Annotated in this window: 51 protein-coding genes, 5 tRNA genes and 1 riboswitch (2 of these 57 only partly in view); of the genes, 42 read left to right on the top strand and 14 right to left on the bottom strand. The window is 65.8% G+C overall.

All coding sequences use genetic code 11. From position 1 onward, the window contains the following. From ABD866_RS15430 to ABD866_RS15375, 12 genes are all read left to right on the top strand, one after another. Positions 1-590: the 3' portion of an efflux RND transporter permease subunit gene (locus ABD866_RS15430; RefSeq protein ID WP_345067159.1), read on the top strand. The gene continues 2,596 nt to the left of window position 1, outside the view; 590 of the gene's 3,186 nt are visible here — the last part of the coding sequence; its start codon lies beyond the left edge, outside the window; its stop codon occupies positions 588-590. Positions 591-681: 91 nt separating this feature from the next. Continuing rightward, positions 682-768: transfer RNA gene (locus ABD866_RS15425), tRNA-Leu, on the top strand. A gap of 74 nt (positions 769-842) precedes the next feature. Beyond that, positions 843-2,156 (top strand): trigger factor, encoded by a 1,314-nt coding sequence (gene tig, locus ABD866_RS15420; protein WP_345067156.1) that lies wholly within the window; start codon positions 843-845, stop codon positions 2,154-2,156. A 132-nt stretch (positions 2,157-2,288) separates the two neighbouring features. After that, entirely contained in the window at positions 2,289-2,897 is a 609-nt protein-coding gene (gene clpP / locus ABD866_RS15415) for an ATP-dependent Clp endopeptidase proteolytic subunit ClpP (protein WP_345067154.1), read from the top strand. A 98-nt stretch (positions 2,898-2,995) separates the two neighbouring features. Next, complete coding sequence (gene clpX, locus ABD866_RS15410) at positions 2,996-4,261, top strand: ATP-dependent Clp protease ATP-binding subunit ClpX (protein ID WP_345067151.1); 1,266 nt, start codon at positions 2,996-2,998, stop codon at positions 4,259-4,261. Positions 4,262-4,394: 133 nt separating this feature from the next. Then, a complete protein-coding gene (lon, locus tag ABD866_RS15405; RefSeq protein WP_345067148.1) occupies positions 4,395-6,821 on the top strand; it encodes an endopeptidase La in 2,427 nt (808 codons plus the stop codon). A 68-nt stretch (positions 6,822-6,889) separates the two neighbouring features. Further along, a tRNA-Gly gene (locus ABD866_RS15400) sits at positions 6,890-6,965 on the top strand. Between the two features lie 47 nt (positions 6,966-7,012). Further along, positions 7,013-7,086, top strand: a tRNA-Cys gene (locus ABD866_RS15395). Positions 7,087-7,164: 78 nt separating this feature from the next. Next, positions 7,165-7,240: transfer RNA gene (locus ABD866_RS15390), tRNA-Gly, on the top strand. Positions 7,241-7,373: 133 nt separating this feature from the next. After that, positions 7,374-7,466, top strand: a tRNA-Leu gene (locus ABD866_RS15385). A gap of 13 nt (positions 7,467-7,479) precedes the next feature. Beyond that, positions 7,480-8,103: a DUF6806 family protein gene (locus tag ABD866_RS15380; RefSeq protein ID WP_345067145.1), complete on the top strand. Its 624-nt coding sequence runs from the start codon at positions 7,480-7,482 to the stop codon at positions 8,101-8,103. Positions 8,104-8,229: 126 nt separating this feature from the next. Next, on the top strand, positions 8,230-8,763 hold the full coding sequence (locus tag ABD866_RS15375) for a YgjP-like metallopeptidase domain-containing protein (RefSeq protein WP_345067142.1): 534 nt from the start codon (positions 8,230-8,232) through the stop codon (positions 8,761-8,763). 22 nt (positions 8,764-8,785) lie between these two features. Here the strand turns inward: ABD866_RS15375 and murI are convergent, their stop codons facing one another. From murI to ABD866_RS15355, 4 genes are all read right to left on the bottom strand, one after another. Next, positions 8,786-9,640, bottom strand: coding sequence for a glutamate racemase (murI, locus tag ABD866_RS15370; RefSeq protein ID WP_345067139.1), 855 nt, complete (start codon positions 9,638-9,640; stop codon positions 8,786-8,788). Positions 9,641-9,717: 77 nt separating this feature from the next. Continuing rightward, entirely contained in the window at positions 9,718-11,271 is a 1,554-nt protein-coding gene (locus tag ABD866_RS15365) for a fumarate hydratase (RefSeq protein WP_345067136.1), read from the bottom strand. Between the two features lie 308 nt (positions 11,272-11,579). After that, positions 11,580-12,266: a response regulator gene (locus ABD866_RS15360; RefSeq protein ID WP_345067133.1), complete on the bottom strand. Its 687-nt coding sequence runs from the start codon at positions 12,264-12,266 to the stop codon at positions 11,580-11,582. 1 nt (position 12,267) lies between these two features. Next, complete coding sequence (locus tag ABD866_RS15355; protein WP_345067130.1) at positions 12,268-13,818, bottom strand: ATP-binding protein; 1,551 nt, start codon at positions 13,816-13,818, stop codon at positions 12,268-12,270. A gap of 132 nt (positions 13,819-13,950) precedes the next feature. Here ABD866_RS15355 and ABD866_RS15350 point away from each other — a divergent pair, with 132 nt between their 5' ends. Then, the gene (locus ABD866_RS15350; protein WP_345067127.1) at positions 13,951-14,139 is read left to right on the top strand and encodes a hypothetical protein; all 189 of its coding nucleotides are present in this window, start codon (positions 13,951-13,953) and stop codon (positions 14,137-14,139) included. 385 nt (positions 14,140-14,524) lie between these two features. On the opposite strand, the gene ABD866_RS15345 is transcribed toward ABD866_RS15350, so the two are convergent. Next, positions 14,525-15,364 carry a dioxygenase family protein gene (locus ABD866_RS15345; RefSeq protein WP_345067124.1) on the bottom strand — a complete coding sequence of 280 codons (840 nt, stop codon included), beginning with the start codon at positions 15,362-15,364 and terminating at the stop codon, positions 14,525-14,527. Positions 15,365-15,555: 191 nt separating this feature from the next. Then, the gene (locus tag ABD866_RS15340) at positions 15,556-16,131 is read right to left on the bottom strand and encodes a TIGR00645 family protein (RefSeq protein WP_345067122.1); all 576 of its coding nucleotides are present in this window, start codon (positions 16,129-16,131) and stop codon (positions 15,556-15,558) included. 190 nt (positions 16,132-16,321) lie between these two features. On the opposite strand from ABD866_RS15340, the gene acs reads away from it, so the two are divergent. Further along, the gene (gene acs, locus ABD866_RS15335) at positions 16,322-18,316 is read left to right on the top strand and encodes an acetate--CoA ligase (RefSeq protein ID WP_345067119.1); all 1,995 of its coding nucleotides are present in this window, start codon (positions 16,322-16,324) and stop codon (positions 18,314-18,316) included. Between the two features lie 274 nt (positions 18,317-18,590). Here acs and ABD866_RS15330 read toward each other — a convergent pair whose 3' ends face one another. Continuing rightward, positions 18,591-18,896, bottom strand: coding sequence for a c-type cytochrome (locus ABD866_RS15330; RefSeq protein ID WP_345067116.1), 306 nt, complete (start codon positions 18,894-18,896; stop codon positions 18,591-18,593). Positions 18,897-19,018: 122 nt separating this feature from the next. Here ABD866_RS15330 and ABD866_RS15325 point away from each other — a divergent pair, with 122 nt between their 5' ends. Then, positions 19,019-19,261 (top strand): TIGR04438 family Trp-rich protein, encoded by a 243-nt coding sequence (locus ABD866_RS15325; protein WP_345067113.1) that lies wholly within the window; start codon positions 19,019-19,021, stop codon positions 19,259-19,261. A 162-nt stretch (positions 19,262-19,423) separates the two neighbouring features. On the opposite strand, the gene ilvD is transcribed toward ABD866_RS15325, so the two are convergent. Beyond that, complete coding sequence (gene ilvD, locus ABD866_RS15320; RefSeq protein WP_345067110.1) at positions 19,424-21,127, bottom strand: dihydroxy-acid dehydratase; 1,704 nt, start codon at positions 21,125-21,127, stop codon at positions 19,424-19,426. A 115-nt stretch (positions 21,128-21,242) separates the two neighbouring features. Between ilvD and ABD866_RS15315 the strand changes: the two genes are divergently transcribed. Next, entirely contained in the window at positions 21,243-22,169 is a 927-nt protein-coding gene (locus ABD866_RS15315; protein ID WP_345067107.1) for a LysR substrate-binding domain-containing protein, read from the top strand. A 111-nt stretch (positions 22,170-22,280) separates the two neighbouring features. Then, positions 22,281-23,105 (top strand): prolipoprotein diacylglyceryl transferase, encoded by an 825-nt coding sequence (gene lgt, locus ABD866_RS15310; protein ID WP_345067104.1) that lies wholly within the window; start codon positions 22,281-22,283, stop codon positions 23,103-23,105. Positions 23,106-23,179: 74 nt separating this feature from the next. Here the strand turns inward: lgt and ABD866_RS15305 are convergent, their stop codons facing one another. Beyond that, positions 23,180-24,085, bottom strand: a complete 906-nt coding sequence (locus tag ABD866_RS15305; protein WP_345067101.1) for a DMT family transporter — start codon at positions 24,083-24,085, stop codon at positions 23,180-23,182. Between the two features lie 295 nt (positions 24,086-24,380). On the opposite strand from ABD866_RS15305, the gene ABD866_RS15300 reads away from it, so the two are divergent. The 6 genes from ABD866_RS15300 (at position 24,381) to ABD866_RS15275 (ending at position 31,701) form a co-directional block, all read left to right on the top strand. Further along, a complete protein-coding gene (locus ABD866_RS15300) occupies positions 24,381-25,298 on the top strand; it encodes a LysR family transcriptional regulator (RefSeq protein WP_425549602.1) in 918 nt (305 codons plus the stop codon). A gap of 680 nt (positions 25,299-25,978) precedes the next feature. Next, complete coding sequence (locus ABD866_RS15295) at positions 25,979-26,644, top strand: GntR family transcriptional regulator (RefSeq protein WP_345067096.1); 666 nt, start codon at positions 25,979-25,981, stop codon at positions 26,642-26,644. Next, on the top strand, positions 26,641-28,092 hold the full coding sequence (locus ABD866_RS15290; RefSeq protein ID WP_345067093.1) for a malonyl-CoA decarboxylase: 1,452 nt from the start codon (positions 26,641-26,643) through the stop codon (positions 28,090-28,092). The genes ABD866_RS15295 and ABD866_RS15290 overlap by 4 nt, the downstream gene beginning before the upstream one ends. Positions 28,093-28,248: 156 nt before the next feature. Then, positions 28,249-29,247: a Bug family tripartite tricarboxylate transporter substrate binding protein gene (locus tag ABD866_RS15285; protein WP_345067090.1), complete on the top strand. Its 999-nt coding sequence runs from the start codon at positions 28,249-28,251 to the stop codon at positions 29,245-29,247. Positions 29,248-29,283: 36 nt separating this feature from the next. Continuing rightward, the gene (locus ABD866_RS15280) at positions 29,284-30,066 is read left to right on the top strand and encodes an enoyl-CoA hydratase/isomerase family protein (RefSeq protein ID WP_345067087.1); all 783 of its coding nucleotides are present in this window, start codon (positions 29,284-29,286) and stop codon (positions 30,064-30,066) included. A gap of 48 nt (positions 30,067-30,114) precedes the next feature. After that, on the top strand, positions 30,115-31,701 hold the full coding sequence (locus ABD866_RS15275) for a malonate--CoA ligase (protein ID WP_345067085.1): 1,587 nt from the start codon (positions 30,115-30,117) through the stop codon (positions 31,699-31,701). Positions 31,702-31,828: 127 nt separating this feature from the next. Here the strand turns inward: ABD866_RS15275 and ABD866_RS15270 are convergent, their stop codons facing one another. Beyond that, positions 31,829-32,272, bottom strand: coding sequence for a universal stress protein (locus tag ABD866_RS15270; protein ID WP_345067081.1), 444 nt, complete (start codon positions 32,270-32,272; stop codon positions 31,829-31,831). Positions 32,273-32,376: 104 nt separating this feature from the next. Between ABD866_RS15270 and ABD866_RS15265 the strand changes: the two genes are divergently transcribed. The 9 genes from ABD866_RS15265 (at position 32,377) to ABD866_RS15225 (ending at position 40,486) form a co-directional block, all read left to right on the top strand. Beyond that, on the top strand, positions 32,377-34,857 hold the full coding sequence (locus ABD866_RS15265) for a heavy metal translocating P-type ATPase (RefSeq protein WP_425549599.1): 2,481 nt from the start codon (positions 32,377-32,379) through the stop codon (positions 34,855-34,857). Then, positions 34,857-34,994, top strand: coding sequence for a cbb3-type cytochrome oxidase assembly protein CcoS (gene ccoS / locus ABD866_RS15260; RefSeq protein ID WP_345067078.1), 138 nt, complete (start codon positions 34,857-34,859; stop codon positions 34,992-34,994). Before ABD866_RS15265 ends, ccoS begins: the two co-directional genes overlap by 1 nt. A 64-nt stretch (positions 34,995-35,058) precedes the next feature. Beyond that, the gene (ccoN, locus tag ABD866_RS15255; protein ID WP_345067075.1) at positions 35,059-36,498 is read left to right on the top strand and encodes a cytochrome-c oxidase, cbb3-type subunit I; all 1,440 of its coding nucleotides are present in this window, start codon (positions 35,059-35,061) and stop codon (positions 36,496-36,498) included. Between the two features lie 16 nt (positions 36,499-36,514). Next, positions 36,515-37,144: a cytochrome-c oxidase, cbb3-type subunit II gene (gene ccoO / locus ABD866_RS15250; RefSeq protein WP_345067072.1), complete on the top strand. Its 630-nt coding sequence runs from the start codon at positions 36,515-36,517 to the stop codon at positions 37,142-37,144. A gap of 11 nt (positions 37,145-37,155) precedes the next feature. Next, positions 37,156-37,293, top strand: coding sequence for a cbb3-type cytochrome oxidase subunit 3 (locus ABD866_RS15245; RefSeq protein WP_345067069.1), 138 nt, complete (start codon positions 37,156-37,158; stop codon positions 37,291-37,293). A 27-nt stretch (positions 37,294-37,320) separates the two neighbouring features. Continuing rightward, complete coding sequence (gene ccoP, locus ABD866_RS15240; protein WP_345067066.1) at positions 37,321-38,235, top strand: cytochrome-c oxidase, cbb3-type subunit III; 915 nt, start codon at positions 37,321-37,323, stop codon at positions 38,233-38,235. A gap of 82 nt (positions 38,236-38,317) precedes the next feature. After that, positions 38,318-39,763, top strand: a complete 1,446-nt coding sequence (gene ccoG, locus ABD866_RS15235) for a cytochrome c oxidase accessory protein CcoG (RefSeq protein WP_345067063.1) — start codon at positions 38,318-38,320, stop codon at positions 39,761-39,763. A gap of 67 nt (positions 39,764-39,830) precedes the next feature. Beyond that, positions 39,831-40,103: a FixH family protein gene (locus ABD866_RS15230; RefSeq protein ID WP_345067060.1), complete on the top strand. Its 273-nt coding sequence runs from the start codon at positions 39,831-39,833 to the stop codon at positions 40,101-40,103. An 89-nt stretch (positions 40,104-40,192) separates the two neighbouring features. Then, entirely contained in the window at positions 40,193-40,486 is a 294-nt protein-coding gene (locus ABD866_RS15225; protein WP_345067057.1) for a hypothetical protein, read from the top strand. Positions 40,487-40,866: 380 nt separating this feature from the next. On the opposite strand, the gene fnr is transcribed toward ABD866_RS15225, so the two are convergent. Beyond that, the gene (gene fnr / locus ABD866_RS15220) at positions 40,867-41,589 is read right to left on the bottom strand and encodes a fumarate/nitrate reduction transcriptional regulator Fnr (protein WP_345067054.1); all 723 of its coding nucleotides are present in this window, start codon (positions 41,587-41,589) and stop codon (positions 40,867-40,869) included. Positions 41,590-41,780: 191 nt separating this feature from the next. Between fnr and hemN the strand changes: the two genes are divergently transcribed. The 4 genes from hemN to ABD866_RS15200 all read left to right on the top strand — a co-directional run bounded on the left by hemN (position 41,781) and on the right by ABD866_RS15200 (position 47,860). Next, a complete protein-coding gene (gene hemN, locus ABD866_RS15215; RefSeq protein ID WP_345067051.1) occupies positions 41,781-43,163 on the top strand; it encodes an oxygen-independent coproporphyrinogen III oxidase in 1,383 nt (460 codons plus the stop codon). An 83-nt stretch (positions 43,164-43,246) separates the two neighbouring features. Then, positions 43,247-43,975, top strand: a complete 729-nt coding sequence (locus tag ABD866_RS15210; protein ID WP_345067049.1) for a sulfite exporter TauE/SafE family protein — start codon at positions 43,247-43,249, stop codon at positions 43,973-43,975. A 124-nt stretch (positions 43,976-44,099) separates the two neighbouring features. Next, positions 44,100-45,389, top strand: a complete 1,290-nt coding sequence (locus tag ABD866_RS15205; protein ID WP_345067046.1) for a cyclic di-GMP phosphodiesterase — start codon at positions 44,100-44,102, stop codon at positions 45,387-45,389. Continuing rightward, positions 45,386-47,860 carry a sensor domain-containing protein gene (locus tag ABD866_RS15200; RefSeq protein WP_345067044.1) on the top strand — a complete coding sequence of 825 codons (2,475 nt, stop codon included), beginning with the start codon at positions 45,386-45,388 and terminating at the stop codon, positions 47,858-47,860. The genes ABD866_RS15205 and ABD866_RS15200 overlap by 4 nt, the downstream gene beginning before the upstream one ends. A 23-nt stretch (positions 47,861-47,883) precedes the next feature. Here ABD866_RS15200 and ABD866_RS15195 read toward each other — a convergent pair whose 3' ends face one another. The 3 genes from ABD866_RS15195 to ABD866_RS15185 all read right to left on the bottom strand — a co-directional run bounded on the left by ABD866_RS15195 (position 47,884) and on the right by ABD866_RS15185 (position 49,624). After that, the gene (locus ABD866_RS15195) at positions 47,884-48,705 is read right to left on the bottom strand and encodes a sulfite exporter TauE/SafE family protein (RefSeq protein ID WP_345067041.1); all 822 of its coding nucleotides are present in this window, start codon (positions 48,703-48,705) and stop codon (positions 47,884-47,886) included. A 333-nt stretch (positions 48,706-49,038) separates the two neighbouring features. After that, positions 49,039-49,398 (bottom strand): cell division protein ZapA, encoded by a 360-nt coding sequence (locus ABD866_RS15190; protein WP_345067038.1) that lies wholly within the window; start codon positions 49,396-49,398, stop codon positions 49,039-49,041. After that, a complete protein-coding gene (locus ABD866_RS15185; RefSeq protein ID WP_345067036.1) occupies positions 49,385-49,624 on the bottom strand; it encodes a DUF904 domain-containing protein in 240 nt (79 codons plus the stop codon). The genes ABD866_RS15190 and ABD866_RS15185 overlap by 14 nt, the downstream gene beginning before the upstream one ends. Before the next feature lie 37 nt (positions 49,625-49,661). Then, a riboswitch (cobalamin riboswitch) is annotated at positions 49,662-49,899 on the top strand. Between the two features lie 78 nt (positions 49,900-49,977). Here ABD866_RS15185 and ABD866_RS15180 point away from each other — a divergent pair. The 6 genes from ABD866_RS15180 to ABD866_RS15155 all read left to right on the top strand — a co-directional run. Continuing rightward, the gene (locus ABD866_RS15180) at positions 49,978-51,849 is read left to right on the top strand and encodes a TonB-dependent receptor domain-containing protein (RefSeq protein WP_345067033.1); all 1,872 of its coding nucleotides are present in this window, start codon (positions 49,978-49,980) and stop codon (positions 51,847-51,849) included. Positions 51,850-51,908: 59 nt separating this feature from the next. Beyond that, complete coding sequence (locus ABD866_RS15175; RefSeq protein ID WP_345067385.1) at positions 51,909-53,291, top strand: cobyrinic acid a,c-diamide synthase CobB; 1,383 nt, start codon at positions 51,909-51,911, stop codon at positions 53,289-53,291. After that, positions 53,288-53,902: a bifunctional adenosylcobinamide kinase/adenosylcobinamide-phosphate guanylyltransferase gene (locus ABD866_RS15170; RefSeq protein WP_345067030.1), complete on the top strand. Its 615-nt coding sequence runs from the start codon at positions 53,288-53,290 to the stop codon at positions 53,900-53,902. Before ABD866_RS15175 ends, ABD866_RS15170 begins: the two co-directional genes overlap by 4 nt. Positions 53,903-53,997: 95 nt before the next feature. Further along, positions 53,998-54,825, top strand: a complete 828-nt coding sequence (locus ABD866_RS15165; protein ID WP_345067380.1) for an ABC transporter substrate-binding protein — start codon at positions 53,998-54,000, stop codon at positions 54,823-54,825. Beyond that, complete coding sequence (locus ABD866_RS15160) at positions 54,822-55,862, top strand: FecCD family ABC transporter permease (RefSeq protein WP_345067025.1); 1,041 nt, start codon at positions 54,822-54,824, stop codon at positions 55,860-55,862. Before ABD866_RS15165 ends, ABD866_RS15160 begins: the two co-directional genes overlap by 4 nt. Next, positions 55,859-56,407 carry the 5' portion of an ABC transporter ATP-binding protein gene (locus ABD866_RS15155; protein WP_345067022.1) on the top strand. 255 nt of this gene lie beyond the right edge of the window, so only the first 549 of its 804 coding nucleotides appear in the window; its start codon is at positions 55,859-55,861; its stop codon lies beyond the right edge, outside the window. The genes ABD866_RS15160 and ABD866_RS15155 overlap by 4 nt, the downstream gene beginning before the upstream one ends.

Genomic DNA, 56,407 nt, shown 5'->3' with positions numbered 1-56,407 from the left:
TGGAGCAGCGCTGGCGGGATGCCGGCCAGACAGGCTACCGCATTGAAGTGGCTGGGGCCGTGGAAGAAAGCTCCAAGGGCTCGGCATCGATTGCGGCCGGCGTGCCCATCATGCTGTTCATCACCTTCACCTTGCTGATGCTGCAACTGCAGAGCTTCAGCCGGGCGATGCTGGTGTTCCTCACCGGGCCATTGGGTCTGGCGGGGGTGGCCGCCGCTTTGCTGTTGCTGAATCGGCCCTTCGGTTTCGTGGCACTGCTGGGCGTGATCGCGCTGATGGGCATGATCCAGCGCAACTCGGTCATCCTGATCGACCAGATTGAGCAGGACCGCCGCCGCGGCGTGCCAGCCTGGGATGCGATTGTCGAGTCCGCCGTGCGCCGTCTGCGGCCCATCGTGCTGACGGCGGCCGCAGCCGTGCTGGCCATGATCCCGCTGTCGCGCAGCGTGTTCTGGGGGCCGATGGCTGTGGCCATCATGGGCGGCCTGATCGTCGCCACCGTGCTGACGCTTTTGGCCTTGCCCGCCATGTACGCGGCCTGGTTCCGCGTGCGCAGGCCTGAACCCGAAGTGCCCGAAGCGACGGCTTGAGCGAGATGCCCTTTGGCATCAGGCTAAAATAGAAGGTTACCGATTTCACGCGGGCGGTGGACGAAAGCCGCCGCCCGCTTGTTCGTAGACCGCGCGGGTGGCGAAATTGGTAGACGCACCAGGTTTAGGTCCTGACGCCAGCAATGGTGTGGGGGTTCGAGTCCCCCCCCGCGCACCAACCCGTGAGACTTTGCGGAACGTGGCGCCGCTGCGCTGCAGCCAGCACGATCCACACCCATCTGAGGAATAGCCATGGCCGTTACTGTTGAAACTCTTGAGAAGCTCGAGCGCAAGATCACGCTGAGCCTGCCCCTGTCTGCCATCCAGACCGAAGTCGATGCCCGCCTCAAGCGCCTGGCCCGCTCGGTGAAGATGGACGGATTCCGCCCTGGCAAAGTGCCGCTGAATGTTGTGGCACAGCGCTACGGCTACTCGGTGCAGTACGAAGTGCTCAACGACAAGGTCGGTGAGGCATTCGCTGTGGCCGCCAACGAAGCGCAACTGCGCGTGGCAGGCCAGCCCCGCATCACCGAGAAGGAAGGTGCACCCGAGGGCCAGGTGACGTTCGACGCCGTGTTCGAGGTGTTCCCCGAAGTCAAGATCGGTGATCTGGCCACTGCGGAAGTCGAAAAGCTTTCGGCCGAGGTGACCGATGCTGCGATCGACCGCACGCTGGAAATCCTGCGCAAGCAGCGCCGTACGTTTGCGCAGCGCGGCCAGGGCGATGCCGCCCAGGACGGTGACCGCGTGACGGTGGACTTCGAAGGCAAGATCGACGGTGAGACCTTCCAGGGCGGCAAAGCCGAGGGCTTTCAGTTCTTGGTGGGCGAAGGCCAAATGCTCAAGGAGTTTGAAGACGCCGTGCGCGGCATGAAGTCCGGCGAGAGCAAGACCTTCCCACTCGCGTTCCCTGCCGACTATCACGGTCAGGACGTGGCCGGCAAGACCGCAGATTTCCTCGTCACCGTCAAGAAGATCGAGGCGGCCCATCTGCCCGAAGTGAACGATGCGCTGGCCAAGTCGCTGGGCATTGCCGACGGTTCGGTGGATGGCCTGCGTGCCGACATCAAGAAGAACCTCGAGCGCGAAGTCAAGTTCCGCCTGATGGCCCGTAACAAGCAGGCGGTGATGGATGCTCTGGTGTCCAAGGCCGAACTGGACCTGCCCAACGCCAGCATCCAGGCCGAAATCGCCCGCCTCCTGGAGGGTGCGCGCGCCGAACTCAAGCAGCGCGGCATCAAGGACGCCGACAAGGCGGAGATTCCCGAGGACGTGTTCCGTCCCCAGGCCGAGCGCCGGGTGCGCCTGGGTCTGGTGGTGGCCGAACTGGTGCGCGCCAACAACCTGCAGGCTACGCCCGAGCAGCTCAAGGCCCATGTGGACGAGCTGGCCGCCAGTTACGAGAAGCCGGAGGATGTGGTGCGTTGGTACTTCGGTGATCGCCAGCGTCTGGCTGAGGTGGAGGCCGTGGTGATCGAAAACAACGTGACCGAGTTCGTGCTCGCCAAGGCCAAGGTGGTCGACAAGGCGGTGTCGTTCGACGAACTCATGGGCCAGCAAGGCTGATGCTCCGCAACGGGGTCGCCCTGCGTGGCCTCGAGAGCGGTGCCCATACGCCGACCGGGGCTTGTGCTGGAGGGCACAGGCCCCATTTCATTTCTGGCTACAGTAGCCACTGATGTCTGGACAGGAGAACACATGAGCGCATTGGATACCCAAGGCCTGGGCATGATCCCCATGGTCATTGAACAGTCGGGCCGCGGTGAGCGGTCCTACGACATTTACTCCCGCCTGCTGAAGGAGCGTGTGGTCTTTTTGGTGGGACCGGTCAACGACCAGACGGCCAATCTGGTGGTGGCGCAGTTGCTCTTCCTGGAGAGTGAGAACCCCGACAAAGACATCTCGTTCTACATCAACTCACCGGGCGGCTCCGTGAGTGCCGGCATGGCGATTTTCGATACGATGAACTTCATCAAGCCGGACGTGTCGACACTATGCACCGGCATGGCGGCCAGCATGGGGGCTTTTCTGTTGGCGGCTGGAGCCAAGGGCAAGCGCTTCGCGTTGCCCAACTCCAAGGTCATGATCCATCAGCCTCTGGGCGGGATGCAAGGGCAGGCGACCGAAATCGAGATTCACGCCCGCGAGATCCTGAAGACTCGTGAGCAGCTGAACAAGATCCTGGCCGAGCGAACTGGGCAGCCGCTGGAGAAGATCCAGCGCGATACCGAACGTGACTACTTTCTATCCGCAGCGGAAGCCAAGGACTACGGCTTGGTTGACCAGGTGATCGAGAAGCGCGGTTAAGTCGCCTTGTGCCCCAGCGGCGGCGTTTTCCCCTGGGGAGGCGCCGCTTTTTATTTGGTTATCATCCCTTCACGTTCCCGTTACGAGGCATTGCCCCCATGGCCGAGAAAAAAGGCTCTTCCAGCGAAAAAACCCTTTACTGCTCCTTTTGCGGTAAGAGCCAGCACGAGGTAAAGAAGTTGATCGCGGGCCCGTCGGTGTTCATCTGTGACGAATGCATCGACCTGTGCAATGAAATCATTCGTGACGAGCTGCCAACGACCGACGCTGACCGAGAGGCAAAAGGCGACCTGCCGACACCGTCCGAGATCAAGCACAACCTTGACCAGTATGTTATTGGTCAGGACAAGGCCAAACGCACCCTCGCTGTGGCCGTTTACAACCATTACAAGCGGCTGCGCCACAAGGACAAGGCCGTCAAGGACGAGGTAGAGCTTTCGAAGAGCAACATTCTTCTGATCGGCCCCACAGGATCCGGTAAGACTTTGCTGGCTCAGACGCTCGCGCGCATGCTAGATGTGCCGTTCGTCATGGCCGATGCCACCACGTTGACCGAAGCGGGCTATGTGGGTGAGGATGTCGAGAACATCATCCAGAAGCTGCTCCAGAGCTGCAACTACGATGTGGAGCGTGCCCAGCGCGGCATCGTGTACATCGACGAAATTGACAAGATCTCTCGCAAGTCAGACAACCCGTCGATCACGCGCGATGTTTCAGGTGAGGGTGTTCAGCAGGCCCTTCTGAAGCTGATTGAAGGCACTATGGCCAGCGTGCCTCCGCAAGGTGGGCGCAAGCATCCGAATCAGGACTTTCTGCAGATTGACACGACCAACATTCTCTTCATTTGCGGTGGTGCATTTGCAGGCCTGGAGAAAGTCATCGAGAGCCGTACCGAAGCTTCCGGCATCGGTTTCGGTGCGGCTGTGCGCTCGAAGAAGCAGCGCTCGCTCACCGAGGTGTTCACCGAGATCGAGCCTGAGGATCTGATCAAGTTTGGTCTGATCCCTGAATTGGTGGGCCGGATGCCGGTCGTTACGGCGCTTGCTGAACTTAGCGAGGACGCGCTGGTTCAGATTCTTACCGAGCCCAAGAATGCGTTGGTCAAGCAGTACAGTCGGCTTTTGGCTATGGAAGGCGCTGATTTGGAGGTTCGACCGGCCGCCCTCAAAGCGATTGCCCGCAAAGCACTTGCTCGCAAGACCGGCGCTCGGGGTTTGCGCTCAATCTTGGAGCACGCCCTCATGGGCACGATGTTCGATTTGCCAAATGCGTCGAATGTCGAAAAAGTGGTCGTCGATGAGTCCACCATCGAAGAAGACCAGCCTCCGCTGCTCGTGTATCGCGAGGCGGCCAAGAAGGCCTGACCATGGCGGTGAGCAGACGTCGTCCTCCAACGGCGGCGTCCTGCAACGACTCGCGGTGCGCGGTGCCGGCTGTTGCGCCGCTTGAAATAACTTGCATGTGGACCAACTTCCACAGAATCTACTGAGGATAGCCATGTCTGGACATACCCCCCTGCCTGCCACCCCCATCGATCTGCCGTTGCTGCCTCTGCGCGACGTTGTGGTATTCCCGCACATGGTGATTCCACTTTTCGTTGGACGCCCGAAGAGCATCAAGGCCTTAGAGCAGGCCATGGAAGCGGATCGCCGCATCATGCTCGTGGCCCAGAAGGCAGCCGCCAAAGACGAGCCTTCGGTCAAGGACATGTTTGACGTAGGTTGCGTGTCGACCATCCTGCAGATGCTCAAGCTGCCAGACGGTACGGTCAAGGTTCTGGTGGAAGGTCTGCAACGCGCGTCCGTAGAGACCATTGTTGATGGAGAAAGTCACTTCACCGCGACCGTGGTGCCAGTGGATCTGAATCCTGACTCGGACAAGCCGGCCGAGATTGAAGCGCTCCGTCGGGCGGTGATGCAGCAGTTCGATCAGTACGTTAAGCTCAACAAGAAGATCCCACCTGAAATTCTGACCTCGATCGCCAGCATTGACGATCCGGGGCGTCTGGCCGACACGATTGCTGCCCACCTGCCGCTGAAATTGGAGCACAAGCAGGCTGTGCTCGATTTGTCCAAAGTGTCCGAGCGTCTTGAGAATCTGTTCGACCAACTGGAGAGGGAAGTCGATATCCTCAACGTGGACAAGAAGATCCGCGGCCGAGTCAAGCGGCAGATGGAAAAGAACCAGCGCGACTTCTATCTGAACGAACAGGTCAAAGCCATTCAGAAAGAGCTTGGTGAAGGCGAAGAGGGCGCCGACATCGAGGAGATTGAGAAGAAAATCAAGGCAGCCCGCATGCCTGCAGAGGCCCGCAAAAAAGCCGAGTCCGAACTCAAGAAGCTCAAGCTGATGTCTCCGATGTCGGCCGAAGCGACCGTAGTGCGCAACTACATTGACGTACTCACCTCGTTGCCATGGAGCAAGAAGACCAAGATCAAGCACGACTTGGCGAATGCGGAGACTGTCCTGAACGAGGACCACTTTGGCCTCGACAAGGTCAAGGACCGCATCCTGGAATACCTTGCAGTGCAGCAGCGCGTCGACAAGGTCAAAGCGCCGATTCTCTGTTTGGTCGGCCCTCCGGGTGTTGGCAAGACTTCCCTGGGTCAATCGATTGCAAAGGCCACGGGTCGCAAGTACGTTCGTATGGCTTTGGGTGGTATGCGAGATGAGGCAGAAATCCGCGGACACCGGCGCACTTACATCGGTGCCCTGCCCGGTAAGGTGCTGCAGAGCTTGTCCAAGGTGGGTACGCGCAACCCATTGTTCCTGCTGGATGAAATCGACAAGCTAGGCACAGACTTTCGTGGCGATCCCTCGAGTGCATTGCTGGAGGTGCTTGACCCGGAGCAGAACCACACCTTTGGCGATCACTACGTCGAGGTGGATTTTGACCTTAGTGACGTGATGTTCGTGGCGACATCGAACTCGATGAACATTCCTCCAGCCTTGTTAGACCGGATGGAAGTGATCCGACTTTCTGGTTACACCGAGGATGAAAAGGTAAACATCGCGGTCCGTTACCTGCTACCCAAGCAACTCAAGAACAACGGTGTCGAGGCTGGTGAACTGCGTATCACGGAGCCTGCCATTCGTGACATCGTGCGGTACTACACCCGGGAGGCGGGCGTCCGCTCCCTGGAGCGCGAACTTTCCAAGATTTGCCGCAAGGTCATCAAAGGTCTTCAGCTCAAGAAGCTTTCACCCGAAGTGGTTGTGTCCGAGGAAGATCTCCCGAATTATTTGGGGGTCCGCAAGTACACCTATGGCCGGGCAGAGCAGCAGAATCAAGTGGGTCAGGTGGTGGGGTTGGCTTGGACCGAGGTCGGAGGAGATTTGCTGACGATCGAAACGGCCATCATGCCGGGCAAGGGCGTGATCACCCGGACAGGGTCTCTGGGTGATGTGATGAAGGAGTCTGTCGAGGCGGCTCGCACCGTGGTGCGCAGCCGTGCGCGCATGCTGGGCATTCGGGATGACATCTTTGAAAAGCGTGACATTCACATCCACGTGCCCGATGGGGCTACGCCCAAAGATGGACCTAGCGCAGGGATCGCGATGACAACGGCGCTGGTGTCGGCTTTAACGGGAATTCCTGTGCGCGGCGATGTCGCCATGACTGGTGAGATCACGTTGCGTGGTGAGGTGACTGCGATCGGTGGACTCAAGGAGAAGCTGCTGGCTGCGCTACGGGGCGGTATTAAGACGGTTGTGATCCCCGAAGAGAACGCTAAAGACTTGCAAGACATTCCCGAGAACGTCAAGGCGGGGCTTGAGATTGTTCCCGTGCGGTGGGTCGACAAGGTGCTCGATATTGCTTTGGAGCGCAAGCCTGTGCCGCTGACGGAAGATGAGGTGGCCGCCATGCTCGCGGCGGCCGACAAGCCTGGTACTGCGACAGCCTCGGATGCCGTAAAGCATTGAGATGAGGGAAAAACACTGTATAATTTCGACATCGACGCCAAACGATGTATAATCTAAGGCTTAGATACGCGGGAATAGCTCAGTTGGTAGAGCGCAACCTTGCCAAGGTTGAGGTCGAGAGTTCGAGACTCTTTTCCCGCTCCAGATTGCTAAAAGGGAAGCTAGAGCTTCCCTTTTTTATCCAGGTTTCTGGCGCGGTAGCAAAGCGGTTATGCACCGGATTGCAAATCCGTGTAGGTCGGTTCGACTCCGGCCCGCGCCTCCAAGATGCCTGTTGCTCAGGTGAGCAAAAGTTGTGTTATAATTTAAGTCTTGCTGAGTTGATCAGAACTTTGCAAGCAATGCGGGAATAGCTCAGTTGGTAGAGCGCAACCTTGCCAAGGTTGAGGTCGAGAGTTCGAGACTCTTTTCCCGCTCCAAACTCTAAAAGGGAAGCTTAGGCTTCCCTTTTTTCTTGGTGTCGCGGCGCTTGCTGTGTGCCGGTCTGCAGTTGGGATTGCACCTGAGGTCGGACGGGTATACGCTGGCGTGCCCAGCGCTCTGATGCTCGGCGCCCCGATGGTGAAATTGGTAGACACTGCGGACTTAAAATCCGCCGCCTTCCTGAAAAGGGGCGTGCCGGTTCGACCCCGGCTCGGGGCACCACTACGATTCGACTATGTCACGCTACAACGCACCTTTTGAGATACATGTCCACGGCCAGGTGCTGCTGCGGCCAGACATTGGTTACGAGCAGCTGCAGGAAGCGCTACGCCCGCTCTGGAAGTATGCCGGAGCCAAGTCGCTTGCCGATGGTGCGGCTAGTGCTTACGAAGAGGAGCCCGGCATTCAGTTCCACAGCAAAGAGCGAATGCTTCAGATCTGCTGGACGGTTCGGGGCGATGAAGACTTCCGCCAGTCTCTGGATGAGATGTGCATGAGTCTCAACGAACTGTCCGAGCAAGGGGCCGCGTTGGAGGTCACCTTCTACGACACCGAGTTTGATGAAGAGGATGAAGACGAAGGCGCTGAGTCTCGCGACGACTTCGTGATGCTCTTCGTCGGGCCGACCCCTGCGGCCATCATGCAGGTCCAGCGCGACCTGCTTGTACAAGATGTCGTCAACATCATGGAGCGCCACTTCGATGGCGCTGAACTTGGTGGCGTTGTCGCGGAGATTGATAAGCTGTTCGGACAGCGTTTCGATGCTTTGGTCAGTTCCCTGGAGATCGGGAAGCCGCCGCGAGGTTCTGGCGGAGGAAGCGGCCATGGGGGTTCTCGTCGCCCCCGTCATCTCCACTGACGAATGGGTGTAAATCGTTCACGGGCCCGGTGCGGGGTGTGACTACCCTGTTGCGCTGATCTGATCGACGCGGCGTGAATGGCGTACGAGAGTTGTCTGCGAAGCTGAAGCAGCGCTTGCGATGGCATGGTTGACCAGCGTGTAGAAGGCGTCCAGGCGTGGGCGGCGCTGAGCGGGTACCCGGCGCCTCTGCTGGAACAGTTGCGTGGCATTCACAAGGCTCAGGGATTGGGGGCCTGGTTGATTGGGAGGTACCCCGCTGCGCATTCGTTGCGGAGCGACCGTGCTTTGGGCGCATTGGCACAGTCGCTCAAAAGTGAGTTTCTGCGATCGGCGCCCAGCCTGCGCAAGGTGTGCTACGACGCCAAGATTCAGACGATGCGCCACGCTTTGGGCTTGCACACCCACCGTATCGTGGTACACGGAGGGCGGAATGCTGCACGGCATGAGGTGCGGATTGCGAGCCTGTTTCGCAACTGCCCCGAGCCCTTCCTGCGCATGATCGTGGCGCATGAATTGGCGCACCTGCGGCATAGCGAGCACGACCGCTCGTTCTATCAGCTGTGCGTTCACATCGAACCGGATTACCACCGCCTGGAATTGGAGACCCGGGTCTATCTCGTGCACTTGGCGCTCGGGGGTGAAACACTCTGGCAATGACGGATGGGGCCTTGTCCTGGTGTCACACAGCGATGCTTTGACAACTGCTGGCAGACAGGCCCAACCAATGGCGTGCAACGTTCTGGAGGTCGTCCAGACATCCTGTCGTCAACAACTGCACGGACTCGCCATGCAGAGCGGACGGCGGAGCCAGCAGGTCCAGGCTTGACAGCAAGCGTCTGGTCTGGCGTGCCACAGGCTGGCCGGTGTCCATGAGGCGTACCCCCGGGCCGGCGAGGCGAGACAAAATGCGCCGCGCGAAAACATAGTGGGTGCAGCCCAGCACCAGTGTGTCGATCTCCCCTGGCTCCTCGCCAAATGACCCCAAGGCTCCCAGGTAACGCGCGCACAGGGCTTCGACAGCCGGGCTCTCGGCATCACCGCCCGCCACAGCGGATACGGCGGCCTCGCGTTCGATCGCGTGGGCCAATCCGTCACACGCCTGTACCGCAAACTGGGTTTGGTGCTGCAGGGACTGCAGCAGCGCCTGAAACTTCTGGCTGCTGACGGTGCCGCGGGTGGCTATCACGCCCACGCGTCCGGTGCGACTTTCGCGGCTAGCGGGTTTGAGGGCGGGTTCAATGCCAACAAGTGGAAGGTCAGGGTAGACCGACCGTATCTCGTGGATGGCAGCGGCTGTGGCGGTGTTGCAGGCCACCACCAACGCCTTGACCCCGCGCGCCTGGACCAGAAAGTCCGCGATCGTATGGGAGCGCAGTGACACGTACGCGTCTCCGCGCTCGCCGTAGGGCGCATGGCCGCTATCGGCCAGGTAGACAAAGCGCTCGTCGGGCAGTTCTGCCTGCAGCGCCTGCAGCACGCTCAGGCCCCCGACACCACTGTCAAAAACGCCGATGGGCGCTCGAGGGTCCCGCACGGCGGGGGAACGCAGAGCCTCCGCTGTGCCCGGGGCGTTCGCTGGGTCTGGCATTCACGCGGCCTGCATTGTGGGCATCAGGCTGCCGATACCCCAATACCCTTGAAGTCGCCTGTGGCGATACGCTTTTGCCATTCGGCCGGGCCGGTGACGTGGGCACTGGTGCCCCCGGCATCCACGGCCACGGTGACGGGCATGTCGACCACATCGAACTCGTAAATCGCCTCCATCCCCAGGTCGGCGAAACCAACGACTTTCGCATGCTTGATGGCCTTGGACACCAGGTACGCCGCGCCACCCACCGCCATCAGATAGGCGCTCTTGTGGTTCTTGATCGACTCGATGGCCACTGGGCCGCGCTCGGCCTTGCCGATCATGGCGATCAGGCCCGTCTGCTCCAGCATCATGTCGGTGAATTTGTCCATGCGGGTGGCGGTGGTGGGGCCGGCGGGGCCCACCACCTCTTCGCGCACAGGGTCCACTGGCCCGACGTAGTAGATCACCCGATTCGTGAAATCCACCGGCAGCTTTTCGCCCTTGGCGAGCATGTCCTGGATGCGTTTGTGGGCGGCATCGCGGCCCGTCAGCATTTTGCCATTGAGCAGCAGGGTGTCGCCGGGCTTCCAGCTGGCCACCTCGTCCTTGGTCAGCGTGTCCAGATTGACGCGCTTGCTCTTGTTGTAGTCGGGTGCCCAGTCGATCTTGGGCCACAGGTCCAGGCTCGGCGGGTCTAGGTACACAGGCCCTGAGCCGTCCAGCACGAAATGTGCGTGGCGCGTGGCCGCACAGTTCGGAATCATGGCCACCGGCTTGCTGGCCGCGTGGGTGGGGTACATCTTGATTTTGACGTCCAGCACGGTGGTCAGACCGCCCAGTCCTTGCGCGCCAATGCCCAGTGCATTCACCTTTTCATACAGCTCAAGGCGCAACTCTTCCACTTGATCAAGCTTTTCGCCGCGCGCCGCCTTGGCTTGCAGCTCGTACATGTCCAGGTCGTCCATCAGGCTTTCCTTGGCCAGGAGCACAGCCTTTTCGGCCGTGCCGCCGATGCCAATGCCCAGCATGCCCGGTGGGCACCAGCCAGCCCCCATGGTCGGAACGGTCTTGAGCACCCAATCGACCAGGTTGTCGCTCGGATTCATCATGATCATCTTGGACTTGTTTTCCGAGCCTCCACCCTTGGCCGCCACGATGATGTCGACGGTATTGCCCGGCACGATCTGCGTGAAGATCACGGCAGGCGTGTTGTCCTTGGTGTTTTTGCGGGCGAATTGAGGGTCTGCCACCACGGATGCGCGCAGCATGTTGTCGGGATGGCTGTAGCCCCGTCGCACACCTTCGTTGATGGCGTCTTCGAGGCTGCCAGTGAACCCCTCCCAGCGGACGTCCATGCCCACTTTGAGGAACACGTTGACGATACCCGTGTCCTGGCAGATGGGGCGCTGGCCGGTCGCGCTCATCTTGCTGTTGGTCAGGATCTGCGCCATCGCGTCTTTGGCCGCGGCACTTTGCTCCAACTCGTATGCGCGCGCCAGGTGCGCGATGTAGTCGGTCGGATGGTAGTAGCTGATGTATTGCAGGGCCCCTGCGATGGAGTCGATCAGATCCTGCTGGCGAATGGAGGTGGTCATGGCAGTTCGTGGGGGTTGAAAGCGGTGCGTTGCCGACGGCCCGCCTGGAGGCGCAGGGCGCACCACGGCGTGGCAGCACCCCGACAAGCAGTGTGTATTTTGACAGAGGCGGGGTACAGATCGCTGACGGCGGCTTGGCGTAAGGCCCGCCTCGCGTGGATGCCACTGGCGCGTCAGTGCGCGTGGCAATCCGTTTCGCCAGGGGCACAAGTTATGGCATCAAAATCGATGCTTGTGCTTGATTTATATGCATCAGTTGCTATCAAAACAGGAGTTGATCGCGGTGGCTGCTACGTTCCATCGGGCGCTCAGAGATCCAGCGCAAAGCCCACGCCATAGACCGACCTGATCCAGTCGTGGCCGTCGGGGTTGCTGGCCCTGAGTTTTTTGCGCAGGTTTTTGATGTGGCTGTCGATGGCGCGTTCGTTGACATCCAGCGTGTCGTCGTAGGCCTGGTCAAGCAACTGCAGCCGCGAAAAGATACGCCCGGGCTGTCGTGCCAGCACCTGCAGCAGTCGGAACTCACGCCGCGTCAGGCCCAGCGGCAAGCCGTGCAGCGTGGCCTGCCAGTGCAGCGGATCAAGCACCAGCGCGGCGTCGGCAGCGGGGGCGGGGGAAGGTGCCTGCGAGGCGCTGCGGCGCAGCACCGCCTTGACGCGGGCCACCACCTCGCGCGGCGAGAAGGGCTTGCAGATGTAGTCGTCCGCACCCAGATCCAGGCCGATGAGGCGGTCGACCTCCTCCACGCGGGCGGTGAGCATGATGATCGGATGCGCCGTGTGCCCACGTGCCTGTCGCAACACTTCCAGACCATCCAGGCCAGGCAACATGATGTCGAGCAGCGTGAGGCCAGGCTCTGAGGCCAGCATGCTGTGCAGCGCCGCGCGCCCATCAGACTGATGCTCGACCGCGTAGCCCGCGTGGCGCAGGTAGTCCACCACGATGGCTGCGATGTCAGGTTCGTCCTCGACCACAAGGATTCGGCGGTGGTTCATGTCACGTGGTTGGTGTGTCCAACAAGGGCAGCAAGAGGGTGAGCCGTAGTCCACCCAGCGCAGACGGTTCGGCCGACAACGTTCCGCCATGTGCAAGCACGATGGCGCGGCAGATCGCCAGGCCCAGGCCCGAACCACCATGGTCGCGATTGCGCGAGCTTTCGGCGCGGTACAAGCGGTCAAAAAGGCGCGGCAGCTCGTGCGAGGGCACGCCGGGCGCACTGTCGTCGAATTGCACTTGCAGATGGGGCGGGCCGTTCTCTGCGGGGATCAGACATGCATGGATGCGGAGCAGACCACCCGGATCGGTGTAGCGCAGGCTGTTTTCCAGCAGGTTCAGAAACACCCGTTGCAATTGCTCGGCGTCCCCGTGCACCAGCGGCGGCGTAGGCATCGTGGCCAGCGCCTGCAGCCCGGTGGCATCCACCTCGATGGCTGCAAGCGCAAAGCGTAGCCGCATGGAGGCGAGCGCCTCCGCCAGCAACGGCAGCGGGTGGACCGGTACACGGGCCGTGAATGCGCTGTGATGGGTCGTATCCAGGCTGGCGCGCAGGTCGCCTACCAGCTGGATCAGGCGCATGACCTGCCGGTGCAGGCGCAACGCGGTTTTGTCGTCGAAGGGGCGCACGCCGTCCTGTAGGGCCTCTATCTCGGCGCGCATCGCGGCCAGGGGGGTGCGCAGTTCGTGCGCCACATCGCTCAGCCATTGGCGGCGGCTGGCTTCCAGGTTGCTCAACTGCTCGGCCATGGTGTTGAAGGTGCGTGTCAGCTGGGCGAGTTCGTCATGACCATGCGCAGGGACGCGGGTGTCGAGATGGCCCTGTGCAATGCGGTTGGCACCATGGGCGAGTGCCTCCACTGGCGCCAGCCAGCGCCGGGTGATCCAGCCCGACAGCAGCAGCGCAAGCGCCAGCCCGGCCAGGCCGGTCCCGGCGATAAAACCCATCTGCTGCGCGAGGAAGGCCTGGTCCGCCTCGCTGCGAAGCCCGGGGGGCGGTGCCAGCACAAGGTGTCCGATCACCGCGCCGTCGGCGCCGCGCAGTGCCGTGCGGGCGCTGCCAGGTGTTGGCGGTGTGCCCGCCACCACACGCTCTTGCTCGTCCAGCACGCCCAGGCGTGGGAAGAGGTCGTCGGTATGGCGCGGCGGTGGCTTGGGACCGCCGCGGGGGCCGGTTCCTGGGCGCTCGAACGGCGGCGGTCCTGGCGGAGGCGGCGGTGGGTACAAGGCTTCCGATTCAGGGGAGTGTGTCCCCGTCTGCGCAGGGCTGCGTAGCGGTACGCCCTGGGGCTGGCTCCCGGTCCAGCCGGGGTGACTCAGACGGCCCCACAGACCGGGTTCGGCGCGCAGCCTCTGCCATCCTCCGCTCTCGGTGTGGTGGGTCTGCAGGCGCTCGGCCAGCCAACCCAGGCGGGCCAATTCGATGTCGGCCACATAGGGCCCCAGTCCGCGCTGCAAACCCCAGCGTGAAAGGCCTGCAAACATCAGCAGCAAGGCCAGCAGCAAGACGGTAAGTGCCAGGAAGACCTTGCGGTGCAGCGTGAGAGGAGGCATCAAAACAGGCCACCGTGGGCGTCGTGTCGGATCGGTCAGCGGCCTGGGGGTGGGCCGCCGGGGCGTCCGGCGGCACCAGGCCCCCCTGCGGGTACGGCCACCAAGCCGCCGTCGATTGTGCGGCATCTGCCCGTGAACGATTGGCCATCGGGCATCGCCAGCGTCACGCTGTCGCCCTCGGATTTGCCCTTGCAGGCCGCGTACGCTTCCGGGGGCGGAGCGGGCGGCCCCTGGCGGCCTGGCGCTTGTGCGCTGGACGAACCCGACCAGCAGGTCGCCAGTATCGTGAAGACGACGGCGCCACTTCTGGCATGGCGCTGAAAGAATGAACGGAGCATGGTTTGAAATCCTGGTGGGGAACGACCCTTGGCGCGATGCGGCCCGCTAGGGAAGCGCTGCATCACCCTCGCGAAGATGCGCGGGTGCGGCTCGGGATGGACCGCAAGGCGCTTTGTGCAGCCCATAGCCGCGCTATGGGCAAGAAACGCAATGCATCGGGCCGCCCGATGCCGAGCCCGCGCAGACCGCAGGGCGTTATGCAGAGCTTCCCTGGCGCTGCGGCCTCAAGCATGGGGTAGCCAAAGGAACGTCGGGGCGCAGACCCCGAGCAGCGCACAGCGGCCCGCCATCCGCAGGGGTGTCTGGCCTTGCCATGCCGCGGGTGGCGGTGCATCTGGCGCTGCCGGGGCTGCCGGGTTCTGTGGTTTCAGGCCGCAATCGAGATCGTGATGCTGGCGGAGTACCCGCCACCGCTTTGGGCCTGCATGGTGGTCATCTCCAGGGCTGTGCCGTCACTGAAAACGTTGTCGGTGGCGAACGACATCGCAGCCAGATTGCGAACGCTGCTGCTATATCCCGCGTTGGCGCTGTAGATGGTGCTCAGTACCTCGGTGGGAAAGGCCAGCTGCGTGGTCTTGAGCTTGTTGCTGGCGTTGGTAGCGGCCGAGAGGCTGCGGTAGATCTCCAGGTGCATGTGTGGCATGCGCCCCGAATAGCAGCCGGGCACGATCGTGGTGAACGTTACCGTACCACTGGCATCTGTGGCCTGCACGCCCCGCAGGTGGTTGTCTGCGATGTTGTTGGAACTGTAGACCGAATACTGTCCGTCCTGCGTGCAGTGCCACAGGTAGATGGCGTAGCCCGACAGTGGAGCGCAGCTGGCGTTGGTATTGGTCAGTGTGATGGCGATGGTCAGCGGTACCCCGCTGACCTGGGTGGCTGAGCCAATGGAGCTGCGAATATCTGATCGAACAATGCCGCTAAGGGCGAGCACGTTGTAGGTGCTGTTGCTGGCGGTGGAACCATCGGCTGGGTAAGGTCCCGCGGTTTCCTCTGGGACGACCGAGCAACTGGCGGTGGTTCCCGTACCTGTGCCGGTGCCGGTGCCGGTGCCGGTGCCCGTACCGGCGCCTGTGCTGGTGTCAGTGTCTTCGCCGCCGCCGCAACCCAGCAGGGTGGCCACCCCCAGTGAGCCCAGGGCGTTCAGCGCGAGGCGTCGATTGGTGGGTGTGTGGGCGGCAGCGGCGAGTGCGAGGGCTTGGTCCATGGATTCCTCCTGCAAGTGGGTAATGCCCGCACTGTGCCCACCGAATGAGGAGAAATCAGGGAGACCCGCAGCCCGCGCGTGAGACCGCATGCCCCACCGCATGACAGACGCCGCACGGGTCGTTGCTTGATATTGGGCGGCGGCGGGTAGGCCCTCGACACCGTCTTAAACGGACTTCACAGGGTGCCAGCTCAAGCTTGGTGAGTCGGCGCAGGTGAATGCGACATCAGCCGATCGGTCAGCGCAATCGCCAGCGCACTGAGCAGGAATGCAACGTGGATGATGGTCTGCCACATCAGCACCTTCAGGTCGTAGTTCGCGGCGTTGATGAAGGTCTTCAGCAGATGGATAGAGCTGATGCCGATGATGGCCGTGGCCAGCTTGACCTTGAGCACCGATGCATTCACATGGCTGAGCCACTCCGGTTGGTCCGGGTGACCCTCCAGTTGCAGGCGTGACACAAAGGTTTCGTAGCCACCCACGATCACCATGATCAGCAGGTTGGAGATCATCACCACGTCGATCAGGGCCAGCACTACGAGCATGATCACGGTTTCGTTCAGTGCGGTGATCTGAACGTCCGACTTGTAGCCGATGCTGGACACCAGCTTGTGCAAGGCGTCCGTGTTGCCAAAAGCGGCTTCGATCAGATGCACCAGTTCCACCCAGAAGTGGAACACGTACACCGCCTGGGCCAGGATCAACCCCAGGTACAGGGGCAACTGCAGCCAACGGCTGGCAAAGATCAGCGAGGGCAGGGGACGCATGGGGTTGGTTCGTTGGGGCGGGTTCGACATGGGGCAGAGTCACCAAAAAAGTCGGGCGATTGTAGGGGTATGGGTGGGTCTGCTAGGCACCCCATGTCGGTGTGTTTTGTAAGCTTCGCGCCAGTCAGTGGCCTGTAAGTGCCGCGGCAGACAGTACCGCCCAGCCTCAACAGAACCAGGAGACAACACCATGAGTGCGCCCGCATCCGCCATCCAGTCCGTTCTTGTCGAAAACCGCGTGTTCCCGCCGTCGGATGCGGTGGTGAGGGCTGCCCGCGTCTCGGGCATGGCGGGCTATGACGCGCTGTGTGCCGAGGCCGAGCGCGATTTCGAGGGCTTCTGGAGCCGCCTGGCGCGCGAGAACGTGCAGTGGACCAAGCCGTTCACCCAGACGCTCGACGAATCCAACGCTCCTTTCTACCGCTGGTTTGCCGACGGCGAGCTCAACGCCTCGGCCAACTGCCTTGACAAGCACATCGGCACACCGACCGAGCACAAGACGGCCATCGTTTTCGAGGCCGACGACGGCACGGTGACGCGCGTGACCTACAAGGAGTTGCTGGCCCGGGTGAGCCAGTTCGCCAACGCCCTGAAAGCCCACGGGGTGCAAAAGGGCGACCGCGTGCTGATCTACATGCCCATGACCATCGAGGGCGTGGTGGCCATGCAGGCCTGCGCGCGCATCGGTGCCACCCACAGCGTAGTGTTTGGTGGATTCAGCGCCAAGGCCGTGCAAGAGCGCATCATCGATGCGGGCGCCGTGGCGGTGATCACCGCCAACTACCAGATGCGCGGCGGCAAGGAGCTTCCCCTCAAGGCCATCATCGACGAAGCCATCGCCATGGGTGGCTGCGAGTCGATCCGCAACGTGTTTGTGTACCAGCGCACGGCCACCGCCTGCGCGATGCAGGCAGGCCGCGACAAGACCTTTGCCGAGGCACTGGCCGGGCAGAGCACCGAATGCGCACCGGTCGCCGTCGGGGCGGAACATCCGCTGTTCATCCTCTACACGAGCGGCTCCACGGGCAAGCCCAAGGGCGTGCAGCACAGCACGGGCGGCTACCTGCTGTGGGCCAAGCTTACGATGGATTGGACCTTCGACCTGAAGCCCGACGACGTGTTCTGGTGCACGGCCGACATTGGCTGGATCACCGGCCACAGCTATGTGGCCTATGGCCCGCTGGCCGCCGGGGCGACACAGGTGGTGTTTGAAGGCGTGCCCACGTTCCCCAACGCCGGTCGCTTCTGGCAGATGATCGAGCGCCACAAGGTCTCGATCTTCTACACGGCCCCCACGGCCATCCGCTCGCTCATCAAGGCGGCCGAGACCGATGCCAGCGTGCACCCCTCGCGCAGCGACCTCTCCAGCCTGCGCCTGCTGGGCAGCGTGGGCGAGCCCATCAACCCGGAAGCATGGATGTGGTACTACAAGAACGTCGGCGGCGAACGCTGCCCGATCGTGGACACCTTCTGGCAGACCGAAACGGGTGGCCATGTCATCACGCCCCTTCCGGGCGCCACGCCGCTCGTACCGGGCTCCTGCACGCTGCCGTTGCCGGGCATCATGGCCGCCATCGTGGACGAAATGGGCAACGACGTGGCGCACGGTGCTGGCGGCATTCTCGTCATCAAGCGCCCCTGGCCCAGCATGATTCGCACGATCTGGGGCGACCCCGAGCGCTTCAAGAAGAGCTACTTCCCTGAAGAACTCAAGGGCTACTACCTGGCGGGCGATGGTGCCGTGCGCAGCGCCGACCGGGCCTACTTCCGCATCACGGGCCGCATTGACGATGTGCTGAACGTCTCGGGCCACCGCATGGGCACGATGGAAATCGAATCGGCGTTGGTGGCCAAGACCGACCTGGTGGCCGAGGCCGCCGTGGTGGGCCGGCCGGACGATGTGACGGGGGAGGCCATTTGCGCCTTTGTGGTGCTCAAGCGCGCGCGACCCACCGGCGACGAAGCCAAGCAGATCGCCAACGAGCTGCGCAATTGGGTGGCCAAAGAGATCGGGCCGATCGCCAAGCCCAAGGACATCCGTTTTGGCGACAACCTGCCCAAGACACGCAGCGGCAAGATCATGCGCCGCTTGCTGCGCAGCATTGCCAAGGGCGAAGCCATCACGCAAGACACCAGCACGCTGGAGAATCCGGCCATTCTGGAGCAGCTCGCGCAGACGAACTGAGCCATGGTCGAGGCGGGCTTCGTACGCGAAGCCCGACAGACACCACAAGCCCTCGGCCACCGCTTGGCGCGAGGGCTTTTTTTGGGGGGCGTTGTCGGTCTCCGCTCTGTGCTGTTGGCCGCCGGTGTGGGGGCGCTGTTCGGATAGGCAGGGATCCAGCGCGCCGCGGCCGCTGGCCAGGGCGCTGTGGGAGCAGCACCAGTAAAAACGCCGCGCTGCCCAGCAGGGCGCGCGGCGTTGGATGGCTGCAGTCCGCGAGGACTGGTCCGACGGCTTACTTGTGGGTCAGGATCCAGGCGGCCAGCTTCTTGGCCTCTGCTTCGTTGACCTGCGGGTTGGCCGGCATGGCCACTTCGCCCCACACGCCTTTGCCGCCCTTGATGATCTTGGCGGCCAGCTTGTCCACCGCGTCTTTTTGGCCTGCGTACTTGGCGCCCACTTCTTTGTAAGAGGGGCCGACCAGCTTCTTGTCTACCGCATGGCAGGCCATGCAATTCTTCGACGTGGCCAGCGCCATGTCGGCAAAAGCAGGCGTAGCAGCAGCGAGCGACAGGGCCAGGGTGATGAGGGTGCGTTTCATGGTGGGGCGTCCTGTGGTTGGGTTACATTTCCTCAGTGTCAACGCATTGTAGTGGCCTGGGTTGACAGCCACTTGCACTGTGTCAAAACCTGTTGGCACTCTCCAGTTTCAGAGGTTTTCGTATGTACCTGTTGGGGCTTTCGCTGATCATTCTGGCGCTCAAGTATTTCGAGATCGGCCCTGTGGCCCAGTGGTCGTGGTGGTGGGTGATGGCGCCCTTCGGAGCCACGGCCTTGTGGTGGGCCTGGGCCGACTCGTCGGGTTACACCAAGCGCAAGGCTGTCGAGAAAATGGAACAGCGCAAGAAAGACCGCATCGAGAAACACAAGGAAGCGTTGGGCATGAAGCCGCGCAAGCCGCGCTGACCCGCCTGGGGGGCGGGCGGCAGCGCTCGGCAAGCGCCGAGCAACCGGTCTCCCACCACCCAACCAAAAAAAGGGGCTGCGATGCAGCCCCTTTTGTCTTGTGAAGAGCGGCCGCGCGGGCCCGCTCCGGGTGGCACGCCGCCCGCAGGCGGCGCAACCTCATCAGAACGCGTCGAGCACCGCGCCCTTGCTGGCGCTGGCGGCGTTGAACGCGAACTTGGCCTGTACGCCACGCGTGTAGCGCGGGGCCGGGGCCGTCCAGTCGGCGCGGCGGCGGGCCAGTTCGTCGTCGCTCACGTGCAGTTGCAGCAGCAACTGGTGCGCGTCGATGGTGATGCTGTCGCCTTCGTGCACCAGCGCGATGTTGCCGCCGGCAGCGGCCTCGGGCGCCACGTGGCCCACCACCATGCCCCAGGTGCCGCCCGAGAAGCGGCCGTCGGTGATCAGGCCCACGCTTTCGCCCAGGCCGGCGCCAATGAGCGCGCCCGTGGGGGCCAGCATTTCAGGCATGCCCGGGCCGCCCTTGGGCCCCAGGTAGCGCAGCACCATCACGTCGCCGGCCTTGATCTTGCCGTCCAGAATCGCCTGCAGAGCCGACTGCTCGTCGTCGAACACACGGGCCGGGCCGGTGATCACCGGGTTCTTCAGGCCTGTGATCTTGGCCACGGCACCCTCAGGGCTCAGGTTGCCCTTGAGGATGGCGAGGTGGCCCTGCTTGTACATGGCGTTCTCGATGGTGTGGATCACGCTCTGCTCGGGCGGCGCGTCGGGCACGTCCTTGAGCACTTCGGCAATCGTCTGCCCGGTGATGGTGAGGCAATCGCCGTGCAGCAGGCCGGCGTTCAACAGAATCTTCATCACTTGCGGGATGCCGCCTGCGGCGTGCAGGTCCACCGCCAGGGCCTTGCCGCTGGGCTTGAGGTCGCACAGCACCGGCGTGCGCTGGCGGATGCGCTCGAAGTCGTCGATGGTCCATTCCACACCCGCGCAGTGCGCAATGGCCAGGAAGTGCAGCACCGCGTTGGTCGAGCCGCCCGTGGCCATGATCACGGCCACGGCGTTCTCGATGGACTTGCGCGTGACGATGTCGCGCGGCTTGATGTCTTTCTTGATGGCCTCGACCAGCACGCGGGCCGATTCCTTGGCCGAGCGCACTTTTTCTTCGTGCACATTGGCCATGGTGGACGAGTAGGGCAGCGAGATGCCCAGCGCCTCGAACGCCGAGCTCATGGTGTTGGCCGTGTACATGCCGCCGCACGAGCCCGTGCCCGGAATGGCGTGCTGCTCGATGGCCTTGAGGTCTTCGTCGCTCAACTGGCCGGCCGCGTTCTGGCCCACGGCTTCGAACACGCTCACGATGTTCAGGTCCTGGCCCTTCCACTTGCCCGGCAGGATGGTGCCGCCGTACACATAGATGGCGGGCACGTTGGCGCGCAGCATGCCCATCAGGCCGCCGGGCATGTTCTTGTCGCAGCCGCCGATGACGAGCACGCCATCCATCCACTGGCCCTGCACGCAGGTTTCCACGCAGTCGGCAATCACCTCGCGGCTGACCAGCGAGTACTTCATGCCCTCGGTGCCCATGGCCATGCCGTCCGAAATCGTGGGCGTGCCGAAGATCTGCGGGTTGCCACCCGCTTCCTGGATGCCTTCCACGGCCGCGTCGGCCAGCTTCTGCAGGCCGCTGTTGCAGGGCGTGATGGTGCTGTGGCCATTGGCCACGCCCACCATGGGCTTGCCGAAGTCGCTCTCCTGGTAGCCCATGCCGTAGTACATGGAGCGGTTGGGCGCGCGGCTCTTGCCTTCGGTGATGTTGGCCGAGCGGCGGTTGATCGGCTGGATCGGAATGGTCTTGTGGTCTGCCATGGAGGTTCCTTCGTGGGGGAAGACGGAAAGGGGCCTACGGCCCGCGCCCGAAGTATGCCGCGCGCCGGCTCGCCCATCCAATCCATTCGGTGGGCGATATTGATATGCTGGGCGTATGAATGAGCCGGTGATTGATATGCGCGCTTGGCGGCAGTTTGTGGCCGTGGCCGAAGAACTGCACTTTGGCCGGGCCGCGCAGCGCCTGCACATGACGCAGCCGCCGCTCACCCAGGCCATTGCCAACCTCGAGCGCACGCTGGGCCTGCGGCTGTTTGACCGCACGCAACGCCGCGTGCAGCTCACCCCCGCGGGTGCTGCGCTGCTGCCGGGGGCGCGCGACTTGCTGCAGCGTGCGCAGCAGCTGCCCCGGCAGGCCCAGGCGGTGGCGGCGGGCGAGGCCGGGCGGCTGCGGCTGGCCTTTGTGTCCACCGTGGGCTTTGGCCTGTTGCCGCCCTGGGTGCGCAGCTTTCGCCAGCGCTATCCGCAGGTAGCGCTCGAATTGATCGAGGCCACGGGCGACGTGCAACTGGCCGCCCTGGCGCGCGGCGACATCGACGCCGGCCTGCTGCTGCACGCGCCCGGGGCCGCCCCGGCCGGGCTCGCGCGGCTGGTGGTCGCGCAGGAGCCGCTGCTGCTGGCCCTGCCCGAGCAGCACCCGCTGGCGCGCGCCCAGCCCGCCCACGCTCCGGTGGACGCCGCCGCCGTGTGGGACGAGCCGCTGGTGATCTTTCCGCGCCTCATCCTGCCTTCGCTGCACGACGCGATTGTGGAGCGCTACCGCGCCGCGGGCCGTGCGCCGCAGGTGGCGCAAGAGGCGATCCAGATGCAGACCATCGTCAACCTCGTGTCGGCCGAGCTGGGCATCGCCTGGGTGCCGCAGAGCGTGCGGCAGTTCCAGCGGCCGGGCGTGGTGTACCGTGCGGCCCCGGCCCCTGCGCCCACGTGCGAAACCAGCCTGGTCTGGCGCGCCGACGCCTGCCCACCCGTGCTGCAGCGTTGGGTGGCGCATGTGCAGGCGGCGCAGGCCGGGGCAGAAGGCTGAGGGGCGGGGCCCCGGCCCGTGCAGGGTGCCGCCGGGCCGGTGCCCGGTGGGGCGGCCGGGCCCATCCCCGCACGCCACGGGGCCGTCCCCCCCTTTGTGCACAATCGCGCCATGCTGACGTATCCCCAAATCGATCCCGTGGCCCTGCAGCTCGGGCCCGTGGCCATCCACTGGTATGGCCTGACCTATCTGGCCGCCTTCGGCCTTTTTTTGTTGCTGGGCACGCTGCGCCTGCGCCACCCGCCGTTTGCCCGCCTCACCGGCGCGCAGGCCTGGTCGCGGCGCGATGTGGAAGACATCCTGTTCTTCGGCGTGGCCGGGGTCATCATCGGCGGGCGGCTGGGCTACTGCCTGTTCTACAAGCCGGGCTACTACCTGTCGCACCCGCTCGAAATCTTTGCGGTGTGGCAGGGCGGCATGAGCTTTCATGGCGGCCTGCTGGGCGTGATTGCGGCGCTGTGGTGGTTTGCGCGCTCGCGCCAGCGGCCCTGGCTGCAGGTGGCCGACTTTGTGGCGCCCTGCGTGCCCACGGGCCTGGCGGCCGGGCGCATCGGCAACTTCATCAACGGCGAGTTGTGGGGCCGCTTTGCCAGCCCCGACCTGCCCTGGGGCATGGTGTTTCCGCACAGCGGCAGCCTGCAGCCGCGGCATCCGTCGCAGATCTACCAGTTCCTCCTCGAAGGGTTGCTGCTCTTTGTGCTGCTGTGGCTGTACGCCCGCACCGAGCGCCGCCAGGGCCAGGTGGCGGCGGCCTTCCTCATCGGCTATGGCGTGCTGCGCTTTGTGGCCGAATACTTCCGCGAGCCCGACAACTTCCTGGGCCTGCTGTCGCTGGGCATGAGCATGGGCCAGTGGCTGTGCGTGCCCATGGTGCTGGGCGGCCTGGGCCTGTGGGTGTGGGCGCAGCGGCAGCCGGTGCGTGCCGCCGGGGTTTGAACGAAATCGGCCGCTCGTGCTCAGGAAGCAAGCACGAGCAGCTATTGAATTGATAGCAATCGGCCGCTGGGCCGTCAACCGGCCGGGCGTTGGCGCAGCGTCCAGAACGCGGCCGCCACGATCAGCCCCGCCCCCATCCAGCCCTGGACGCTGAGTGACTCGCCCAGCCACAGCACCGCAAACATCGCACCCCACGCGGGCTCGCTGCCCATCAGCAGGCCCACGCGCGTGGGCGGGCTGTGCCGCAGTGCCCAGTTCTGCACCACAAACGCAAACACCGTACAGCCCAGCACCAGGTACAGCGTGGCCCACCAGAAGGCGCTGTGCCCCGGCAGTGGCGGCAGCGTGCCGGGCAGTGCCCAGGCGAGCGCCGCAGCGGCCACGGCGATCACCCCGGCCTGCACAGCCGTCAGGGCCAGCGCCGGGGCAGGCGTGCGCTGCGCCAGGCGGCTGGTGCAGCACACCTGCACGGCGCGCAGCATGGCGGCGGCCAGGATCAGCGCGTCGCCCACGCTCCACGCGCCCGGCACCCCGCCGCTGAGCAGTGCCGCGCCCAGCAGCGACACCCCGGTGCACGCCCACACCGCGGCGCTGGGCCGCCGCGCCAGCAGCACCCATTCGGCCGGCGGCGTGAACACCACGCACAGGCTGATCAGCAGCGCCGCGTTGCTGGCCTGGGTGTGGGCCAGGCCAAAGGTCTCGCAGGCAAAGATACTCGCCAGCAGCAGCCCCAGGGGCAGGCCCGACCGCAGGGCGGCGCGCCGCTGTGGGGCGCTGGCGCGCAGCAGCGCAGGCAGCAGCAACGCAAACGTAAGGCCGAAGCGCACAGCCAGAAACCCGAGCACCGGGTAGTACACCAGCGCACCCTTGGCCACGCCGTAGCTCGTACCCCAGAGCAAGGCCACCAGCAGCAGGGCGGCGTCCGACAGGCGCAGAGACAGGGGCGGTGCAGGGGGGGCGGCAGTGGCGGAGGAGGGCATGGCAGAGGGGGATGAAAGCAAAGGGCCTGGCTGCGGCCCAGGGCCGCTGGCGAGACAACGGGCGAAGCGGACGAAAGTGGCGAAGGGGACGAAAGGGACGAAAGGGACGAAAGGGGGCAGGGCCGTCGCGGTGGGTCGGTGTGCGCAGCGTGCGGGTGGGCCGTCGGTCGGCCTGGCCCGGCCGCTGGCATCGCCACGGCCCACGGTGCCATGCCGCTTGGGCACTCCAGGGTGTTGATGCTAATTCTGTGCGCCAAGGTTGATAATCTGGCGCGAAGCACAGCACCTGTTCCTGATAAGCATGAATCCAGCCCTGGACCACCTGCCTGACATGGCCGTGTTCGCCCGCGTGGTTGAGGCGGGCAGCTTCTCGGCCGCGGCGCGGCAGCTCGGCCTCACGCCCTCGGCCGTGAGCCGGCAGGTCGCACGGCTGGAGGCGGCGCTGCGCGTGCGCCTGCTGGAGCGCACCACCCGCAAGCTGCGCCCTACCGATACCGGCGCGGCCGTGTACCAGCGCTGTCAGGCGCTGGTGGGGGCAGCGCGCGAGGTGTGGGCGCTGAGCGACGCGCAGCAGTCTGCGCCCGCAGGCCTGGTGCGCATGAGCGTGCCCAAGGCCGTGGGGCGGCAACTGGTGCACCCGCTGGTGCCCGCCTTTTTGCAGCGCTATCCGCAGGTGGACGTGCAACTGCTCATCACCGACCGCACGGTCGATCTGTTGGAAGAACCCATCGACCTCGCGCTGCGCGTGACCGACGCGCCCCCGCCGGGCCTGGCCGGGCGGCCGCTGGCGGTGCTGGAGCATCGGGTGTGCGCCAGCCCCGGCTATCTGGCCGAGCGCGGCACGCCCGCGCAGCCGCAAGACCTGGCGCAGCACGCCTGCATTGCCCTGGGCGAAGACGAGCGCGACCGGCACTGGCGCTTTGAGCGCCCGGGCGAAGCCGCCACCGTGCCGGTGCGCGGCCGCTACACCGCCAACCACAGCGAGGTGCGGCTTGAAGCCGCGCTGGCCGGCCTGGGCATCGCCAGCCTTCCGGGCTTTGCGGCGCGCGCCGCCATTGCCCGGGGCGACCTGGTGCCCGTGCTGCCCGACTGGCGGCACGTCACGCACTACTCGGGCACCGCCTGGCTGTTGTACCCCTCGCAGCGCCACCTGCCCGCCAAGCTGCGCGTGTGGATCGACCACCTGGCGCAGGGCTTTGCCGGGGTGGCCTGAAGCCGGTGCCTGGGCCGTGAGGCAAGGGTTTTAGAACCAAAAGTGGCTGAAGCCCAGCGGAATCAAGCACGAGCAGCTACCAAATCAGGAGCGATCCCCTCCAGCGTGTGCGTGTGGATCGCGCGGGCGCAGGGGGGGGCGGCCATGGCTTGAAACGCAGGCGCTGGCGCAGGAAAGCGGGCCGCTTTCAGATTAGAAGTGTTTGGAGTTCAGCAAATTCAAGCGTGGGCAGCGATGGAATCAGGAGCAACCCCGCTGGTGTGCGCGTGCGGACGGACCTTCGTTCACCGGCTTTGCCGCGATGGACCGAAGCAAGGTGGTGGTCGATCATGAGGGAGCCTTCAGGCCAAACGGGCCTGAAACCCAGCGAAATCAAGCACGAGCTGCTACCAAATCAGGAGCGATGATGGCCGTGTCGGCGGTGCTGAGGGGCAGTCGGCATCATCGGCAGAGGGCCCAGAGCACCCAGAGCACCCCGCCCGCTGTGGCGCGCGCGCCGCACTGCGTGGGCGATGGCCGTGCCTGCGGGTAACTCCCCGGCACAGCACCCCTTCATTTCTTCATAATTATGGAAAATTATCGAAAATGACGGGGCCCACATCCCAGTCGTCGACCTGGTCCGTGACTTGCCCACGGCCCGGCCGCCCCGTCTGCCGATGCCCACCCAGGAGCCGCGCCGCATGCCTGTTGCCCTGCCGCTGCACGACGAAGCCGCCCGCCGGCTGCGCGAAGAAATCTTCGCGGGCCAGCTCGTGCCCGGCAGCTTTCTTGACGAAGCGGTGCTGTGCGAGCGGCTGGCCATTTCGCGCACGCCGCTGCGCGAGGCGCTCAAGGTGCTGGTGGCCGAAGGCCTGCTGCGCCACGAGCCGCGCCGTGGCTGCTTTGTGGCGCAGGTCACCGAGCGCGACCTGGACGAGATCTTTCCCGTGATCGCGCTGCTCGAAGGCCGGGCCGCGTTTGAAGCCACGCGCAACGCCGGGGCGGCCGACGTGGCCGCGCTGCAGGCGCTGCACGACCGGCTGCAGGAGCATGCCGCGGCGAGCCGCATCCCCGAGTACTACGAGGCCAATCACAGCATCCACGAGGCCTTCATCACGCTGGCCGACAACCGCTGGCTGGCGCAGGTGATTGGTGACCTGCGCAAGATCCTGCGCCTGGCGCGGCTGCAGCAGCTGCACGCGCCGGGCCGCCTGCAGCAAAGCCTGGCCGAGCATCTGGCCGTGTTTGCCGCGCTGCGCGCCGGCGACAGCCTCGCCGCCGAGCAGGCCATGCGCACCCACCTGTTGCACCAGCGCGAGGCGCTGCGTGACATCGCCCGCCACCACCAATCGAGGTTGAGCCCATGAGCACCCCCGCCGAATGGATTTCGCGCAGCGTCTCGCGCCTGCGCGCCGCTGGCCGCGGCGACAAGGCGGCCGACGCGCCCGCTGACAAGCCCGACAAAGCCGCGCCGCGCAGCACGCAAGAGCGCCTGCAGGCCACGCTGCGCCGGGCCGACGAGGCGCTGTCGCCGCGCGCGTTGCGCCGCCTGCTGGCCGACCTGCAGGAAGTGGCCGCCCCGCAACTGAGCGAGATCGAAGGCGGCCGCCGCGCCGAGGCGGTGGCCCAGTGGTACGCGCAGGCCCAGCCGGCCGAGCGGCGCGACATGTGGCTGCTGCTGTGCGAGCAGTTTGCGCCCGATGCCGAGCGTGTTCAGAAAGCCCGCCAGCGCTACGAGGCGGCCGCCGGCACCGATGACGAAGGCCAGGCCGAGATCGGCCTGCGCCGCGCGCTGGTGTCGCCGCGCACGCGGCTGCTGCAGCGTTTTGCGGTCGCACCCCAGGGCATGCGCTTTCTGGTGGACTTGCGCGCCGAGCTGCTGCCCCAGCTCAAGTCGCACAAGCGGCTGCTGGCGCTCGATGCCGAGCTGGAGCAACTGTTTTCCACCTGGTTCGACATCGCGTTTCTGGAGCTCCAGCGCATCTCCTGGGATTCGCCGGCTTCGCTGCTTGAAAAACTCATCCAGTACGAAGCGGTGCACGACATTCGCAGCTGGGCCGATTTGAAAAACCGGCTCGACAGCGACCGGCGCTGCTACGGTTTTTTTCACCCGCGCATGCCGGGCGTGCCGCTGATCTTTGTGGAGGTGGCGCTGCTCGACCGCATGGCCGACAGCATCACGCCGCTGCTCGACGAGACCGCCGACGCCGCCGATGCGGCCCGCGCGACCACGGCCATCTTCTACTCCATCAGCAACACCCAGGTGGGCCTGCGCGGCGTGAGTTTTGGCGATTCGCTGATCAAGCAGGTGGTGGAGACGCTGGCCGAAGAGTTCCCGCGGCTGCGGCACTTTGCCACGCTGTCGCCTATTCCGGGCTTTCGCGCCTGGCTGGGCAAGCACGCCGCCGGGCTGATGGAGCGCATGGACGAACGCCGCCGCGCCGAGCTGGGCCGCTGCGTGGGCTTTGAGCCGCCGCAGGCCGCGCACGTGCTGGCCGCGGCCGAGCAGCCGCTGACACTCGATGCGCGCTCGCCCGTGCGGCAGTTTCTGCTGGAGGCCGCAGCCCGCTACCTGGGGCGCGAGCTGGTCGAGGGCAAGCCGGTGGACCCGGTGGCGCGCTTCCACTTGGGCAACGGCTCGCGGGTCGAGCGGCTCAATTGGGCGGGCGACCCATCGCCCAAGGGGCTCAAGCAGTCGTACGGGCTGATGGTGAACTACCTGTACGACCTCAAGCGCCTGGACAAGCACCGCAGCCTGCTCGCGCAGGGCAAGATTCCGGTGTCGGGCGACATCGACAGCCTGTGCCGCGATTGAGCGCCGGTGGGCCCATGGCCATGTCGCCCCCGACCTGCATGCACACACCGTTTGTTTGCTGGCCCGGTGGCCGCAGCCCGCAGAGGCCGCGCCTTGGTGCCGATTCCGGGCCCACGCCCGTCCTCTGACCACCACAAGGAGACACTCGCCATGGTCATGACCCCTTCCTCGCGCCTTCCGCGGCGCCAGTTCCTGGCCGCCGGGGCCGCATCGGCCTGGGCCTTGTCGCCCCTGGGCGCGCTGGCCCAGGCCAGTGCCTGGCCGGCCAAGCCCGTGAATCTGGTGGTGCCGTTTCCGGCCGGGGGCGGCACCGACGCGTTTGCGCGCCCGCTGGCCGCGCAGTTTTCCAAGGCCACGGGCAAGACGCTGGTGATCGACAACCGCGGCGGCGCGGGTGGCACCGTGGGCGCAAGCTTTGCGGCCAAGGCCGCGCCCGATGGCTACACGCTGTTCATGGGCGCGGTGCACCACGCAATTGCGCCGTCCATGTATCCGCGGCTCGACTACGACATCGAAAAAGACTTCATCCCGCTGTTTTTGCTGGCCAACGTGCCGCAGGTGGTGGTGGTCAACCCCAAGACGGTGCCGGCCGCTAACTTTGCGCAGTTCCTTGAGTTCGTGAAGCGCAACCCGGCCAAGCTCAACTACGGCTCGGCCGGCGCGGGCACCTCGCACCACCTGGCGGGCGAGCTGTTCAAGCAGCAGACCGGCACCTTCATCACGCACATTCCGTACCGCGGCGCGGGCCCGGCCTTGCAGGACTTGATTGGCGGCCAGGTGGACATGATGTTCGACGGCCTGGGCTCGTCGGCCGCGCACATCAAGGCCGGGCGCATCAAGGCGCTGATGGTGTCGGGCCACAAGCGCAACCCGGCCTTCCCCGACGTACCCTGCGCGGCCGAAGTCGGGTTGCCCGACTACACGGTGACCACCTGGTACGCGCTGTGGGCCCCCAAGGGTACGCCGGCCGACATTCAGGCGCGCATCATCGACGAGGTCCGCAAGCTGGGCACGGCCGACGAGCTCAAGAGCGTGTGGGCCAGCAACGGCGCGGAGTTTGGTGGCATGACGCAGGCGCAGTTTGCGGCGTTTGTGTCGAGCGAGGTCAAGCGCTGGGCGGCTGTGGTCAAGGCCTCGGGTGCCAAGCTCGACTGACCGTTAAGCGGCCTGCGGGCCCACAGAAAGGATGCAATGACCGCAGAAGTGGTGTGCCAGGCGCTCGATGCCGCGCTGGCCGGGCCCGGCGTGGTGCAGGTCACCCTGCGCCACACCGGGCGGCTCAACGCCATGTCGCGTGCCATGTGGCGGCAACTGCGTGCCGTGTTCGAGCAGCTGCAGGCCGATGCGGCGCTGCGCTGCATCGTGGTGGCGGGCGAGGGCGGGGCGTTCTGCGCCGGGGGCGACATTTCGGAGTACCCGGGCTTCCGCTTCGACCCGGCCACGCTGCGCGACTTTCACGAAGGCGACGTCTGGGGCGGGCTCAACGCCATGCTGTGCTGCGACGTGCCCGTGGTGGCCGCCATCGACGGCGCGTGCATGGGCGCGGGGGTGGAGATTGCAAGCTGCTGCGACCTGCGCGTGGCCGGGCAGGGCGCGCGCTTTGGCGCGCCCATTGCGCGGCTGGGCTTTCCGATGGCACCGCGCGAGGCACGCCTGGTGGGCAGCGCCGTAGGCCCGGTGGTGGCACGGCAAATGTTGCTTGAGGCCGCCACCTTCAGTGCCGACGAGATGCTGGCGCGCGGCTTCTTGAGCCGCGTGGTGCCCGACGCCGACGTGCTGCAGGCCGCCCTGGCCAGCGCCCGCCGCATCGCCGCGCTGGCCCCGCAGGCCGCCCGGCTCAACAAGCAGACGTTGCGCGCCCTGGCGGGCCTGGCCGACGGCCCGCCGCCGCCCGACCCGTACGCTTACGCGCCCAGCGCCGAGCACCGCGAGGGCATTGCCGCCTTTCTGGCCAAGCGGCCGCCTGCGTTCTGACGCCGCGCTGCCCGATTCGTTTTCTGTTCCTTCCGACCTTGAACCGCCATGTCTTCTGCCAACCTGTTTGACGCCCTGCGCGCCGCCTTCCCGGCCGACCTGGAGGCCACTGCCGTCGAAACCACCACGGCCGACGGCCAGCCGCTGTACTACACCTGGCGCGACCTCGACCGCGGCAGCGCCCGCATGGCCAACCTGCTGGCATCGCTGCGCCTGCCCGAGGGCAGCCGCATCGCCGTGCAGGTCGAAAAGTCCGTCGAAGCGCTCATGCTGTACCTGGCCACGCTGCGCGCGGGCTATGTGTTTTTGCCGCTCAACACGGCCTACCAGAGCGCCGAGATTGAGTACTTCATCGGCAACGCCGAGCCCGCCGTGGTGGTCTGCACCCCGGGCAACTTCGGCTGGGTGAGCAAGATCGCCTTTACCGCGGGCACGGGCCATGTGTTCACGCTGGGCGACGACCGCACGGGCAGCCTGCTGCAGCGCGCCGCCCACCAGGCCGACGCGCACACGCCCGTGGCCCGCACGGCCGACGACCTGGCCGCCATCCTCTACACCAGCGGCACCACGGGCCGCAGCAAGGGCGCGATGCTGACGCACGGCAACCTGCTGAGCAATGCGCAGGTGCTTAAAACCTACTGGGGGTGGACGGCCACCGGCGGGCTGGACGGCCGCGGGGACGTGCTCATCCACGCGCTGCCCATCTTCCACGTGCACGGGCTGTTCGTGGCCATCCACGGCGCGCTGCTCAATGGCAGCAAGATGATCTGGTTTGCCAAATTCGACCCCAAGGCCGTGATTGCCGCGATGCCGCGGGCCACGGTGTTCATGGGCGTGCCCACGCTGTATGTGCGCATGCTGGCCGAGCCCACCCTCACGCGCGAGGCGGTGTGCAGCATGCGCCTGTTCATCGCCGGCTCGGCCCCGTTGCTCATCGAAACCTTCAAGGAATGGCAGGAGCGCACCGGCCACACCATCCTCGAGCGCTATGGCATGAGCGAGACCATCATGCTCACCTCCAACCCCTACGCGGCCGACGCACGCCACGGCGGGCAGGCCGAGCGCCGCGGCGGCACCGTGGGCTTTGCGCTGCCCGGGGTGGACTTGCGCGTGGTGGGCGAGGGCGGCGCGGCCCTGCCCGTGGGCGAGATCGGCGGCATCCAGGTGCGCGGGCCCAATGTGTTCAAGGGCTACTGGCGCATGCCCGAGAAAACGGCCGAAGAATTCACCGCCGACGGCTTCTTCAAGACCGGCGACGTGGGCCTGATGGACGAGCGCGGCTACGTGCGCATCGTGGGCCGCAGCAAAGACCTGATCATCAGCGGCGGCTACAACGTCTACCCGGCCGAGATCGAGGGGTACATCAACGAACTGCCCGGCGTGGCCGAAAGCGCCGTGGTGGGCGTGCCCCACCCGGACTTTGGCGAGGTCGGCGTGGCCGTGGTCATCGCCAAGCCCGGCGCACAGCCCGACGCAGCACAGATCATCGCCACGCTCAAGGCCCAACTCGCCAACTTCAAGATCCCCAAGCAGTGCTTCGTGGTGGCCGAACTGCCGCGCAACACCATGGGCAAGGTGCAGAAGAACCTGCTGCGGGAGCAGTACAAGGGGTTGTTTGCGAAGCACGGGGCTTGAGGACCTGCAGTAGGGTCCGCACTGCAATGCCCCGGGCAGCGGATTGGTTTGCTATTAAATTGATAGCTGCTCGTGATTGATTTAAAAGCACGAGCAGCTCAAAACGCCCCTAGGCAGGGGGCATGTCTCAACGTAGCACCAGCACCGGAATGTGCGAATGCGTGAGCACGTGCTGCGTTTCGCTGCCCAGCAGCAGGCGCTTGAGGCCCTTGCGGCCGTGCGAGGCCATCACGATCAGGTCGCACTTGTGCTTTTTGGCGGCCGAGATCACCGCTTCGGCCACCAAGTCGGACTTGGCGATCACGGCCTTGACGGTCAGGCCCTGGGCTTCGCCTTGTGCTTTCACCGCATCGACCATGGCCTGGGCGGCGTCGCCCCATTGCTTTTCGATGCGCTTGATGTCGGATGCGTCCACGGGCATGCCGCCTTCAAAGTAGCTGCGCGGGTAGCGGGGCACAACCTTGAGCGCCACCACGGTGGCACCGCACAGGCTGGCAAGGGACAGACCGCTTTCCACCGCCTTGTCGGACAGGGGGGAGCCGTCGGTGGCGATCAGGATGCGCTGGTACATGGAGGGTCTCCTCGGGTGTTGATGGGCACAGCTTAGGCCTGCGGTGCCGGGGCGGCTTGATCCATGTCAATGAGCCCGGCGGGGGTGGGCGGTAGTCTTGCCGCATGTCAAATCTTCCCCCCGGTGGGCCGGCGCTTGCGCCAGCCGAAGAGGACCTGCCCCGGGCCATGCCGGGGGCAGAGTCCGCCACAGAGCCCGCCGCTGCACACACCCTGCTCGACGATCCGCAGGAATGGACCGGCTTCGGCCGCCAATGCACGCCCGCGGGCACGCCGCTGCCGGCCAATGCGCAGGTGCCGCCGCAGGACAGCTGCTGGGATTCGCAGGTGGTGCTGGATGGCATGCACTGCGCAGCCTGCGCGCTCACCATCGAAGACGCGCTGCGCGCCGTGCCCGGCGTGCTGCAGGCCGACGTGAGCGCGGCCACGCGCCGCGCGCGCGTGGTGTGGCAGCCGGGGCAGGTGCGGCCCTCGGCCTGGATGGAGGCGGTGCGCCGCGCGGGTTACCGCGCGCTGCCTGCCATGGATGCCTTTGCACGCGAGCAGCGCCTGCGCGAGAGCCGCAAGGCGCTGTGGCGCTGGCTGGTGGCTGGCTTTTGCATGATGCAGGTCATGATGTACGCATGGCCGGCGTACGTGGCCCAGCCGGGCGACCTGACGCAGGAGATGGAGACGCTGCTGCGCTGGGCCTCGTGGGTGATCTCGCTGCCCGTGGTGTTCTTTGCCTGCGGGCCGTTTTTCACGAGCGCGCTCACCGACCTGCGGCTGCGCCGCGTGAGCATGGATCTGCCGGTGGCGCTGGGCATGGCCATCACCTTTGTGGTGAGCACCATCGGCACTTTTGAACCCGACGGCATCTTCGGGCGCGAGGTGTACTACGACTCGCTCACGATGTTCGTGTTCTTCCTGCTCACCGGCCGCTGGCTGGAGCTGCGCCTGCGCGACCGCACGGCCGGCGCGCTGGAAGCCGTGATGAACCGCCTGCCCGACAGCGTGCTCCGCTGGGACGCCACGCAAGGCGACTTTGCGCGCGTGGCCACCCGCCGCCTGGCCGTGGGCGACACCATCCGCGTGCTGCCGTCCGAGGCGTTTCCGGCCGACGGGCGCATCGTGCAGGGCAGCACCCACGCCGACGAGGCACTGCTCACCGGCGAATCGACCCCCGTGGCCCGGCCGCAAGGCAGCACCGTGACGGCCGGCAGCTACAACCTGCAGGCGCCGGTGGATGTGGTGGTGGAAGGCGTGGGCGCCGCCACGCGCTTCGCGCAGATCGTGGCGTTGATGGAAAGCGCCTCGTCGCAAAAGCCGCGCCTTGCGCGCCTGGCCGACCGCATTGCGCGGCCGTTTCTGGTCGCGGTGCTGGTGGCCGCCGGACTGGCCGCAGCCTGGTGGTGGCCCACCGACCCGGGCCATGCCCTGATGGTGGCGGTGGCCGTGCTCATCGTCACCTGCCCGTGCGCGCTGTCGCTGGCCACCCCCGTGGCCATGCTCACAGCCGCGGGCACGCTGGCGCGCCAGGGCGTGCTGGTGCGGCAGTTGCAGGGGCTCGAAGCCCTGGCGTCGGTGGACACGGTGGTGTTTGACAAAACCGGCACGCTTACGCGCGACGGCATGGCGCTGCGCACGGTGCAGCCTGCAGCGGGCCACAGCCGGGCGCAGGTGCTGGCCCTGGCCGAGGTGCTGGCGCGCCGCTCCATGCACCCGGTCTCGCGCGCGCTGGCACAGCAGGCGGTGGCCGAAGGTGCGGTGCTGCCGCCCGATGTGCCGGTGCAAGACGCCGAGGAGCACGCAGGGCTGGGCCTCTCGGCCTGGGTCTACAACGCTCCGGGTCTGCCTGGCCGCTGGTGCCTGCGCCTGGGTTCGGCCCGCCATGCGCGCGTGTCTGCACCCCTGGCGCAGGGGCTGCAGGCCGTGTTGTCGGCCGAGTCTGCCGATGGCGCGGTGCAAACGCTCGCGGTGTTTGAGTTGACCGAGGACCTGCGCGAGGACGCCGTGCGCACCGTGCAGCAGTTGCAGGCTGCCGGCGTGGCGGTGCAGATGCTTTCGGGCGACCGCCGCGACGCGGTGCAGCGCGTGGCGCAGCAGGCGGGCATTGCGCAGGCCCAGGGCGAATGCACGCCCAAGGGCAAGCTGGCGCTGCTGCAGGCGCTGCAGGAGCAGGGGCACCAGGTCGCCATGGTGGGCGACGGCCTGAACGACGGGCCCGTGCTCGCAGGCGCGCATGTGTCGTTTGCGTTTGGCCGCTCTGTGCCGCTGGCGCAGGCACGGTCTGATTTCGTGGTGCTGGGCGACCGGCTAGAGCTGGTGGCGCAGACCCTGCTGCTGGCGCGCCGCACGCTGGCCATCGTGCGCCAGAACCTCTGGTGGGCTGCGGCCTACAACGCGCTCAGTGTGCCCCTGGCCGTGGCCGGTTGGATGCCCGCGTGGCTGGCGGGCCTGGGCATGGCGCTGAGCTCGCTGCTCGTGGTGCTCAACGCTGCGCGGCTGGCGCGTGCACTGCCCGATCCCACATCTTCTGTCGCTGCTGCGCTGCCGGTTGCGGCCGCGCCTTCGTCGTCTGTTTCACCCACTGTGGAGGCCGCCTGATGGACATCCTGTACCTGCTGATTCCGCTGTCCGTAATTCTCGTGCTCTTGATCCTCGCAGGCCTGTGGTGGGCGGTGTACCACGGCCAGTTCGAGAGCATCGAGCAAGAGGGCGAACGCATTCTTCGGGACAGTTGACTTTCGTCAATGCCCCCAGGCAGTCACTGATTGAAACTTTCACCGCTATCAAAAGAGGTGCCCGATGGATTCTCCAAAAACAAGCGCTGCGCACTACAACGACTCGGTCGTGCGGCAGTTTTCTATCATGGCCGTCGTGTGGGGGGTGGTTGGCATGCTGGTGGGCGTTTTCATCGCCGCCCAGCTGGCCTGGCCTGAGCTCAACTTCGGTATCCCATGGCTGAGCTACGGGCGCCTGCGTCCGCTGCACACCAACGCGGTGATCTTCGCCTTCGGCGGCTGCGCGTTGTTTGCCACCAGCTACTACGTGGTGCAGCGCACCTGCCAGGTGCGCCTGTTTGCGGGCCCTCTGGCGGCCTTCACCTTCTGGGGCTGGCAACTCGTGATTCTGGCCGCGGCCATCAGCCTGCCGCTGGGCTACACCTCGGGCAAGGAATACGCCGAGCTGGAGTGGCCCATCGACATCCTGATCACGCTGGTGTGGGTGGCCTATGCCATCGTGTTCTTCGGCACGGTGGGCATCCGCAAGGTCAAGCACATCTACGTGGCCAACTGGTTCTTCGGAGCGTTCATTCTGGCCGTGGCGATCCTGCACCTGGTCAACAGTGCGGCCGTGCCTGCTGGTCTGATGAAGAGCTACTCGGCGTACGCCGGGGTGCAAGATGCGATGGTGCAGTGGTGGTACGGCCACAATGCCGTGGGCTTCTTCCTCACCGCGGGCTTCCTCGGGATGATGTACTACTTCATCCCCAAGCAGGCTGGCCGTCCGGTGTACTCGTATCGCCTGTCGATCGTGCACTTCTGGGCGCTGATCTTCACCTACATGTGGGCCGGCCCCCACCACCTGCACTACACCGCGCTGCCCGACTGGACGCAATCGGTGGGCATGGTGTTCTCGCTGATCCTGCTGGCTCCCAGCTGGGGCGGGATGATCAACGGGATCATGACCCTGTCGGGTGCCTGGCACAAGCTGCGCGACGACCCCATCCTGCGCTTCCTGATCGTGTCGCTGTCGTTCTACGGCATGTCCACGTTCGAGGGCCCGATGATGTCCATCAAGACCGTCAACGCGCTGAGCCACTACACCGACTGGACCGTGGGCCACGTGCACTCGGGTGCGCTGGGTTGGGTGGGCCTGATCTCCATGGGATCGCTGTACTACCTGGTGCCGCGCCTGTTTGGCCGCGAAAAGATGCACTCCATCAAGGCGATCGAGGTGCACTTCTGGATGGCCACGATCGGCATCGTGCTCTACATCGCCGCGATGTGGATTGCCGGTGTGATGCAGGGCCTGATGTGGCGTGCAGTGAATGCCGACGGCACGCTGACCTACACCTTCGTGGAAAGCGTCAAGGCTTCGTACCCGTTCTACGTGATCCGCGTGGCCGGTGGCCTGCTGTACCTGGGCGGCATGCTCGTGATGGCCTGGAACGTCTGGCTGACCGCGATTTCGGGCCGGTCGGTCAAGGTGGCCATTCCCGCCGTCAATGCGGCCCACGCCTGAGTCTGAGGAGCTTCACATGTCCGAAAACAACACCGCCTCCAAAGGCTTCAGCCACGAGAAGGTCGAGACCAACAACTTCCTGATGATCGTGCTGATCCTGCTGGTCATCGCGGTCGGTGGGCTGGTCGAGATCGTGCCGCTGTTCTTCCAGAAGTCCACCACCGAGCCGGTGAAGGGCGTGCAGCCGTACAGCGCGCTGCAACTGGTAGGCCGCGACGTCTACATCCGCGAGGGTTGCTACAACTGCCACTCGCAGATGATCCGCCCGTTCCGCGCCGAGACGCTGCGCTACGGCCACTACTCGGTGGCTGGTGAGTTCGTGTACGACCACCCCTTCCAATGGGGCAGCAAGCGCACGGGCCCTGACCTGCACCGCGTGGGGGGCAAGTACAGCGACGAATGGCACCGCGTGCACCTGATCAATCCGCGCGATGTGGTGCCCGAGTCCAACATGCCGGCCTACCCGTGGCTTGAGAAGGCTACGGTCAATCCGGCCGACGTGGCGCCCCGCATGAAGGCCTTGCGCACCGTGGGCGTGCCCTACACCGACGCCCAGATCACCGCTGCGGCCGAGGAAGTCAAGGGCAAGACCGAAATGGACGCGCTGATTGCGTACCTGCAGGTCATGGGCCGTGCGCTCAAGTAAGGAGGTTCGCAATGGATATCACCACCATGCGCATCGTCGCAACGCTGGCCAGCCTGGCCGTCTTCATCGGTATCTGCGTCTGGGCCTACCTGGGCAGCAACCGGGGCCGCTTTGATGAGGCAGCCAAGCTGCCTTTCGAGCAGGAATGACGATCACCACCAGAACGAGAATTACCCATGAGTGACTTCACCAGCAATTTCTGGTCGGTTTACGTCGCAGCGCTCACCGTGATCGGCATCGTCGCCTGTCTGGTGCTGTTGTGGATGGCCGGCCGCAAGAAGGTTATCTCCACCAGCGACAACACCACGGGCCATGTCTGGGACGAGGACCTGGTCGAAATGAACAACCCCCTGCCGCGCTGGTGGGTGTGGCTGTTCGTCATCACCGTCGTGTTTGGCTTGGCCTACCTGGCCGCCTACCCCGGTCTGGGCGCCTTTGCCGGCAAGCTCGGCTGGTCGCAGCAGGCGGCGTACGACGCCGAAGTGGCCAAGGCCAAGGCGGAGCTCGAACCCCTGTATGCGCGCTTTGCTTCGATGAAGCCCGAGGACCTGGCCCGTGACCCGCAGGCTATGGCGATTGGCGAGCGCCTGTACATGAACAACTGCGCGCAGTGCCACGGCTCCGACGCGCGGGGCAGCAAGGGCTTTCCGAACCTGACCGACAAGGACTGGCTGCACGGCGGCGCACCGGAGAAGATCCGTGAGACCCTGGAAAAGGGCCGCGTGGGCAACATGCCCCCGATGGCCGCGGCCGTGGGCACGCCGGAAGACGTTCGCAACGTCGCGCACTATGTGCTGAGCCTGTCGGGCAGCCCCCACGACTCGCTGCGCGCATCGCTGGGCAAGCCCAAGTTTGCCGCCTGCGCAGCCTGCCACGGTGCCGACGGCAAGGGCATGACCGCCATGGGCGCGCCCAACCTCACCGACGACATCTGGCTGCACGGCTGGGGCGAGGCGGCCATCGCCGCCATCGTCACCAACGGCAAGGTCAATGAAATGCCTGCGCAGGCCGAGAAGCTGACGGAAGCCCAGATTGGCGTGCTCACGTCCTACGTCTGGGGTTTGTCGAACAAGGCCGGCGCTGCGCGCTGAGCTTGCGCTGTGGCGGCGCGGGGGCGTCGCCACGCGTTCTCCGGGGCCTTGGGGCCCCCCACGTTATTGAAGATGAGCCACCATGCAGCCCACTGACGGCCAGCCTCGCAAGGTCATTCCGATCACCCCCGCGGAGCCTGATGCGTCTTCGCAGGTCGAGGTCATCTCCCTGTACGAAGCCCAGAAGAAGATCTACCCGCGCTCTATCAGCGGGCTGTTCTCGCGCTGGCGCTGGGGCATGGTGTTCCTCACGCAGCTCGTGTTTTACGGCCTGCCGTGGCTGCAGTGGGGCGAGCGGCAGATGGTGCTGTTCGATCTGGGGGCGCGACGCTTCTATATCTTCGGCCTGGTGCTGTATCCGCAGGACTTCATCTACCTGACGGGTCTGCTCATCATCTCGGCCCTGTCGCTGTTTCTGTTCACCACCGTGGCCGGGCGGCTGTGGTGCGGCTTCACCTGTCCGCAGACGGTCTACACCGAGATCTTCATGTGGCTGGAGCACAAGATCGAGGGCGATCGCAGCACCCGGCTGCGCTTGGACAACGGCCCATGGACGGCCGAGAAGATCCGCAAGAAGACGCTCAAGCAACTGGCCTGGATCTCGGTGGCGCTGTGGACGGGCTTCACCTTTGTGGGCTACTTCGTCCCCATCCGCCAGCTCGGCGGCGAGCTGCTGGCCCTGCAAGGCAGCTGGCAGATCTTCTGGGTGCTGTTCTATGGCTTTGCCACCTACGGCAATGCGGGCTACATGCGCGAGCAGGTCTGCAAATACATGTGCCCGTACGCGCGCTTTCAGAGCGCGATGTTCGACAAGGACACATTGATCGTGAGCTACGACCCCGAACGGGGCGAGCCGCGCGGGCCACGCAAGAAGGACACCGACCACAAGGCCAAGGGCTTGGGCGACTGCATCGACTGTGCGCTGTGCGTGCAGGTGTGCCCGGTGGGCATCGACATCCGCAAGGGGCTGCAGTACGAGTGCATCGGCTGCGGCTTGTGTGTGGACGCCTGCGACACTGTGATGGACAAGATGAAGTACCCGCGCGGGCTGATCCGCTATGCCACGCAGAACGGCGTGGCCCAGCACTGGACACAGTCGCAAATGCTGCGCCGGGTGCTGCGCCCGCGCGTGCTGGTGTATTCGGCGCTGCTGCTGGCACTGTGCGTGGCCATGTTGACCAGCCTGGTCATGCGCACCCCGCTCAAGGTGGACGTGGTGCGGGACCGCGCGGCCTTGTCGCGCATCGTGGCGGGCGGCAAACTGGAAAACGTGTACCGGCTGCAGATCATGAACGCCACCGAGACCACGCAGCGCTACCACATCTCTGCGACAGGACTGGACGGGCTGGAGGCTCTGTCGGACGGCGACGTCGAGGTGGGGCCGGCCGAGTCGCGTTGGGTGGCCTTGCGTCTGCAGATTCCGTATGGATCGGCGCCATCCGGCTCGCACCCGGTGCAATTGGAGGTGCGCGGACTGACCGACGGCCACAAGGTGATCGAGAAATCGGTCTTTCTGGTGCCCCGATGAGGCGCGTGGTGCTGCCGCAGGGCCTCGGCTCACAGCAGCTGTTTGAGAATTTGTAAGGAGTATCGAAATGTCCTCTTCCCAGAACCTGGCACCCCGTGCCGCACCGTGGTGGAAGTTTGGCCATGTCTGGATGTTGATCGCCGGACCGGCCATCGTCATCGTTGCGGGTTTCGTCACCTTGTGGCTGGCGCTGAGCCGCCCCGATCCGGTGATTGCCGAGGATTACTACCGCCGCGGTGTGGAAATCAACCAGACGCTGGCCCATCCCGAGAAGAGCCTCGCGCCCGCCATGAAGGGCCGCAACCATGCGGCCACGCCGCCTGAGGACCAGCCTCGCTGACATTGCGGGCCAGGCCTGTGGCGCCCCGCGTGGGAGGCCGGGCATCTTCCTCACAGCAGAACGGCCGAATGGCCGCAAGGAGACAGACGATGTGGACTCAGCGCTGGATGTGGATTGCATGGCCAGCCTTTCTCATGGCGGGCGTGCTGGAAATACTGGTCTTCGCGATGGTCGATCCGCAAGATCTTCACTGGTTTGGGCAGCCGGTGCCCCTGTCACGCGAGGGCGTCTACACCGTGGCCTTTTTTGTGTTCTGGGCCATCGCCATGGCCTCCAGCGCGCTGACCACGCTGCTGTCGCTCTCTCCGTTTGAAGTCAACCGGTGTCCGGTGCCGCAGGACCAGCGGCCGGACGACTGCCGCAAGGGCGCATCCTGTTCCTGAGCCGCAACGGTCGCGCGCGGGTGCCCGCAACGGCGTGGCACCGTGCTCCACGCAGCCGCTGCGTTGCGGTGGATGCACCGCGCGCTGCGGGCCGGGCGGTGCCAGGTTTTTGGTTTGCTATCAATTCAGGAGCTGCTCGTGCTTGTCAAATAAGCACGAGGGGCCGAAATCGCACCAGACAGCGCAAGCAGCCTACGCAAGGGCCGTGGGCGTGGGTGCGGTGCGCGTTTTTGCCGGTTGCGTTCGGTGATGCACCGGTGGGGCTGCTGCACAGGCGCATCGGCCGACCGCAAGCCGCCTGGTTCACAGGGGTGCCGGGGTGGATCTGCCGGCACGGCGGGCCGTGCCACAGGCCAGCGCTGGCAGCGGGAGAGCCGCCTTCAGTGGCAGGTCTGCTGGCTGTTCACGATGCGCTTGAGCGCATCGGTATCGAGGATGCGCACATGCCGCTGCTTGACTTCGACGATGCCTTCCTCGACGAACTTCGAGAACGTACGGCTCACGGTTTCGAGCTTGAGCCCGAGGTAGCTGCCAATCTCTTCGCGCGTCATGCGCAGCACCAGTTCAGACTGCGAAAACCCGCGCGCGTGCAGGCGCTGCACCAGGTTAAGCAGAAACGCCGCCAGCCGCTCTTCAGCCCGCATGCTGCCCAGCAGCAGCATCACGCCGTGCTCGCGCACGATCTCGCGGCTCATGATCTTGTGCACGTGGTGCTGCAGTGCCGTCACTTCGCGCGACAGGTCCTCGATCCGATCGAACGGCATCACGCAGACTTCGGCGTCTTCCAATGCCACCGCGTCGCAGGTGTGGTGGTCGTTCACGATGCCGTCCAGACCGATGATCTCGCCAGCCATCTGAAAGCCTGTCACCTGGTCGCGTCCGTCCTCCGTGGCCACGCAGGTCTTGAAGAAACCCGTGCGAATCGCGTACAGCGAGGTAAAGGCCTCACCGTTGCGAAACAGGGTGCCGCCGCGTTTGACCTTGCGCCGGATCGCCACGATGTCATCAATGCGCTGCAATTGCTGCTCGTTCAGCCCCACCGGCATGCACAACTCACGCAGGTTGCAGTTGGAACAGGCGACTTTGATGGTGAGCGGATTCATGGACTCTGAAAAAAAGATGGCAACGCCTGTACCTTCGATCGGCAGGCCGTCACAGACATTCTCCGAGGAGCGAGCCTGCAGCTGATGTAAGGCAAATTCTCGCCGCAGCTACCGGCAGATCGCTTGATTCATGTCAAGGACATGCCTCGAAGGCTAAGGCACAGTGCAAAAGCACGCAAGGATATTTCCACATGACCGCTGTAACGCCCGAACTGCTGCGCCGTTTCGATGTGCCAGGGCCTCGCTATACCTCTTATCCTACGGCCGATCGTTTCGTTGAAGCCTTCGGTCAGGACGACTACGTACTGGCGCTGGACCAGCGCCGTCTGGGCACCACCACCAAGGCGATGCCGTTGTCGCTGTATGTGCACATCCCGTTTTGCGAGTCGCTGTGCTACTACTGCGCCTGCAACAAGATCATCACCAAGCACCATGACCGCGCAGACACCTACCTGCGGTATCTGAGCCGAGAGATCGACCTTCACACCGCGCGGTGCGGCCCGGGGCAGACGGTCAGTCAGCTGCACTTGGGCGGCGGCACGCCCACCTTCTTGTCTGACGATGGCTTGCGCGAGCTCATGGCCATGCTGCAGCGCAGCTTTGTGCTGGCCCCGGGCGGTGAGTATTCGATCGAGGTCGATCCCCGCACCGTGACAGCCGAACGGCTTGCGGTGCTGGCGGAGCTGGGCTTCAACCGGCTGAGCTTTGGGGTGCAGGATTTCGACGCTGAGGTGCAGAAGGCTGTGCACCGCATCCAGCCCGCAGAGCAGGTGTTTGAGCTGGTGGCCTCGGCACGCGCGTTGGGCTTCGAGTCGATCAATGTGGACCTCATCTACGGGCTGCCGCGACAGACCCCTGAGTCGTTCGACCGTACGCTGGCGCAGGTGGCCCACTTGCGGCCCGACCGCATTGCGCTGTATGCCTACGCGCACTTGCCAGAGCGCTTCAAGCCTCAGCGCCGCATCGTCGCAGCCGAGTTGCCCACCGCCGGGGCCAAGATCTCCATGCTGTCGCGTTCGCTGGATGCTTTCATGGACGCCGGGTATGTGTACGTGGGCATGGACCACTTTGCCCTGCCAACCGATGCCCTGGCGGTGGCCAAGCGACAGGGGCGCCTGCACCGCAACTTCCAGGGCTACAGCACACAGCCCGATTGCGACCTGATCGGTCTTGGGGTCTCGGCCATCGGTCGCGTGGGGGCCACCTACAGCCAGAACGCCAAGAGCCTGGAGGAGTACTACGACTTTCTCGACCAGGGCCGGCTGCCCATCGTGCGCGGTTTGGCGCTCACCCGCGACGACATGCTGCGCCGCGCGGTGATCATGTCGCTGATGTGCCAGGGCGAGGTGCTCTTCGAGCCACTGGAGCAGGCCTGGTTGATCGATTTCCGCCAGTACTTTGGTGCTGAAATGGGCCAGATGGAAGACATGGCCGGGCAGGGCTTGGTCACGGTCCGGGACGATGGCATCGAGGTGACCGCCATGGGGTGGTTCTTTGTGCGCGGCGTGGCGATGGTGTTCGATCGGTATTTGCAGGCGGACCGCAACCGCGCGCGGTTCTCTCGCATCATCTGACGGCATCGGACCCGCAGCATGTCGCCTGCACAGCCTTTCTTCGGTCAGCGGGAGTGGTCTCCGTTGTGGCTGGAGGCTTGCTTATGAGTACCGCGCTGATCATGAGCGCGTGGGTCATGGGCGTGCTGGGGGGAGCCCACTGCCTGGTCATGTGTTCGGCACCGTGCAGCACCGTCGTGCAGGCGACACCACCGCAAGCGGCCAGTGGTCTGCAGACGGTTCAGTGGGCGTCGCTCGCCCCACCGTCCCCGCGCTGGTCGCGTCTCGTCGGTTTCCACCTCGGCCGTTTGCTCGGCTACGGCCTGCTGGGCGCAGGGGCGGCGCTGGCCATGGACAGCCTCGCCTGGTTCAGTCAGGCCACGGCGGCGCTCCGACCCCTGTGGTCGCTGGCGCATGTGGCCATGCTGGCCTGGGGCCTGCTGCTGGTGCTGCAGGCCCGGCAGCCCCAGTGGGTGGAGGCAGGGGGGCGGGCGGTGTGGCGGCGCCTTGGCCCCTGGGTCGGATCGTCCGGCGGCGCTGTCGGTTCAGGGGTGGCCTGGGCCTTGATGCCTTGCGGTCTGTTGTATTCGGCGCTGCTGGTGGCCGCGCTGAGTGGCGGGGCGCTGGCCGGTGCAGGGGTGATGGTGGCTTTCGGGCTGGGGACGGGGCTCTGGCTGGTCTCCGCTCCCTGGGCCTGGGGCCGACTGCGCAGGGTCTTCAATGCCTGGCGTGCCGAGTGGGGCACACGCCTCGCCGGGGGAATGCTCTGCGCTGTGGCGGTGTGGGCCCTCTGGTACGACCTGGTCCATAAGCCCTCGCTTTGGTGCCGTTGAGGCGCAGGCGCCACGGGGAGGGCGCACACGGGCATTGTTCACGAGACAAGCCATTCGAACTGGTGATAATGGTTACAGACCATTTGTGACCACTGGTCACCCCGGGGCTTCGTGCGCAACTGACGTGAACACTTCCATCCTCATCGACATTGGCCAACTGCGCATTGGCATGTACATCCAGCTGGACGTAGGCTGGCTGCACCATCCTTTTCCTGTGAGCAGTTTCCGGGTGTCTTCGGCCGACCAGATCGCCACGCTGCGCGAACTGGGTCTGCAGCAGGTGCGTTACTTTCCCAAAAAGAGCGATCCTGGGGTGGATGAGTTGCCCCCCGCCGTCGTGGCTCCTGCGGTCACCGAGGTCCCGCCTGAGACGGCAGTGGTGGCAGAAAATGCTGCCGACGCGGAAATGCGGCGCCGCAAGCGGGAGCTTGAGGAGCAGCATCGAGCCCTGGCCAGTTGCAATCAGCGCTTCGGCGAGGCGACCCGCAAGTACATCGAGTTGGGTTCGCTGGTCTATGACGACCCAGCCGATGCCAAGCGCCAGACGGAAGCCTTGGTCGCCCGGTGTGCAGCCGACATGCTGAGCAACGGCGAATCGGTGATCCGACTGCTTTCGGAAGGCGCGGGAGAGCGCAGTGCGCTGCACCCGGTGAATGTGATGGTGCTGAGCATGCTGCTCGCCAAAGCACTGGGCTTGCAGGGGGAGGAGCTGCAGTCGCTGGGCGTGGCGGCTCTGTTGCACGATCTGGGCAAGCTCAAGCTGCCCGATGGCTTTCGCGAGTCTCTGCCAAGCTTGACGCCCAACGACCGCCTGCGCTACCAGACCCATGTGGCCGAGTCCGTGGCATTTGCGTCGCGGATGGGGTTGCCGCCCGCGGTGCTGACCGCCATCGCCCACCACCACGAGATGGCCGATGGCAGCGGTTTTCCGCAGCGCCTCGCAGCCCCGCAACTGCCTCGGTCCAGTCAGATCTTGTCGCTGGTCAACCGATATGACCGGATGTGCAACCCGTTGCCCGGTGCTGACGCCTTGACGCCCCACGAGGTGCTGTCGGTGCTGTTTGCGCAGCACAAGTCCAAGTTTGATCCGGTGGTGCTGGGAGCGTTCATTCGCATGATGGGGGTCTATCCCCCGGGATCGGTGGTCCAGTTGGTCAATGACCGCTATGCCATCGTGGTGTCGGTCAACTCCTCTCGGCCTCTGAGGCCTCGGGTCGTGGTGCACGATTCGCAGATTCCCAAGGAAGAGGCGCTGATTCTGGATCTGGAGACAGTTCCGGAGCTGGGGATTCGCCGCAGTCTCAAGCCTGCGCAGTTACCGCGTGAGGCCTTGGACTATCTGTCGCCCCGCAAGCGCATCTGCTATTTCTTCGAGCGGGCCGTGAGCCCGGCGTCCTCCGAGGCGGCCCCGTGACGGAAGATGTGCGCTTCGCCTGGCTGGATGCCTTGCAGGAGGCGGTCTGGCTGATCGACGCGCAGACCCTCCGGATCGTGCACGCCAACCACGTTGCTGGGCAGCTGGTGCGCATGCCTGCGCAAGACATGGCGGGCCGCCCTGTGATTGACTTGGCAGCCACCCCCGAGGACTTTGTGTTCTGGAGTGAGCCCACCTCGGTCGTTGCGGACGGCATTCATTCTCTGAGCCACCTGTTGCGCTCAGACGGGACACTGGTGGCAGTTGAGCGACGGGTTGCCCCCGCGGTGCTCCCGGACGGACGCCCCGCGTTCTTGCTGACGGCACTGGACCGCAGTCGCCAAGTCGAGACGGAGCGTGAGCTGGAGACCCTGCTTTCAGAGTTGCGGGCCACGCTGGATTCTGCGGCCGATGGCATGCTCGTTTGTGGCTTGAGTGGCCAGGTCCGCGCGTTCAACCAGCGGCTGGCACAGCTATGGGCCATACCGGCCGATCTGCTGCTGCAGCGGGACGACGAGGCCATTCACAAGCACATGGCGTCTCAGGTCCAGGACCCGGTGTTCTACCGCCAGCGGCTGGACGAGATCGGTTGTGAGCCCCTCAAGGAAAGCACCGACCTGCTGTCCTTGCGCAATGGCACGATCATGGAGCGCCGATCGGTGCCGCAGTTTATCCACGGCAGTCCTGCGGGACGTGTGTACTCGTTCCGCGACATCACGCGACAGACCGAGGTTCAGGCCAGTCTGCGTCTGGCTGCCCGGGTGTTCGAATCGAGCCTGGATGCCATTTTCATTGCCGACAGCCAGCACCATCTGATCCGCATGAACCCCGGATGCGAGAAACTGGTAGGGCCGTCGGCTCCGACGTTCCTCGGTTGCATGGCCGCTGCACTGTTCGGCTGCGGGTCCGATGCGGCTTTCATGCAGCAGGTATTGACTTCCTGGGATGCGGATGGTTACTGGGAGGGCGAGCTGTGGCTGCCCCGCGACAACGAAGCCTACTGCGCGGTCCAGCTGTCATGGGTGGCCCTGCGGGACGACGAGGGGCGGCTGGTCCAGAGCATTGGCTTCATGCGCGACCTGACCCAGCAGCACGCCGCCCAAAAGCGTATTGAAGAGCTCGCGTACAGCGACGTGCTGACAGGGCTTCCCAACCGCCTGCTGTTGTCGCAGCGTGTGGACACCGCGGTACAAGGCGCGCGCCAGTCGGACACGGGCTTTGCGATCCTGTTTCTGGATCTCGATCGCTTCAAGATCATCAACGACTCGCTTGGTCATCCGTTCGGGGACCGCGTATTGCAATTGGTTGCAGAGCGCATCCAAGGGTGTCTGCGGCAGACCGATATGCTGTGCCGCCTGGGCGGCGACGAGTTCGTGGTGTACCTGCACGGTGCGGGCGCTGTGATTGCCGAGAATGTCTCGCGGCGCATCCTGGACGATATGCTGCGCCCTTTCATGCTGGATGAGATGGGGTTCTCCATCCAGTGCAGCATCGGTATCGCGCTCTATCCGCAGGACGGCAAAACGCTGGACGACCTGATCAAGCAGGCCGACACCGCCATGTACCGTGTCAAGGAACTGGGGCGCGGCAGCTACGGCTTCTACCAGCCGCAAATGAACGCGAACCTGCTGTCTCGCATGAAGCTGGAACACGCCATGCGGCAGGCGATTGGCAGCGGCGGCATGGACGTGCACTTTCAGCCGCAGGTGGACATGTCCTCCGGACGCATCACTGGCGCTGAAGCGCTCGCCCGCTGGAACGATCCAGAGCTGGGGGCTGTGTCGCCGGGCACCTTCATTCCGTTGGCAGAAGAGTCGGGCTACATCGTCACGCTAGGGGCGTGGGTCATGGAGCGCTCCATACAGCGTGCAGCGGCCTGGATGCAGGCCGGCACACCGGTGGTCGTGTCGGTCAACGTGTCGGCCCTTGAGTTTCGCCAACCCGACTTCGTGGATCGGCTTACCCGACTACTGGCGGTGTACCACCTGCCCCCAGCCATGCTCGAGCTCGAGCTGACCGAAAGCATCCTGCTGCAGGAGGCGCAAGAAATGGCGGCACGCCTCCACGAGTTGTCGGCCTTGGGCATTGGTCTGGCGATCGACGACTTCGGCACGGGCTACTCCAGCCTCGCCTACCTGAAAAAGCTGCCGATCCAAAAGCTCAAGATCGATCAGTCTTTTGTGCGTGGATTGCCGGACGACGAAGGCGATCAGGCCATCATCCGCGCCATCATCAGCATCGGCCAGGCTTTGCACATCGAGGTGGTTGCCGAGGGGGTAGAGAACCCCATTCAGCGTCAGGTGCTGCAGGAGTTGCGCTGCGACCACTACCAGGGTTTTTTGTGCTCGCCTGCGGTGCCCGCAGACATGTTTGCGCAGTTGCTGCAGTTGTCGGCTGCGGTACCGCTTGTGCCGCCTCCCGCTCCGGTCCGGCGCGTACCAGCGGGGCCGGCGCCCAGCAGTTCCTCGTAGCGGAGGCGGCGGCTGTGCCGCCATCAGTTGCCCAGCGCGATCACGCCCTTCCAGAACATATAGGCGGCCAGTGCAAACAGCAGGCTGGCAAACACCCGCTTGAGCTTGCGTACCGGCAGCCGATGGGCGACACGCGCGCCCAGGGGAGCCGTCAGCACGCTGCAGACGGCGATCAGTGCGAGTCCCGGAAGCCACACATAGCCCAGAGAGCCTTCCGGGCGTCCGTGCATGCCAAGTCCGGAGCCGACGTAGCCTGCCACGTTGGCCAGCGCAATCGGAAAACCAAGCGCTGCACTGGTGGCCACCGCGTTGTGGATGCTCACGTTGCACCAGGTCATGAACGGCACACTCACGAAGCCTCCGCCCGCGCCCACCAGACCCGACAGAAACCCGATGCCGCCGCCTGCGACCCACTGCCCGGCGGTGCCTGGCATCTGACGGGCTGGAGACGGCTTCTTGTCCAAAAACATCTGCGTGGCCGAGAAGCTCACGAACAGGCCAAAGAACAAGGCCAGATAGGCCCCCTTGAGCAGGGCAAAGACGCCTAGGCTGGCCAGCAGCCCCCCCAGCACAATGCCGGGCGCGAGCCGCTGCACGATGTCCCAGCGCACGGCGCCCTTGGCGTGGTGCGCGCGCACGCTGGAGACCGAGGTGAACACGATGGTCGCCATGGAGGTGGCAATTGCCATCTTGACGGCCAAGTCCGGGGCCACGTCCCGAGCCCCCAGGATGAAGGTCAGGAACGGCACGAGCAGCATGCCCCCCCCAATGCCCAGAAGGCCCGCCAGAAAGCCCGTGCACAGGCCAAGCGCCCCCAGTTCAAGCATCAACAGGGGATCAAGCATGTGGGTTGTCCGGGCAGAGGGGCGGGATGAGGCCGCCGCCCGGGCGCAGTGGGCCAGGACGACGGGCGAGAAAAGGTGTCTGCGAACGCCACCGGACCGGCATCCTGAACCGGGGGTTCAGGTGGGCGAGGGCAGCCAGGCGTTGGGTTCATCTGACGCGAGACGATCACGCTCACCAGGCGATGTACCAAGCCCGTGCTCAGAGAGCATTGGTTCAAGGAAATATAAAGCCCGGCAACGTCGCAGACCTCGTCATTGTAGGCTGCGGGCAAAGCCTGTGGGGAGCGTCGGACGTGTCAGGGCGGCGCGTAGCGCCGCGGACATTAAAGCAGGCTACAGCAGGCGGCCGTCGTGGCCCAGCGCTTCGTCGAGGCGCTGCACAAGCTGTTGCAGGCGTTCGCTGTCTTCTGCGCCGGGCGCAGCCTGTGTCTCTATGGCAATGGCAGCGTCTGGGGCGGATGCCGCCTGCGCGGCAGCAGCCAAGCGGGCTGCTTCATGGTCGGCGACTTCAAAGGCCAGGTTCAGTGCCGCCAGCACGGCAATGCGCTCGCGCGCGCGCACCTTGCCCGCATCGCGGATGCGCGTCATGGCGGTGTCCACCTTTTCCACGGCCTCCAGCAGTCGGGACTCGTGTCCTTCAGGGCAGGCGAGCAAGTAGCTCTGCTGCAGGATCTGGACCTCAATCTGCTTCATGGCGCTCCTGCGGTGGTGTGGGGGTGGCCGCAGCCGGCAGGCGCTCCAGCAGCGCATCGATCCGTGCGCGCGCGGCGCTCAGGCGTGATTTGAGCGAGTCGCGTTCTTGGGTGAGGGCGGTGACCTGTTCCGTGAGCAGTGCGTTGGTGCGCTGCAGTTCGGCATGGCGCAACAGCAGGCGCTCAACGCGCTCGGCGATCTGGTCGATGCTCGGAGGGGTGGCCATACAGGCTTCTATTCTAGGGTTGCACTGCACAAAGCGGCTTAGAATGCCCGCTGTTGGTGCTCGCGGTGTGGTTCGCATGCCGCAGTTCAACGGGAAGCAGGGAGGTCGTGCCACCGCGGCACGCACCCAGCCTGCGCTGCCCCCGCAACGGTCAGCGAACGAGCGTTTTCGCTCCCTCTTCAGTCACACGCCACTGGATGCCTTGAACAAGCGTCTGGGAAGGCGCTGAAGGGTGCTTCGCCAGCCCGGATACCGGCCAACAAGGTGATTGCCTGCGCGCACGAGCGCGGCAATCGTTTCACCCATCGCTGGCGGGGAGGCCGGCAACGGGTTGCCTTCTGTCGGGTTTTTTCATGAACGTTCGTACTCCTCGTGCGTGCGCCGCCGCTGTGCTGCGCCCGCGTTCGGTGGCGCTGGCTGCCGCATGGCTGGCTGCGTCTGTGCCGGTGCTGGCCGATCAGGCTGCTTCCACTTTGGTGGCCCAGAACTTGCGCGCCCCGTCGATGGCCGATGTGGTGGTCACGGCCACCCGCACGGCGCAGCCGCTGTCGGATCTGGTGGCCGATGTGTCCATCGTGGACCGCGAGACCATCGAGCGAAGCGGTGCCACAGGACTGGCCGATGTGCTCAGCCGTTTGCCAGGCGTGGAGATGGCGCGCAATGGTGGTCCGGGCTCCAACACCAGCCTGTTCATCCGGGGCGCGGAGACCCGTTTCACAGCCGTTTACATCGATGGCGTACGCGTGGATTCGCAGTCCACCGGTGGCGCTTCGTGGCAAAGCATTCCGCTGGCCATGATCGAACGCATCGAAGTGCTGCGGGGGCCTGCCGCAGCCATCTACGGCTCTGATGCCCTGGGTGGGGTGGTGCAGGTGTTCACGCGCCGGGGCGAAGGCGGCTTTGCCCCCTTTGTGCAGCTGGGCGCAGGCAGCCACCGCACGGCCAAGGCCGAGGCTGGCTTCACAGGAACGCAGGGCACCTGGGACTACGCCCTGGGCGTGGCGCGAGAGACCAGCCAGGGCTTCAACGCGCGTCCCATTGCAGGCCAGAACCCCGACAAAGACGGCTACCGCAGCACGGCCGCTCACCTGCGCGGCGGGGTGCAACTCAGTGCAGCACACCGCCTCGAAGGCACGCTGCTGACCAACGACATGAACAGTGGCTACGACGCGAGCCCTGCCCGCGACGATCGCAGTCTGCACCGTCTGCACGCGCTGGGCCTGCACTGGCTGGCCCAATGGGACACGGGCTTCAAGACGCGGCTGTCGGTCACAGAAGGGCGTGACCGCTACGAGACCACACCTTCGCCCTACCTGACGGAAACCACCGTACGCAGTTACCTGTTGCACAACGAGTGGCGCCGCGGCCCGCACCAGTGGACGGTGGCCCTGGAGCGCCGTGAGGACCATCTGACCAACCGCCCCATCGACCGCAGCCGCTCGCAGGACGCACTGGCCCTCGGCTACGGCCTACACAGCGGCCCGCACACGCTGCAGTTGCAATGGCGGCACGATGCCGACAGCGAGTTCGGCGGCCAGAACACGGGCAGCGTGGCCTATGGCTATCGCATCACGCCGCAGTGGCGTGCAACAGCGGCGGCGGGCACGGCCTTCCGTGCGCCTACGCTGTACCAGCGGTTCAGCGAGTACGGTGTTGCCAGTCTGCGTCCCGAGCAGGCGCGCAATCTGGAGCTGGGCCTGCGCTATGCCCAGGGCGACTCGACCTTCTCGGTCACGGCCTACCGCAACCGCGTCAGCGACCTGATCAGCTTCGTGGGCGCAGGCACCTGTGCGTCCACCTTCGGCTGCTATGCCAACACAGCCCGCGCGCAATATGAAGGCATCACCCTGGCGGGATCGCACCGCTTCGGCGCGGTGCGCGTGCACGGCTCGCTCGACTGGCAAAACCCGCGCGATCTCGCCACGGGCAAGCAACTGGCACGCCGCGCCCAGGAGCGGTTGGTGCTGGGCGCCGACACCCGCTGGGCGGGCTGGACCTGGGGTGCCGAATGGCAGGCCTCGGGCCGCCGTTTTGACAACAGCGCCAACACGCAGGTGCTGGGCGGTTACGGCGTGGTCCACCTCACGGCGGGCACCCGTATCGCGCAGGACGTGACGCTGCAGGCGCGCGTCGACAATGTGGGCGACAAGGCCTACCAACTCGCACGCACTTACGCCACGGCGGGCCGCACGTTCTATGTGGGTCTCAAGTGGGCGCCGCAGTGACGGCCACTGTTCACGCCTTGCCGGTGCGGCCTGCGGCGGCGCCCCAGGCCGCTGCGCTGGTGCCAGGAACTGCCCTGTGCCCGGCGCTGCTGGTGGCCGCCCCAGCCTCGGGGCAGGGCAAGACCACCGTGGTCGCAGGCCTGGCGCGGCTCTGGGCGCGGCGCGGCCTGCGCGTGCAGGTGTTCAAGTGCGGGCCTGACTATCTCGACCCGTTCTGGCATGCGCTGGCCAGCGGCCAGCCGGTCCACGCGCTTGATCTGTGGATCAACGGTGCCGACGACTGTGCACGCCGCCTGCATGCGGCCGCCCAGCAGGCCGACGTGGTGCTGGTCGAAGGCGTGATGGGCCTGTTCGATGGCCAACCCAGTGCGGCCGATCTGTCCCAGCGCTTCGGGCTGCCCGTGCTGGCCGTGGTGGATGCCGCGGCCATGGCCGAAACCTTTGGGGCGGTGGCCCACGGCCTGCAGCATTACCGCCCGGGCTTGCCCTGGGCGGGTGTGCTGGCCAATCGGGTGGCCGGTGAGCGGCATGCCGACATGGTGCGCGGGGCGGTGGGCGCGGACGCCGGCTGGTGGGGTGCGCTCGAGCGATTGCCGTCCCCGTCACCTGCATCCGACCGCGCCGCCGCTGGCACGCGCGGACCCGCTGGTTTGTGGCCCGAACGCCATCTGGGTCTGGTGGCCGCCCACGAGCTGCCCGATGCGCTGGAACGGCTCGACGCCCTGGCCGATGCGCTGGAGCGCACGCCGCTCGGCCAGCTCGACCGCGCGGGCCTGCAGCGCTTTGCCGTGCCGTTTGCGCCGCCGCCCGCCGTACTCGCGCTGCCGCCGCTGCTGCAAGGGCTCACCGTGGCCGTGGCCCGCGATGCCGCCTTCTGTTTTGTGTACGAGGCCAACCTGGACACGCTGCGCGCGCTGGGCGCCACCGTGCGCTGCTTTGCCCCGTTGGCAGGCGATGCGCTGCCGCCTTGTGACGCCGTGTGGCTGCCTGGCGGCTACCCCGAGTTGCACGCCACAGCGCTGCACGCCCGCACCGACCTACGCGACGCGCTGGCCGCCCACCTGGCCGCCGGCCGCCCCATGTGGGCCGAATGCGGGGGCATGGTGGCGCTGTGCGAATCGGTCACCGATGTGCAGGGCCAGGCCACGCCGCTGTGGGGTCTGCTGCCCGGCCACGCTACGTTGCAGCCGCGCCTGGCTGGGCTGGGCCCGCAGGCGCTGGCGGTGGGCGCGGGCGTGCTTCGCGGGCATACGTTTCACCATTCCACCCTGGCCACGCCGCTGCCGCCCGCAGGCCATGCCCAGCGCGCCCACGCGGCGCCCGGGGCCGCACCGGGCGAGGCGCTGTACCGCCACGGCAGCCTGCGTGCGAGCTACTTCCATGCGTGGTTTGCGTCCGACCCAGCGGCGGCAGCCGCGCTGTTTCTGCCGGAGGCCGCATGAGCGCCATCCCCCTGCGCGTGCCCGGCATCGCCCGCAGCGAACTGCTGCTGGGCGGCCAGAAAAGCGGCAAGTCGCGCCATGCCGAGGCCCTGGCCCAGCGCTGGCTGGCCGCTGGCCCGCAGCACCGCGCCGTGCTGCTGGCCACGGCCCAGGCCTGGGACGCTGAAATGCGCGAGCGCATCGCGCGCCATCAGGCCGACCGCGCAGCACGCGTGCCCGGCCTGCAGACGCTGGAAGAGCCACGCGACCTGGCGGGCGCGCTGGCCCGCGTGTCCGCGCCCGACACACTGGTGGTGGTGGACTGCCTGACGCTGTGGCTCACGCAATGGCTGATGCCCCCCGAGGCCCCCGCGTCGAATTTAGAGCCAAATCGGCCTGATATTGAGCATTGGCAAGCACAAGCCGCTCAGTTTTTGATAGCAATTGAGCACAGCCCGGGGCCGGTGGTGCTGGTGGGCAACGAGATCGGCCTGGGCGTGATTCCGCTCGGGCGCGAGGTGCGCGCCTTCGTCGATGCGCTGGGCCAGCTCAACCAGCGGGTCGCGGCGGCGGTGGATCGCGTAACGCTCATGGTGGCCGGCTGCCCGCTGGTGGTGAAGGGAGCGGCATGAGCCAGCACGTCCGCACAGCACTGGCCCGTCGCGTGGTCGAATCGATGGCACCGTGGCTGGCGCTGTGGCTGGCGGTCTGCGCGCTGGCAGCGCCCATGGCAGCCGCTGCCCAGCCGGTGGAAGTGCGCGATGCCCGCGGCCGCGTCGTACGCCTGGCCCAGCCGCCGCAGCGCATCGTGAGCCTGCTGCCCTCGCTGACCGAAAGCGTGTGCGAACTCGGCCAGTGCCACCGCCTGGTGGGCGTGGACCGCTATTCCAACTGGCCCGAAGCGGTGCGCCAGTTGCCCGTGGTAGGCGGTGGGCTCGATCCGCAGATCGAGGCCATCGTCGCGCTGCGGCCCGACGTGGTGCTGCTGGCCGTGTCCTCGCGCGCGTCCGACCGGCTCGAAGCGCTGGGCATCACCGTGGTCACCCTGGAGCCCAAGACCCATGCCGACGTGCGCACGGTGCTCGGCACCCTCAGCGACCTGCTGGGCGTGCCCCGGGCGCAGGGGGCCGACCGCTTGTGGCGCGTGATCGACGCGTCGGTGCAGGCCGCTGCCCAGTCGCTGCCAGAGCGCGCGCGCAAGGCGCGGGTGTACTTCGAAGTCAGCCGCGGCCCGTATGCGGCAGGCGAGGGCTCGTTCATCGGAGAGACGCTGCAGCGCCTGGGCGTGCGCAACGTGGTACCCGCAGCGCTGGGGCCGTTTCCGCGGCTCAACCCCGAATTCGTGGTGCGCGCCGACCCGGATCTGATCCTCGTGGGCAACCGCAGCATGCAGTCCATGCTCATGTACCCGGGCTGGCAGACGATGCGCGCGGTGCGCGAGCAGCGCATCTGCGCCTTCGGACCGCAGGAATCCGACGTGCTGGTGCGCCCTGGTCCGCGCATGGCCGAGGCCGCGCGCATCATGGCCCGCTGCATTGCGGACAAGGCCCCATGACATCGCAGGTGCCGGTTGCCGCCACCCCCGGCTCGGCCACGCGCCGCCGCGCGGCCTGGTGCGCGCTGTGGGCGCTGCTGGCCACGCTGGCCCTGCTGCTGGCCGGCGCGGCCGTGGGCAGCACCGGCTGGGAGAGCCTCGCCCGCTTGGGTGATGACCCGGTGGCGCGCCAGATCGTTTGGGACATCCGCCTGCCGCGCACGCTGGGGGCCTGGCTCGCGGGCGCGCTGCTAGGGCTGGGCGGCGCGATTGCGCAAGGGCTGTTCCGCAATCCGCTGGCCGATCCGTTCTTGCTCGGCAGTGCCTCGGGCGCGGCGCTGGGTGGGGCGCTGGCCATGGCCTGGCTCGGCGTGTCGCCGGCCACCGCACCGTGGCTTGCGCGGCTGGGGCTCAGCGGCGTGGCCTTCATCGGCGCTGGGGCAGCCGTGCTGCTCACACTGGTGCTGGCGCGTGGCGTACAGCACACCCTTCGCCTGCTGCTGGCGGGTGTCATCGTGGGGGTGGTGCTGGGCGCGGTGCGCGACTTGGTGGAGCTGTCCTCGCCCGAGATCCTACAGGCCATGCAGGCCTTCACGCTGGGCACCAGCGCCTTTGTGGGATGGGCGGCTTGCGGTGTGATGGCGCTGGCGCTGGGGCTGTGCGCGCTGGTTGGCTGGGCGCTGGCCCGCGCGCTCGACGGGCTGGCCCTGGGCGAGGCCACGGCCCTGAGCCTGGGCCTGCCGCTGGCCCGCATGCGCGCCGGGCTGATTGCCGTGCTGGCCCTGGCCACGGGCACGGCCGTTGCGCAGACCGGGCTGATCGCGTTTGTGGGCCTGGCCGCGCCGCATGTGGTCCGCTCGCTGGTGCGGGCCACGCATCCGGTGCATGTGCTGCTGTCGGCCCTGGTGGGGGGAGTATTGCTGCTGGGCGCCGACATTCTGGCGCGCGTGCTGGTGGCCCCTCAGGAACTGCCCGTGGGCGTGCTCACCGCCGCACTCGGCGGCAGCTACCTGCTGTGGCTGATGCACCGCCGCACGCGGGCCGGAGAGGGCGCATGAACGCTGCCACCCCCATGCTCGCCGCCCGCGGCTTGCGGGTGCGCCTGGGCCTGCGCGAGGTGATCCCCTGCCTGGACCTGGCCCTGCCCGCCGGCCGCTGGACCAGCGTGGTCGGCCCCAACGGCGCAGGCAAGTCCACCCTGCTGCGCGCCCTGGCGGGCCTCCTGCCCGCGCGTGCCGTGCAGGGCCAGGTGCTGCTGCAGGGCCGCCCGCTGGCCGGCTGGCCCGCGCGCGACCGTGCCCGCGCCCTGGCCTGGCTGGGGCAGATGGAAACCGGCGGCGACGAGCTCAGCGTGTTCGACGTGGCCATGCTGGGCCGCATGCCGCATCAGCGCTGGCTGGCGGCCCCCAGCGCGGCCGACCATGCGGCCGTGGAGCAGGCGTTGCGCAGCACCCAGGCCTGGGAATGGCGCGAGCGCCCGTTGGGCGAGCTCTCGGGCGGCGAGCGCCAGCGTGTGCTGCTGGCCCGTGCGCTGGCCGTACAGGCGCCGCTCTTGCTCATGGACGAGCCCCTGGCCAACCTCGACCCCCCGCACCAGGCCGAC

Source organism: Acidovorax lacteus, assembly GCF_039540375.1.
GTDB classification, from domain to species: domain Bacteria; phylum Pseudomonadota; class Gammaproteobacteria; order Burkholderiales; family Burkholderiaceae_C; genus Acidovorax_G; species Acidovorax_G lacteus.
This window is presented reverse-complemented; position numbering and strand designations above follow the sequence as displayed.

Bases quoted from the DNA above. Each gene is read 5' to 3' on its own strand.
- lon (WP_345067148.1), top strand. From the start codon at position 4,395: ATGTCTGGACATACCCCCCTGCCTGCCACCCCCATCGATCTGCCGTTG.
- ABD866_RS15355 (WP_345067130.1), bottom strand. From the start codon at position 13,818: ATGCCTCCTCTCACGCTGCACCGCAAGGTCTTCCTGGCACTTACCGTC.
- ABD866_RS15270 (WP_345067081.1), bottom strand. From the start codon at position 32,272: ATGTACCAGCGCATCCTGATCGCCACCGACGGCTCCCCCCTGTCCGAC.
- acs (WP_345067119.1), top strand. From the start codon at position 16,322: ATGAGTGCGCCCGCATCCGCCATCCAGTCCGTTCTTGTCGAAAACCGC.
- ABD866_RS15325 (WP_345067113.1), top strand. From the start codon at position 19,019: ATGTACCTGTTGGGGCTTTCGCTGATCATTCTGGCGCTCAAGTATTTC.
- tig (WP_345067156.1), top strand. From the start codon at position 843: ATGGCCGTTACTGTTGAAACTCTTGAGAAGCTCGAGCGCAAGATCACG.
- ABD866_RS15170 (WP_345067030.1), top strand. From the start codon at position 53,288: ATGAGCGCCATCCCCCTGCGCGTGCCCGGCATCGCCCGCAGCGAACTG.
- ccoP (WP_345067066.1), top strand. From the start codon at position 37,321: ATGAGTGACTTCACCAGCAATTTCTGGTCGGTTTACGTCGCAGCGCTC.
- ccoO (WP_345067072.1), top strand. From the start codon at position 36,515: ATGTCCGAAAACAACACCGCCTCCAAAGGCTTCAGCCACGAGAAGGTC.
- ccoG (WP_345067063.1), top strand. From the start codon at position 38,318: ATGCAGCCCACTGACGGCCAGCCTCGCAAGGTCATTCCGATCACCCCC.
- ABD866_RS15345 (WP_345067124.1), bottom strand. From the start codon at position 15,364: ATGGACCAAGCCCTCGCACTCGCCGCTGCCGCCCACACACCCACCAAT.
- ABD866_RS15380 (WP_345067145.1), top strand. From the start codon at position 7,480: ATGTCACGCTACAACGCACCTTTTGAGATACATGTCCACGGCCAGGTG.
- ABD866_RS15160 (WP_345067025.1), top strand. From the start codon at position 54,822: ATGACATCGCAGGTGCCGGTTGCCGCCACCCCCGGCTCGGCCACGCGC.
- ABD866_RS15315 (WP_345067107.1), top strand. From the start codon at position 21,243: ATGAATGAGCCGGTGATTGATATGCGCGCTTGGCGGCAGTTTGTGGCC.
- ABD866_RS15280 (WP_345067087.1), top strand. From the start codon at position 29,284: ATGACCGCAGAAGTGGTGTGCCAGGCGCTCGATGCCGCGCTGGCCGGG.
- ABD866_RS15210 (WP_345067049.1), top strand. From the start codon at position 43,247: ATGAGTACCGCGCTGATCATGAGCGCGTGGGTCATGGGCGTGCTGGGG.
- ABD866_RS15285 (WP_345067090.1), top strand. From the start codon at position 28,249: ATGACCCCTTCCTCGCGCCTTCCGCGGCGCCAGTTCCTGGCCGCCGGG.
- ccoN (WP_345067075.1), top strand. From the start codon at position 35,059: ATGGATTCTCCAAAAACAAGCGCTGCGCACTACAACGACTCGGTCGTG.
- ABD866_RS15190 (WP_345067038.1), bottom strand. From the start codon at position 49,398: ATGAAGCAGATTGAGGTCCAGATCCTGCAGCAGAGCTACTTGCTCGCC.
- ABD866_RS15275 (WP_345067085.1), top strand. From the start codon at position 30,115: ATGTCTTCTGCCAACCTGTTTGACGCCCTGCGCGCCGCCTTCCCGGCC.
- ilvD (WP_345067110.1), bottom strand. From the start codon at position 21,127: ATGGCAGACCACAAGACCATTCCGATCCAGCCGATCAACCGCCGCTCG.
- ABD866_RS15330 (WP_345067116.1), bottom strand. From the start codon at position 18,896: ATGAAACGCACCCTCATCACCCTGGCCCTGTCGCTCGCTGCTGCTACG.
- ABD866_RS15295 (WP_345067096.1), top strand. From the start codon at position 25,979: ATGCCTGTTGCCCTGCCGCTGCACGACGAAGCCGCCCGCCGGCTGCGC.
- ABD866_RS15365 (WP_345067136.1), bottom strand. From the start codon at position 11,271: ATGACCACCTCCATTCGCCAGCAGGATCTGATCGACTCCATCGCAGGG.
- ABD866_RS15265 (WP_425549599.1), top strand. From the start codon at position 32,377: ATGTCAAATCTTCCCCCCGGTGGGCCGGCGCTTGCGCCAGCCGAAGAG.
- ABD866_RS15245 (WP_345067069.1), top strand. From the start codon at position 37,156: ATGGATATCACCACCATGCGCATCGTCGCAACGCTGGCCAGCCTGGCC.
- ABD866_RS15340 (WP_345067122.1), bottom strand. From the start codon at position 16,131: ATGCGTCCCCTGCCCTCGCTGATCTTTGCCAGCCGTTGGCTGCAGTTG.
- ABD866_RS15230 (WP_345067060.1), top strand. From the start codon at position 39,831: ATGTCCTCTTCCCAGAACCTGGCACCCCGTGCCGCACCGTGGTGGAAG.
- hemN (WP_345067051.1), top strand. From the start codon at position 41,781: ATGACCGCTGTAACGCCCGAACTGCTGCGCCGTTTCGATGTGCCAGGG.
- ABD866_RS15375 (WP_345067142.1), top strand. From the start codon at position 8,230: ATGGTTGACCAGCGTGTAGAAGGCGTCCAGGCGTGGGCGGCGCTGAGC.
- ABD866_RS15305 (WP_345067101.1), bottom strand. From the start codon at position 24,085: ATGCCCTCCTCCGCCACTGCCGCCCCCCCTGCACCGCCCCTGTCTCTG.
- ABD866_RS15165 (WP_345067380.1), top strand. From the start codon at position 53,998: ATGGCAGCCGCTGCCCAGCCGGTGGAAGTGCGCGATGCCCGCGGCCGC.
- ABD866_RS15290 (WP_345067093.1), top strand. From the start codon at position 26,641: ATGAGCACCCCCGCCGAATGGATTTCGCGCAGCGTCTCGCGCCTGCGC.
- clpX (WP_345067151.1), top strand. From the start codon at position 2,996: ATGGCCGAGAAAAAAGGCTCTTCCAGCGAAAAAACCCTTTACTGCTCC.
- fnr (WP_345067054.1), bottom strand. From the start codon at position 41,589: ATGAATCCGCTCACCATCAAAGTCGCCTGTTCCAACTGCAACCTGCGT.
- clpP (WP_345067154.1), top strand. From the start codon at position 2,289: ATGAGCGCATTGGATACCCAAGGCCTGGGCATGATCCCCATGGTCATT.
- lgt (WP_345067104.1), top strand. From the start codon at position 22,281: ATGCTGACGTATCCCCAAATCGATCCCGTGGCCCTGCAGCTCGGGCCC.
- ABD866_RS15195 (WP_345067041.1), bottom strand. From the start codon at position 48,705: ATGCTTGATCCCCTGTTGATGCTTGAACTGGGGGCGCTTGGCCTGTGC.
- ABD866_RS15180 (WP_345067033.1), top strand. From the start codon at position 49,978: ATGAACGTTCGTACTCCTCGTGCGTGCGCCGCCGCTGTGCTGCGCCCG.
- ABD866_RS15360 (WP_345067133.1), bottom strand. From the start codon at position 12,266: ATGAACCACCGCCGAATCCTTGTGGTCGAGGACGAACCTGACATCGCA.
- ABD866_RS15225 (WP_345067057.1), top strand. From the start codon at position 40,193: ATGTGGACTCAGCGCTGGATGTGGATTGCATGGCCAGCCTTTCTCATG.
- ccoS (WP_345067078.1), top strand. From the start codon at position 34,857: ATGGACATCCTGTACCTGCTGATTCCGCTGTCCGTAATTCTCGTGCTC.
- ABD866_RS15185 (WP_345067036.1), bottom strand. From the start codon at position 49,624: ATGGCCACCCCTCCGAGCATCGACCAGATCGCCGAGCGCGTTGAGCGC.